A 57,170-nucleotide genomic window follows, 5' to 3' on the forward strand; every position below is an offset into this window, starting at 1 on the left:
CTTCCCCGGCGCCAAGATCGGCGTGCTGGGCCTGAACGGCTCCGGCAAATCGACGCTGCTGAAAATCATGGCCGGCATCGACACCGACATCCAGGGCGAAGCAGTGCCGATGCCGGGCTTGAATATCGGCTACCTGCCGCAAGAGCCGGTGCTCGATCCGGAGCAAACCGTGCGCCAGGTGGTCGAATCCGGCCTGGGCGAAGTATTCGAGGCGCAAGCCAAGCTGGAAGCGGTGTACGCCGCCTACGCCGAAGAAGATGCCGATTTCGATGCGCTGGCGAATGAACAAGCGCGGCTGGAAGCGATCATTTCGACTGCCGACGGCGGCAACCTGAACCTGCAACTGGAAATGGCCGCCGATGCGCTCGGCCTGCCGGCGTGGGACGCCAAAATCGGCGTGTTATCAGGTGGCGAAAAGCGCCGCGTCGCACTCTGCCGTTTGTTATTGTCGAAGCCCGACATGCTGTTGCTGGACGAGCCGACCAACCATCTGGACGCTGAATCGGTTGAGTGGCTGGAGCAATTCCTGCTGCGCTTCCCCGGCACCGTAGTCGGCATCACGCATGATCGTTACTTCCTCGACAATGCCGCCGAATGGATTCTGGAACTCGATCGCGGCCACGGCATTCCGTGGAAAGGCAATTACAGTTCGTGGCTGGAACAAAAAGGCAACCGCCTGAAGATGGAAGAAGCGACCGAATCGTCGCGCCAGAAAACCATCGCCAAGGAACTGGAATGGGTGCGGCAGAATCCGAAAGGCCGCCAATCGAAGAGCAAGGCGCGGCTGGCCCGCTTCAATGAATTGTCCGAGCACGAATACCAGAAACGCAACGAAACCCAGGAAATTTTCATCCCGGTGGCCGAGCGTCTGGGCAATGAAGTAATCGAATTCAAGAACGTCTCCAAAGCGTTCGGCGATCGCTTGCTGATCGACGACCTCAGCTTTACGATTCCGGCCGGCGCGATTGTTGGCATCATCGGCCCCAACGGTGCCGGTAAAACCACGATGTTCAAGATGATCACCGGAATCGAGCAGCCGGACAGTGGCGAAGTCGCCATCGGCCAAACCGCCCGAATCTCGATTGTCGATCAATCGCGTGACTCGCTCGACAGCGCCAAAACCGTGTTCCAGGACGTCTGCGACGGCAACGACATCATCACCGTCGGCCGCTTCGAGATGCCGTCGCGCGCCTATCTGGGTCGCTTCAACTTCAAGGGCGGCGACCAGCAAAAAATCGTCGGGAATCTATCCGGCGGCGAACGCGGCCGTCTGCATTTGGCGAAAACTTTGATGCAGGGCGGTAACGTCTTGCTGCTGGATGAACCCACCAACGATCTGGACGTCGAAACCCTGCGTGCGCTGGAAGACGCGTTGCTGGAATTTGCCGGCAGCGTGATGGTGATCAGCCATGACCGTTGGTTCCTGGATCGGATCGCGACCCATATCCTGGCCTGCGAGGGCGATTCGAAATGGGTCTTCTTCGCCGGCAATTATCAGGAATATGAAGCCGACAAGAAGAAACGTCTGGGCGAAGAAGGCGCGAAACCGAGACGGATTCGCTACAAGCCGCTGACGGTGTAAGTTGCGTAGGGCGGAACGTAGGGCGGAAAAGCGCAGCGCCTTCCGCCCTACATTTCTGCCGTAGGATGGGTGCAACCCATCATGTAAGTTCGATATGCGATGGGTTTTACCCATCCTATGGTATTATTTTATAGGGAGTATATGCAGTAAACATGCATTTACCGCATTGTTTTAATGCGTAAAAAATAATACGCACCCCTGTATATTATCTGCAGCGCGTAAACTACATCCTTGGGAACCGCCATGAATCTCCAACTCAGCGATGTCAGCCACATCATCCAACTTTCGATTGCGCCGGTCTTCTTGTTGAGCGGCATCGGGCCGCAGTTGATTGTGCTGACCAACCGGCTCGCGCGCATCATCGACCGCTCGCGCAAGTTGGAAGACTTGCTGCACCATGCCGACGCCGCGGCAAAATCCGCATTGCTGGCCCAGATCACGATCCTGTATCGGCGTGCGCACCAGATCAATTACGCGATCACCCTCAGCACTGCCTGCGCGCTGCTGGTGAGCCTGATCATCGTGGCGTTGTTTATCGGCGACGCGCTGGGTCTGGCGCTGGATCGTCTGATTGCGGTGCTGTTCGTGGTGGCGATGCTGGCGCTGATCGGCAGCTATTCCTTTTTGCTGCGCGAAATCTTCATCGCCACCAAGTCGCTCTCGTTGCAGCGGGTGCTCCAACCCAGGCCGTAGGCGCGCCGGCTCAGTCCCGATGCGGGCGCAGCGCGCCGGGGATGCGGTATTGGGTCAGTCCGTCATTGTCGAGCCAGCGCCGGGTGTTGCTAGCGGCGCGTTCGATCAAATCCCTGGCCTGTGAAAAATCGTACGGCGACACCGCCAGCGGGCACAAGGGCGGCACCGTGAATACCAACACTTTGCCGGCCAGTAATTCCAGGTCTTGCACCAGTTGGTGCGCGATCATCATGTTCAGCGCATGCAGCGCATTGCCGATCGCGCTGATCGGCGGTGCGGTCAGCGCGCAGGCATAGCCGGTGGGCAACACGATCAACCGGCTGGCCCCCAGCGCCACCGCCGCCATGATCGGAGTATTGCTGGCGATGGCGCCGTCGATCAGGTAATTGTTGCCGAGTAGCACCGCCGGATACACCGCGGGAATAGCGCAACTGGCCAGTATCGCGTCGATCGCCGGGCCGCTGGAAAGCCGGATCGAGCTGCCGTGCAATAGCTCGGTGGCCATCACGTGCACCGGGATTGCGGCTTCTTCCAGCAAGCGGTACGGCAAGTGGTGTTCGATCAGCCGGCGCAGGCCGGATGCTTCGAGCAGCGAGGAGGTATGAGAAAACAGGCCGGCGATACGTCCCCAATTTACCTGAAATACATCGCGCCGCCTGAGCTGACACCAGATCTGCTCCAGTTGCGCGACCCCGGCGGGCGTTGGGTTGCCGGCAAAATAGGCGCAATTGAGCGCCCCGACCGAAGCCCCCACCACCAGATCTGGTTCGATGCCGTACGCCACCAGCGCCCGCAGCATGCCGACCTGGATCGCGCCGAAGCTGCCGCCGCCGGCGAAAACAAAGGCTGTTTTCTCTACCGTAATATTCGTCATTTGCTTCTCCCGAAGGGCGCCGCGCAGCGTTTCAGCCTGAGGCGCCCAACCCGATTATTGCCTGCTGTACAGGTTCCTGGCTATGTGCAGGTCATGGCTTTTTTACCAAGTTTAATGTGAATTGACGCACATCAAAAACAGTTGTTAAAACTCGCATAGGCTGATCCATGTAGTTTTACATTATTCATTGTATGAGTCCCTCAAGGAGATGAACATGAGCTATCAAGATCGCGATAAATATGGGATGTACAGCAACGAGACCAGCGAAGGTCCAGGGCCGGGTTTGATGGGTGCAGACACGCTGCTCGGCAACGACGTCTATAACGACCAGGATGAAGATCTCGGCGACATCAAGGAAATCATGCTGGACATGAATACCGGCAAGGTAAGTTATGCAGTGTTGTCTTTCGGCGGCTTTCTGGGGATGGGTGAAAAACTGTTCGCGGTGCCGTGGAATGCATTGACGCTCGATACCGTCAACAAGCGCTTCATCCTGAAAGTCGCTAAAGAGCGGATCAAGGATGCGCCGGGATTCGATTCGGATCATTGGCCGGATATGGCAAGCACCGCATGGTCCGATGAAATTCATTCTTATTACGGCACCCAGCCCTATCCGAACGAGCGGGTGCTCTGATTTTCCCTACAAAATCACATCAAACAGAGTGGCCATTGACCTCCATGACGCCGGCTTTCCATTGCAACTGCCGTTGCCGGTATGAGCGCCCTGGAAGCTGGCGGTCAATGCATGTCAATGCATGTTACGCGTTGTCGATAAGCATATTGTTGCCGAGGAGGTTGAAATGAAATGGGACATTATCGAAGGAAACTGGAAGCAATTCAAAGGCAAGGTCAAAGAGCAGTGGGGCAAGCTCACCGATGACCACATCGATCAGATCGAAGGCAAGCGCGATCAGCTCTCTGGAAAAATTCAGGAAAAATACGGCGTCACCAAGGACGAGGCTGAAAAACAGATCAAGGATTTCGAAGAGCGTAACAAGGATTACAAGCCATGAGTTTTGCTTGACAACGGGTGCTGGTGCGGAATAGGGCGGGCTTATCGAGTGTCGATAGTGCGCCCGAGACCGTCGCGGGAATAAAAATTCAAAGGAATGAAAATGAAAAAAATACTCGTAAACATTTTTCTCGGATTCGCCACTCTCGGCTTTGCTGCCGCTGCCTTTGCAGCGACCGATGCGGAGAAAGCCACCTATAAGTCGGCCAAGGACAGCGCTACCGCAACCTATAAAGCGGCGCGCACCCAATGCGATACCTTGAAAGCAAATCCGAAGGATGTCTGCATCGAGGAAGCCAAGGCGGCTGAAAAACGCAGCAAGGCGGAAGCCGAAGCCCAGTACAAAAATACCCCGAAAGCGCAGATGGACGCACGCGTTGCTGCGGTAGATGGCGACTATGCGGTGGCCAAGGAGAAGTGCAACGCCCAAAGCGGCAATGCCAAGGACGTCTGTGTCAAGGAAGCCAAGGCAGTGCATACCAAGGCAGTTGTCGATGCGAAAGCCAGCAAGGAAATCAGCGAAGTGAAAACGGACGCGAAGGTGGATAAGAGCGACGCCGATTACAAAGTGGCAATCGAAAAATGCGACGCCTTAGCGGGTCCCGCGAAGGAAGCGTGCGTCGCATCGGCCAAGTCGAAATATGGCAAATAGATCCGCATAAAGACGCCGGCAGATCGCGCATTGTCTGATGAATTATCCGCGATCCGCCCCGGCGTGCGGCGCTGGTGCTCAAGGGCCAGAGGTTTTACTTAGCCGGCTAGTTGGTAGCGTTCCATTAGTGCGATGCATGCAGTTTTAGAAAAATATTCCGATGCGCTGCTGTCGGTTATTCAATAAACATAGGAGGCTCACATGAGTATCGGAACAATCCTACTGATCGTCCTGATCCTGATCTTGATCGGAGCGCTGCCGAGCTGGCCCCACAGCCAAAGCTGGGGTTATTTCCCCAGCGGGATTGTTGGCATTGTGGTCGTGATTCTGCTTATCATGCTGCTGACCGGGCGGCTATGAAACCGGCACACTTTTTTTAACCTGGGGGACTACATGAAAACCATTTCAAGAAAACTGATGCCTGTCTTGTTGGGTGCGCTAAGCGTGGTAGTACTGGCAGGCTGCGCCTCCAAAGCGGGCATGTCCGACGGCAAAATGCACGATATGTCGGGCAGCAAGATGCAGGGTATGCCACACAGCAAGATGGAGGGCATGTCCGGCATGAAGCTCGACGGCAGTCATGAAGTTCCGCCGGTCACCACCGCAGCGACTGGCCATGGTGCGATTACGGTGTCAGCAGATAAATCGGTAAGCGGCAGCATCATGACCACCGGCATCGACGCCAAGGCTGCCCATATCCACGAAGGCGCTGCCGGCACCAATGGCCCGGTCATCTTTAAGCTGGCAAAAAGCGCCGACGACGCATGGATGGTTCCGGACAGTGCGATGCTTACCGATAAGCAATATGCCAGTTATATGGCGGGCAATCTGTACGTCAACGTCCACAGCGCAGCCTATCCGGACGGCGAAATCCGGGCCCAGTTAAGTCCGAAGTAAGCGTCTTTTTAATTTGGAAACAGGTGTGGGACAGGCGCGAGTGCGCGCTGTCAGTGATGCCGCCGACCAGCTAGGAATCCAAGGCCAGCCGAATCCGGTTGGCCTTTTTCATGTCAACCTTTGTCCGCCAGGAAAGCGAGCAATGCCATGGATCATTACCCGCAACCACCGTCCAGCGCGCAGCAACTTGATGTGCTGATGCAGCAGATCGATCTCGGGGTCGGCAGCTTCGCCGCGCTGAGCGACGAACAGCGGGTCCAGTTAAAAACCGGCTTGAGCGAGGATTGGATCGCCGCCTATCTGGACAAATACCCGGTGCCGGCGGCGCTGGCGGCGGCAACCAGCGAATATCGGGCGATCGAAGCGGGGATTCGGTACCCGAATCTGCCGGAAAATGTGCGCGAGGATATCTTGCTGGAGTTTAATGAACATCACGGCGAGGGCGGTCCCGATCACTGGTCGACTGCCTAAGTAGTTAGCGCCAGCAGAACTGGCGCGCCGGGCTTCCTGCAATCGCCATGCCTGTAGTTCTTCATGGCATCTATCTATAAAATGACGGGATGACTACTCATCTCTCTTTACACGCTGTTGCCTTCTGCCATGGCATTGATTACATCCACCGCTTTGGCGACATTGGCGGGGCGGTGGGTGTGCGCGCAATGTGTGCGTGATCGGTGTCGGGCGGCGGCATGGTTGGTGCGGTGCCGGCGATGGATGACTTGGTCTTTGGCGGTGCTGTCGATTGCTTTGTGCCAGGGCTGTAGCTTGCTCGGGTTGCCGCCGATGGCAGATTCGGCGGCAACCGTGCCGGCACAGCATTTTCAGTTTAGAGATGGCGGCCACGCCATTTTTTTTGCGCTCGATAAAAACCTTTCGCTGCAAGCTGCAGCTGAGCCAGAGACATTTGTCTTTGTGATCAGCGGGTCCGATTGCACCAGCATGCAGTATTTCCTGCCGCACTATTTTCGTGGACTGGAGGGCGAGGCAGGCTCGTTGCGCATATTCATTCTGCAGAAACGCTTCATTGAAGAGCGCACCTGGGGCCGCACATTAGGTTGCAGCCGCGATTTCATCAAGGCTGACCATCCCAGCCGCTGGATTGCTGACCAGACCGAATTCATCCTGGCGCAGCTTGCGCTGGCACACCAGCGCCATGCGTCGCCGCTGCGCATTGTGGTAGCCGGGATTTCCGAGGGTGGCGATATCGTGCCGGTTCTGGCGCAAGCGATTCCTGGCGTCACGCATGCAGTGATCATCGCGAACGGCGGCATGAATCCGCTCGACGCTTATCGACTACAGGCAAAAAGACAGGGATTTTCCGCCGCGCTCAATGTGCTCCGAGCGCTTGACACTTCACCCGCCGATCCGGACGCCCCGGCGCATTACATTGGCGGGCGCACTTGGCGCTATTGGGCCGAATTGCGGGATCTGAAGCACACCGAAAACCTGCTGGCGCTATCGATTCCGATCTGGATGGCGATGGGCGGTGCCGATCAGGCTGTGCCCATTGCATCCGCCCTCTATCTGCGCGATCAGTTCGCGCTGCATGGCAAAACCAATTTGACCTTGACGATATATCCGGACGCAGATCATTCGTTGCACATTAGAAAATACTTTCTTTTAACAGATTTTTGGCGCGCATTTGACTTGATATTAAGAAAATAGTTCGCCTGAACAATATAATTAATTTTACTTCAGGCAACTAAAGTGGTTTAATCGCAACTAATTTTGCATCTAGCCACTTTATCCACTTTCTTATTAATCAACCCTCCTTTATGCGCTTATATCTTCTTACTGCCGCTGCCGTCCTTGTTTTGACTGCCTGCGCCACCGGTCCTACTCACGATAGCAAGGTTGCCGGCACGTTGGCCGCGACTAGCCAAGGGGATGTCAGCGGGGCAATCAAACAGCTCGAAATGCAAACCGAAGGCGTGAATAGAGGCGATTTGCTATTGAATCTGGAAAAAGGCGAGCTGATGCGCATTGGTTCGCGTTACCAGGAAAGCCTCGCTGCATTTGAAGTCGCCGACGTCAAGGTCAATGCGTGGGAAGCAACAGCCAAGAGCAATCCGGCCAAGCTGATGGGGCAGGCCGGCGCGGTCCTGATGGGTGACAATGCGCGTGATTACGAAGGTCAGGACTATGAGAAAGTCATGCTGACTACCCGCATGGCGATGGACCGCATCAGCCTGGGCGACCTGGATACGGCACGCGTCGACATCAAGCGCACACACGAACGCGAAGCCGTCATCGCACAATTCCGCGCCAAGGAAACCGAAGCTGCAGAAAAAGAGGCCAAGGAAAAAGGCGTCCAGCCGGCCGGCAAGGAACTCGACGGCTACCCGGTCGAAACCCTCAACGACCCTGAAGTCCTGAAGCTGAAAAATGGGTTTCAAAATGCATGGAGCCACTACATGGCCGGCTTCGTGTACGAAGCGTTGAACGAACCCAGCATGGCCGCTCCGGGCTATCGCAAGGCAATCGAATTGCGTCCCGATCTGCCGGTGCTCGAAGAAGGCTTGCGCGGGCTGGACAAGCGCACCAGCTTTCGTCGCCAGAAGGGCGCGACCGATGTGCTGTTCGTGGTGGAGTCCGGCACTGCGCCGGCCCGCAAATCACAAAAAATTCTACTGCCGATCCCGACCGGACGCGGCTTGATCACGGTTGGGCTGGCCTTTCCAGTCATCTATCCGGACCCGGACGCTCAAAGCATCGATCAGATCAATCTCGGCAGCATGTCTTTGCCAACCGCATTGATTACCGACTTCAACGTGATGGCGCGCAAGGCGTTGAAAGATGAATTGCCGGGCATTCAGTTGCGCTCCGCAGTACGCGCGATCGGCAAAGGTTTGCTGCAAGACCAGGCCAACAAGCAGTTGGGCCCATTCGGCGGCTTGATCGGCAACGTGGTGGCGGCAGCGACAGAGCCGGATGCCGATGACCGCTTGTGGCGTGCGCTGCCCGGACGCGTCTTCATCGCGCGTTCTTTCGTGACGCCGGGCGAATACGATTTGCGCATTCCCGGCCAGCCTGACGGCGTCAAAAAAATGACCATTGACGGTCGTTACATGGTTGTGCCGGTGCGCGTGTTTCGCAACAAGACTTACTTCGGTGAGCCGGTACAGTTCGGCTCGGCCGGTGTGATCGCGGCACTGGCGCCAGAGCTTGCGGAAAAGCCAATAAAACCTGCTTTTGCCAAGAGACGTGCAGTGAAGTCTGCGGCCAAATAAAAACCGGCGCGCATCCCATATTCATTCTTTGACAGGACTAGCATGACCATTTCCATGAAACACATTGCCGTTGCCTGCAGCATTGCATTGGCCGGGGTTGCCGCCCAGGCGCAGACCCAGACCCAGACGCCGCCGGCGGTGTCGAGCGGCATCGCTGCCAAACTGATGGTACGGGGCGATTTGCAAGGCTTGCAGGCCGTCGACTTGCGCTCGCAACGGCGCAATGACGTGCTGGTGGTGCAAGCCGAAGTGGTCAATCTTGAATCCCGGGATTTACGTTTGTACTATCGCTTCCGCTGGCTGGACGCTGGCGGCATGCAGGTCGGCGATGGCGAAGTCTGGAAACCGTTGGTATTTCTGGGCAAGCAGAGTCAATTCCTCAAGGGTATCGCCTACGGTCCGCAGGCGACCGATTTCCGCATCGAGATGAGTTCCGAGCCGCGCTGATTTTTGCCTGTCAGACCGCATTCTTAGCCGCAAATACATTCAATTCTACTTAAAGGTTTTACATGAAACGCTCGTTGTCCTTGTCGCTCACGTTGTGCGCCGTCGCGCTTGCCACTTTAACCTTAACCGGATGCCCCAGCCTGTCGCAGCCGAGCGTGAGCTTTTCGCGCCAAGTCAGCTACGGCGACAGCAAGGCCGTTGAAACGGTCACCAATGAATTCGGTTCCACCGATCTGCAGATGATCGCCGAAAAAATGGTGGGCTCGCTGCTGGAAGATCCGATCCTGGCGAATCGTCCGACGATGACGCTGGCGGCCGTGCGCAACAAGACCAGCGAATACATCGACACCAAGTCCATCATGAACTCGATTCAAACTGCGATGGTCAAGAGCCGCAAGGTCAAGTTCACGCGCAGCAATGATGAAATGCAGGCCGGCGTGGACGAACTGCAGCGGCAGAATCAAAGCGGTTTGTATAAGACCCAGGGCAAGGCCCAGATCGGCAAAATGAGCGCAGCCAAATACACGCTCGAAGGTGAAATTACCTCTATCGTCAAACAGAATTCCGGCACCAAGGATGTGTTCTACAAGATGACGCTGAAGCTGTATGACGTCGAAGAGGGTTCCATCGAATGGCAAGATGAAAAAGAAATTCGGAAGACCTCCAAACTTTAATTTTTGCCCGCGCCTTTCGTACGCGTCAGGCGTTGGTAGTTGCCCAGAAATTCACCGAGAAATTTACCGAAAAATGCACATGCTTAAAAAAGCGCAGCTTGTAATCGGCCTGGTATTTGCCGCAAGCATCGGCACCGCGATAGCGGCCGAACCGAAAATCGCCGTAACCGATCTGACTTATGAAGAAAAAGTCAGCGCCTATTTCCGCGTCGTTTCCGCCAGCAGCAAGAGCAGCTTAAACGCCAGCGGCAGCGAACGCGAAACCGATCACGGCTATTCCGCCCGCGCTCGTGTCAACGCCAAATCGGAAAGCAGTTACTACGCAGCCGAAGGCACCTACACCTACATCGATCGTGGCGAATTGCGCACTTACACGTCGGACCTGAAAGGTGCGCTGTTGAAAGGCGGCGGCGTGCGTCTGGTGCAGGCGCGTCCTTATGTCGGCAAGCCTACCGACAAGATCTACGACATCATCGCCCGCATCAAGCAAGGCCTTTACCCAGGTGCGGATTACGTCTTGTTCGGCACCGTCAGCAATATCGACTTTCGCCAGGAAAGCATGCAGCTGGCAATGGGGACATCGACCACTGCCAACCTGACACTCGATCTGGTGGCCGACTTCAGCCTGATCAATACCCGCACGTTTGAAATCAAGGCGGCATTCAGCGCCAGCGGTTCCGGTCAGGACACGAAGATACTGACGCGTCCCGGCGACCGCGTGGTTTTGAATCGCGGCAAGGTCATGCAAGAGACATCCAGAAGTCTGGCCGACAATGCCTACAACGAATTGATGAATCAATTCGGCGCGTCGCGCAGCAGCCGTTCCTTGACATCGGCCAGCGTGATGAGCGGCGCTGATGGACGTCCAGTGCCAGAGCAAAGAAACGAACCGGTCATGATCTACAAATAAGCAATGCATGAACCATAAAAAAAGCGGCTTTGGCTGCTTTTTTTATGCCTGAGCGTATTCAGATTTTCCGTCTGCGGTGGCATTGCTTTTGGCTGCCTGCTTGCATATTGCCGCGCATCGGCTACGCTATGTCAATGACATACTTTTTCCTTCTTTTGGCAATTACCTGTACCGCACTGGTATGGAAGAAAGAAGGGGCGCTGAATGGCAGTATCGAAGTCAGCGTCAAGCGCAATCACGAAAAAGGTCGCATCTTGTTCGAGATACAGGTGAGCGGATTGGTTCGCGCCACACCGCAGCAGACTTGGGCGGTGCTGACCGATTACGGCCGGCTGTCTGAATTCATACCCGATCTGCTGTCTTCGAAACTGCTTTCGCGCTGTGGCGATGAAGCCATCATCGAGCAACAGGGCAGCATCGGTTTTTTCTTCATGCGGCAAGCGATCCAGCTGGTGGTGCGCGTGACCGAACGGCCGTTTTCGACGCTCGACGTGGCGCTGGTGGCGGGCGACATGAAGCACTACGCCTCGCGCTGGGAACTGGTGCCGACGGAGTCGGGTACAGGCACCCTGATTACCTATCGCGGCAGCATGGAGCCGGATTTTTTCGTGCCATTGCTGCTGGGCCGCGCGATGGTGCAGGCCGATGTGCACAAAATGCTGACGGCAGTAGTAGCCGAAGTCGAGCGGCGTCCCTGAGCTGCGTCTACCGTGGGTAGCAGCGCAGCAGAGGGTGGTCTGCCAGGCTTCGGTCCGAAGCGCAGAATTTCACTTTGCCGGCGTGACAGGATAAAATCGGCCGTTCATCACACCTTTCTGGCGCATGCATGCGAATTCGGCCCTGGTACATTCTCGCCGTTGCACTGGCAACGAACTTGCTTTTGTCTTCCTGCGATCGGCTCGGCTTTGTCGATCCGGCCAAGGAGGTGGCAAGCCGCGATGCGGAATCGAGCGCCACCGGCAGCGCCTGCCGTTACGCAGGCCGGGGGATTGAAGATTGTTTTGCGCGCAATCCCGATACCAGGCGGGCTGCGGTTTTCAGCGGCTGGAAGGAAATGGACGGCTATATGCGCGAAAACAAGATCGATATCGTCAAGCCGGAGGCCGCCTTGCCTCCGGCCCAAAATGCCGGGCTTGCGGCCAAGGAAGCAATTGTCAATTAAGCTGAATTTTGAAACTGATGAAATACTCCAATAGCATTCTTGCTGATGCAACCAACCATGGCTGAACTCCCGGAAAACCACGAGCACGACACGCCGCACAAGCAGCAGGCGGCGCGGCGCAGTATTCTGGTCAGCGTCTTCGTCAATCTGATATTGACTGCGCTGCAAGTCACGGCCGGCCTGTTCGCCGGTTCGCAGGCGCTGATTGCCGACGGCATCCATTCGCTCTCGGATTTGCTGGCTGATTTTGTCGTCCTGCTGGCCAGTCGGCACAGCAGCAAGGCGGCTGACGCCGATCATCATTATGGCCATCGCCGTTATGAAAATGCGGCGTCGCTGGTGCTGGGCGGCCTGTTGCTGGCGGTTGGTCTGGGCATGCTGTGGGCAGCCTTCGTCAAGATCGAATCGCCGCACGCGATTCCCCAGGTCCATATGATTGCGCTGTATGTGGCGCTGGGCGCTTTGCTGTCCAAGGAGTTGCTGTTTCGCTACATGCTGGCGATTGCCAAGCGCCTGCGCTCTTCGCTGTTGGTCACCAACGCCTGGCATGCCCGCTCGGATGCGGCGTCTTCGCTGGTGGTGGCGCTTGGGATTGGCGGCAATCTGCTGGGTTTTCCGTTGCTGGACCCGATCGCGGCGCTGGTGGTGGGCCTGATGGTGACACGGATGGGCGCTATTTTTGCCTGGAATGCCTTGCATGACTTGATGGACCGCGCGGTCTCAGTCGAAGAGATCGCCGCCATCGACCAGACGCTGCGCCAGACTCCCGGAGTACTGGGATTGCACGACTTGCGCACGCGTCGGGTGGGCGACCTTGCCATCGTCGATGTGCATCTGGAGCTGGATGCCGGCATGACCGTAGCGCAAGGCCACGATATCGCCGTCGATGCGCGCCAGCGCGTGATGGCGCGGCATCAGGTGCTCAGTCTGATGACCCACGTCGATCCGGTGGCGCCAAAAGTCTGTCGAGATTAGGAATGCGAAGCGGGCGAGTCAAGGACTGCGCCGTTGCGCCAGTCGTTGGGTGGCATCTGCCAGCGCGCCATACAAGTTTCCAGCCGCGCCATCCCAGGCCGCAACCGCCGCTTGCTGTTTGGCTACGGTGACCAGATCGCCGCGCGCAATCGGTCCCGTCAGCGCCTGTTCGGGACCGAGCCTGAAAATGTTGGCGAGGGTTTCAGTAATCAGCGGCTGCGCCATCTGGCGCGCCAGATCGGGCGCGATGCCGGCGGCAATGTAAGCCCGCAGCGCAGTATCGATAATCGTCGTCAGATAATTGCAGGCAAACACCGACGCCGCGTGATACAGCGTCTTGGCGCTGGCATCGAGCGGCACCGGCTGCGCGCCAATCGCCAGCAAAGCCGGCTGTAGTATCTGCAACGCGCGCGGGTCGCCTTCGACGCCGCAAAACGTGCCGGAAAATTGCTGCGCCACCGCTTCGGCATCGGCAAAGCTGCGCACCGGATGCACGCTTGCCACCGCCGCACCGCAAGCGGCTGCGGCCGCCAATGCTTGTGACGACAGCGCGCCGCTGCAATGAAACACGATACTGTTTTTGCTTAGCAAACCCGTTGCCGCCAGCGCCGCGCAAGCCGCGCTGATTTGGTCGTCCGGCACGCCCAGCAGCGTGACATCAGCAATTCGCAATGCCGCCATATCGGAGCAAGCCCGGCCGACGCCGACGCCAGTACCGACGCCGATAAACGCCACCGCGTCGCTGGCGCTGGCCTGCGAACGGGTCAGCACATCCTGCAGCAGGAACACGTTTTGTTGCGTAAACAAGCGCCCCAGCACCCGGCCGACCCGGCCGCAACCGATGATATTCAAGCTGGGCTTCAGATCCTGAGCGATTTTCGATATTTGCATATACTATAATCTGTATTATTTAATAACGCATAGTATATATGCGGAAAACATGGTAAGTAATGCCATACTCCCTGTTTTTTAAGATGCATGAAAGGTGCGCAAGCCATTCACATCGACGATCAGGATGCCGCCGTAATCGACCCGCAACAAGCCGGCTTTTTCCAATACTTGCAGCGCCTGGTTGGCGCGCTGGCGGGAGGTGCCGGACAAGTAGCCGATTTCTTCCTGCGAAATTTGCAAATGGCTGGCGCTGCCCGGATACAGGTGCGGATTGAACATGCTAGCCAGACAGCGCGCCACGCGCGCGTCGACATCGAGCAAGCGGTCGTATTCGACGGTGGCGATGAATTGCCCGAGTCGCTCGTTGAGCTGCATCAGCAGGAACTGGGTAAACGGCAAACTGTGATCGAGCAGCCAGCGAAACGTGCTGCCGGGCATGCGTGCAATCCTGCTGTCGCGCAAGGCCATCACGTCATATTTGCGCGGTTCATCCTTGAGCAGCGAGCCCTCGCCGAACCAGCCGCCGGTAGGCACTCCGGTAAAAGTCACCGATTTACCATTCAAAGACAGGTTGTTGATTTTGACCAGGCCATCGATGACGCCGATCCAGGCTTCGACTTTTTCGCCTCTGTGACAGACGTAACCGCCGGCCGGAACCTGTTGCTCGATGATGTCGGTTTCAACATGCTGCATCTGCAGCGGGGTTAAACATTGCGCCCAGATAGTCTGGCGCAGCGCATCTAATAAGCTCGAACGGGGAATTGTCATGGTGCGTCGCAATATCGAAAGTCGCTAAATTGTCGCTACATTGTCCTTGAGATGACAGCAGCACTGCATCCTGCAGCCTATTATCATCCCATAAATACACGGTGCGTTGAAGTAACAGACACTGTAAGACCGACGTAAGCGTACTGTCTGAAACTGGCAGTCGCAATACATATAAGAGGTTGGAGATGATGGAGACAAAACAAAGTCCGGGGGGACTTACTTTTCCCCGGCTATTGCTGCAGCACGCACAAACGCGTCCAGGCAAACCCGCTTACCGCGAAAAAGATCTGGGCATCTGGCAAACCTGGAACTGGCTGCAAGTCAATGAAGAAGTGCGTGCGCTGGCCTGCGGCCTGGCGGCGCAAGGCTTTCAGCGCGGCATGCACCTGGCGATTGTCGGCGACAACCGGCCGCGCCTGTACTGGGCAATGATTGCCGCCCAATGCCTGGGCGGGATTGCGGTGCCCTTGTATCAGGACGCGCCCGCCGCCGATATGGCGTATGTACTGGACAATGCCGAAATCTCTTTCGTGGTGGTGGAAGACCAGGAGCAGGTCGATAAGCTGATGGAGCTCAAGGCCCAATATCCGGGCGTGGCCCACATCGCTTATGAAGACGAGCGCGGCATGCGCCATTACGCGCAATCGGAACTGATCTCTTACCGCAAGCTGCAAGAGCTAGGCCGTGACTATGACCGCGCCCATCCAACTTTCTTTATGGATACCGTCAACGCCGGCCAGTCCGATGATGTTGCCGTCATGCTGTACACCTCCGGCACTACCGGCAAGCCAAAAGGCGTTTGCCAGACCCATGCGGCGCTGATCTCTGCGGCGACTGGCGGCGCCTCGTTCGACAAGCTCACCGAAAACGAAGATATCCTGTCCTACCTGCCGATGGCATGGGTCGGCGACAACCTGTTTTCCTATGCGCAAACGCTGGTGGTCGGTTTCACCGTGAATTGCCCGGAATCGAGCGAAACCGTTTTGAACGACTTGCGTGAAATCGGCCCGACCTATTATTTTGCGCCGCCGCGGGTGTTTGAAAACATGCTGACTTCGGTGATGATCCGGATGGAAGACGCCGGTGCCATCAAGCGCTGGATGTTCCATTACTTCATGGAAGTGGCGCGCCGGGTTGGGGTCGATATCCTGGATCGCAAGCCGATCTCGATGCTGGATCGGCTGCAATATACGCTGGGCAATCTGTGCATTTACGGCCCGCTGAAAAACGTGCTGGGACTCAGCCGGGTGCGGGTCGCGTACACCGCCGGCGCAGCCATCGGTCCCGACCTGTTCCGTTTCTATCGCTCGATCGGGGTCAATCTGAAGCAGTTGTACGGCGCTACCGAAACCTGCGCTTATGTCTGCCTGCAGCCGGACGGCAATATCAAATTCGACAGCGTCGGCCTGCCGGCGCCGGGGGTCGAAGTCAAGCTGTCCGAGAATGGCGAAGTGCTGGTCAAATCGGTCGCGATGCTCAAGGAATATTACAAACGCCCGGACGCCACCGCCGAGGTGATCGATGCGGAAGGTTACTTCCACACTGGTGACGCCGGCATTTTCGACGACGACGGCCATCTGAAAATCATCGACCGTGCGGCCGATGTTGGCAAGATGCACAAGGGCGACATTTTTGCCCCTAACTACATCGAAAACAAACTTAAATTTTTCCCCTTCATCAAGGAAGCGGTTGCCTTCGGCAGCGAGCGCGATACCGTGTGCGCCTTTATCAATGTCGATATCGCAGCGGTCGGCAACTGGCTGGAACGGCGCGGCATTGCCTATTCCGGTTATGCCGATCTGGCCGGCAAGAAGGAAACTTACGACCTGATCAACGAGTGCATCGAAAAGGTGAATGCCGACCTGGCCACCGAGGCGATGATGTCCGGCACCCAGATTTACCGTTTTCTGGTGCTGCACAAGGAGCTCGACCCGGACGACGACGAACTGACCCGCACCCGCAAGGTGCGACGCAAGTTCATCGCCGAAAAATACGCGGTGTTGATCGACGCCCTGTATGCCGGCAAATCCAGCCAGTTCATCGAGACGCTGGTGAAATTCGAAGACGGCCGGCAGGGCAATGTCAGCGCCGATCTGCAAATCCGCGACGTCAAGACCTTCCCGCCGCTCCATAAAGCCGCGTAAGCCAGAGATAGGGACACCAGCATTATGACGACTGAAAATAACATGGTTAGCCGGCGCAAGATCGGTGAAGTAATCCTCGACCTGCAAGGAATTTCACTCTCGTTCGGCGGCGTCAAGGCGCTGACGAATATTTCCTTCGATGTCAAACAGCACGAAATCCGCGCCATCATCGGCCCCAACGGCGCCGGCAAGAGTTCGATGCTCAACGTGATCAATGGCGTGTATCACCCGCAATTGGGCGACATCGTGTTTCACGGCAAGCGACGCCACGAGATGGACCCGACCAAGGCCGCGAGCCAGGGGATTGCCCGTACTTTCCAGAATATCGCGCTGTTCAAGGGCATGTCGGTGCTGGACAACATCATGACCGGGCGCAATACCAAAATGCGCTCCGGCTTTCTGGCCAATGCGCTGTGGATTGGGCCGGCCCGGAAGGAAGAGAACGAACATCGTCAAAAGGTCGAGGAAGTGATCGACTTCCTGGAAATCCAGCACATCCGCAAGACGCCGGTCGGACGCTTGCCCTACGGCTTGCAAAAACGGGTCGAACTGGCGCGCGCGCTGGCCGCCGAGCCCAGCATGTTGCTGCTGGACGAGCCGATGGCCGGCATGAACGTGGAAGAAAAACAGGACATGTGCCGTTTTATCCTGGATGTGAATGACCAGTTCGGCACCACCATCGTGCTGATTGAACACGACATGGGGGTGGTGATGGATATTTCGGACCGCGTGGTAGTGCTCGATTACGGCAAGAAAATCGGTGACGGCACGCCGGCTGAAGTCATGAGCAATCCTGACGTGATCAAAGCCTATCTCGGCACCTCGCATTAGATTCCAGTTACTGACCGCACTCTCCCGCAAGCGAATCGCATGGCGATTCGGGCACCAGGAAAAGCCATGCCGGGAGAGGCGAGCGAAGTGAGTCGCTACGCGGCTTTTACGTTAAAAGGATAAAACGATGCAATTCTTTTTTGAAGTCACCATCAACGGCCTGCTCTCGGGTTTGATGTATTCACTGGTCGCGCTGGGCTTTGTGCTGATTTATAAGGCTTCCGGCGTGTTCAATTTTGCCCAGGGCGCAATGGTATATTTCGCCGCGCTGGCGGTGGTTGGCCTGATCGACATGGGCCTGCCGATATGGATTGCCATCATCGGCTCCTTTTTGGTGATGTTGGTCATGGGTTTGGCGACCGAGCGTTTTGTGCTGCGCAAGCTGGTCAATCAACCGCCGATCACACTGTTCATGGCCACCATCGGCCTGACTTTCTTCCTCGAAGGGCTGGGCCCGCTACTGTTCGGCAACGAGGTGCGCGCGATCAATCTGGGCATCGTCGATGAACCGATCGACGCCATCATGGAAAGCACCGGCTTGATCATTTCCAAATTCGACCTGTTTGCCTCCGGCACCGTGCTCTTGCTGGTCACCGTGCTGACGCTGTTTTTTCAGAAAACCAAAATCGGCCGCGCATTGCGGGCGGTGGCGGACGACCATCAGGCTGCCCTGTCGCTGGGCATTCCGCTGCAGCATATCTGGGCCATCGTCTGGGGTGTGGCGGGCTTTGTGGCGCTGGTTGCCGGGCTGCTGTGGGGCTCGCGCAACGGGGTGCAGTTCGCGCTCACGATGACTGCGTTGAAAGCCTTGCCGGTGCTGATCCTGGGCGGCTTTACTTCGGTGCCGGGAGCAATTGTCGGCGGCCTGATCATCGGCGCTTCCGAGAAGCTGGCGGAAATCTATATTCCACCGGTGATGCAGGATATGTTCGGGGGCAACTTCGGCGGCATCGAAGGCTGGTTCCCGTACGTGTTTGCACTGATTTTTCTGCTGTTTCGGCCGGAAGGGCTGTTTGGCGAAAAACATATCGATAGGGTGTAGTTTTGTAGGTTGGGTTAGCGGCTTCATCGCGTAACCCGACATTTGCGGCTGGGAATGTCGGGTTACGCTATCGCTAACCCAACCTACAGATTCCGACTCGTTTTGCTTGAGAACTGCTTAACAGCAGTTAAGCAGTTAATAACTGATACGACAGAAACAACAGCGTTGCAAGCGCGGCTTGCGCGCCAAGGAGAAGAGCCCATGCTTTACCGTGAAACCGGCCAGTTCAAGACTTCGTATGTAGCCGATAGTCAGATTTTCCCGATTCGCCAAGACCGTATCGGCGTCGGCTTGTTGCTGGCGGTAGCCTTTCTGGTAGTGCCGCTGGTGGCCAGCGAGTACTGGTTTTCAGCTTTGCTGATTCCATTCCTGGTGTTCGCGCTGGCCGCCCTGGGCTTGAATATCCTGACCGGCTATTGCGGCCAGCTGTCGCTCGGCTCGGCTGCTTTCATGGCGGTGGGCGCGTATGCAGCCTATAACTTCCAGCTGCGCATCGAAGGCATGCCGATTTTGCTGTCGTTCGTGATGGGAGGGCTGTGTGCGGCTGCGGTGGGCGTGCTGTTTGGCTTGCCATCACTACGCATCAAGGGTTTTTATCTGGCGGTGGCAACGCTGGCGGCGCAATTCTTCGTGGTCTGGGTATTGACCAAATTTTCCTGGTTTTCGAACAACAGTTCCTCCGGCGTAATCGATGCGCAAAAGCTGGAAATGTTCGGCTATGCGATCGACACCCCGATGCAAAAATATTTGTTCGTGCTGGCAATCGTCTCAGTACTGGCGCTGCTGGCCAAAAATCTGGTCAGGTCTTCCACCGGGCGCGCCTGGATGGCGGTGCGCGACATGGATGTCGCCGCTGAAGTGATCGGCATTCCGCTGATGCGCACCAAGCTGCTGGCGTTTGCGGTCAGTTCGTTTTATTGCGGAATGGCGGGTGCACTGTACGCTTTTTGTTATCTGGGTTCGGTCGAGCCGGATGGCTTTTCGCTGGATCTGTCATTCAAAATCCTGTTCATGATCATCGTCGGCGGCGTCGGCAGCATTCTCGGCTCGTTTCTGGGCGCTGCGTTTATTTTGCTGCTGCCGATCTTTCTCGACAACCTGCTGCCGCCGCTGGCGGAGCTGCTGCACCTGCCGTTCACCAATGCCAGCGTGTCGCATATTCAGATGATGGTGTTCGGCGGCCTGATCATTTTCTTCCTGATCGTCGAGCCAAACGGCCTGGCGCGCCTGTGGCAAATCGCCAAGGAAAAGCTGCGTTTATGGCCGTTCCCGCATTGATCCCAACTTTTTTACCAGCACCACGTACCTTGCACCACGTTTTATCCGCTTATAAATATGAAGGAGACACGCATGAAACCCATTAAAAAAATCCTGCTGGCTGCGGCCGCTGTAGCTACTTTAGTGCTGCCAATCGGCCAGGCGCTGGCGCAAGCGAATGAACAGTTCATCGCGCTGCCGAGCTACCGCGTCGGCCCGTACGGCGCCAACGGTCAGGCCTATTACGGCGGCATGATTGACTACATGACTTACGTCAACATGAAAGAAGGCGGCATCAATGGCGTCAAGCTGGCGTGGGAAGAATGCGAGACCGAGTACAACAACGCCAAGGGCGTCGAGTGCTACGAGCGCCTGAAGGCCAAGGACCCGGTTGCGCACGGCACCGTTTTCAACGTGATGGCGACCGGCATCACCTATGCGCTGATCGAAAAATCAGTCCAGGACAAAGTGCCGCTGCTGTTCCCCGGCTACGGCCGTACCGATGCGGTGGACGGATCGGTGTTCCCGTGGGCGTTTCCGCTGGTGACTACGTATCAGATGCAGATATCGGCCATCGTCAAGTTCCTGGCGTCGAAAAACAAAGGCTCGCTGGCCGGCAAGAAAATCGCCTACATGTATCACGACTCGGCCTACGGCAAGGAGCCTATCGCCGCGCTGGATGCCGAAGCCTCGCTCGGCAAGTTCAAGGTGATACAGATTCCGGTCGCCCATCCCGGCAATGAGCAGGGTGCGCAGTGGCTCAGGATTCGCCAGGAAAAACCGGATTATGTGATTTTCTGGGGCTGGGGCGTGATGAACCAGACCGCAATGAAAGCGGCGCAGAAAGTCGGCTACCCGCGTGACCAGATGATCGGCTCCTGGTGGGCAGGCTCGGAAGAGGATACGGTGCCTGCCGGCGAAGCCGCCAAGGGTTACATGAGCGCCACCTGGAATGTTGCCGGCGACACGCCGCCAGCGATTGCCGGCATCAAGTCGGCCGTGTATGGCGCCAACAAGGGCAATATGCAGGACAAGAACAAGGTCGGCTCGGTGCTGTACAACCGCGGCGTATCGATTGCGATTGTCACCGTTGAAGCAATCCGCAACGCGCAGGCGAAATTCGGCAAGGGCAAAACCATCACCGGCGAACAGATGCGCTGGGCGCTGGAAAACCTCGATTTGAACAATGCGCGTCTGAAGCAGCTCGGTGCAACTGGTTTGTTGCCTGAAATCAAGACTTCCTGCCAAAACCATGAAGGCTCGGGCAAGATCAAGATCCAGCAATGGGATGGCAGCAAATGGGTCATGGTGTCAGACTGGATCGAAGGCAACAAGAATCTGATCCATCCGCTGTTTAAGGCTAGCGCAGCCAAGTATGCAAAAGAAAAAGGCATCACTCCGGGCTGCATGAAGTAATCCGGATCGTGCGCGGCGAGCCGGTTCCGGCTTGCCGCTCAGAGCCACTCAGAGCCAATAAGTGCAGGAAGTAGGGGGCGTTATGCGCACCCTGCTTCTAACCAGCGCAGCAAAAAAGCACAGCAACACGTGTAGCAAAAAGCGGAGCCGACATGAGCGCAGGACTAAGCATCAACAATATCGAAGTCATTTATAACCACGTGATTCTGGTCCTCAAAGGCGTGTCGCTGGAGGTCCCGGAAGGCAAAATCGTGGCCTTGCTGGGTGCCAACGGCGCCGGTAAAAGCACCACCCTGAAAGCCATTTCGAATCTGCTGGCGGCCGAACGCGGCGATGTCACCAAGGGCAGCATCGAATACCGCGGCGAGCGGATCGATCAGCTGACGCCGAATGGCCTGGTCAAGCGCGGCGTGATCCAGGTCATGGAAGGCCGCCATTGCTTCGCCCATTTGTCGATTGAAGACAATCTGCTGACCGGCGCTTATACGCGCGAGATCAGCAACGCCGAGGTGAAAGTCGCGCTGGAAAAGATTTACGACTACTTCCCGCGCCTGAAAACCCGCCGCAAGTCGCAGGCCGGTTACACCTCGGGCGGCGAACAGCAAATGTGCGCGATCGGCCGCGCGATGATGGCCAAACCGTCGATGATCCTGCTCGACGAGCCGTCGATGGGGTTGGCGCCGCAGATCGTCGAAGAGATCTTCGAAATCGTCAAAGACCTCAACAGCAAGGAAAACGTGTCTTTCCTGCTGGCCGAACAAAACACCATGGTGGCGCTGCGCTACGCCGACTTCGGCTATATCCTGGAAAACGGCCGGGTCGTGATGGAAGGCAAAGCCAGCGATCTGGCCACCAATGAAGACGTGAAAGAATTTTATCTCGGCATCTCCGGCGCCGGGCGCACCAGTTTCCGCGACATGAAGTTCTACCGCCGGCGCAAACGCTGGCTGGCCTGATGGTCGTACGGTGCGCATGACGCACCGTACGCTTTTTCCAGCACTACTCACTCGATTACACCTCTGCTCACCAGCGCTTGCGCCCCTGAAATAGGTTCCCCATGTCCGAATATCTTGATGCACTAGAAACCCGTGCGCCTGACGCCCGCGAATGCGAGCTGATGCTGCGCCTGCCCACATTGATTGCGCTGGCGCAACAGGCTCCCGGCTGGCAGCGCATCCTGGGCCAGACGGTGGCCGCCGACATCACTTCGCGCACCGCGCTGGCGCAATTGCCGGTGACGCGCAAATCGGACCTGCATGACTTGCAGCAGCAGTCGTTGCCATTCGGCGCGATGACCACCAGTGCGCCAGCGCGGATGCGCCATTTGTTCATGTCGCCGGGGCCGATTTTCGACCCGGAAGGGCAGGGCCAGGATTGGTGGCGCTTTGCGCGGCCGCTGCATGCGCTGGGCATGCGCGCCGGGCAAGTAGTGCAAAACTGTTTTTCCTACCACTTCACGCCGGCCGCTTTCATGGTCGAAAGTGCGGCGGCGCAACTCGGTTGCCCAGTGATCCCGGCCGGCAGCGGCCAGACTGAAATGCAGGTGCAGGCGATGGTTGCGCTCAAGCCCGATGCCTATGTCGGCACCCCGAGTTTCCTGAAGATCATCGTCGAGAAGGCGATGGAGATGAGGGCCGATATCAGCAGCGTGCAGCGCGCGCTGGTTGGCGCTGAAGCGCTGCCGCCGTCGCTGCGTAAATGGCTGCAAGAGCATGGCGTGCCGCACGTGCTGCAGTTGTATGCGTCGGCCGACATCGGCAATATCGCTTTTGAAACCGAAACCGACGGCCGGGTCAATCCCGGCATGGTGCTCGATGAAGACATCCTGCTCGAAATCGTGCGCCCCGGCACTGGTGATCCGGTGCGGGAAGGTGAAGTCGGCGAAATCGTCGTCACTTCGTTCAATCCCGATTATCCGCTGATCCGCTTCGGCACTGGCGATCTGTCGGCGATCCTGCCGGGTATTTCACCGTGCGGTCGCACCAATATCCGCATCAAAGGCTGGATGGGCCGTGCCAACCAGACCACCAAAGTGCGTGCGATGTTCGTGCATCCGTCGCAAGTAGCGCACATCGTCAACCGCCATCCGGAAATAGCCAAGGCGCGGCTGGTGATCTCCGGCGTCATGGCCAATGACATCATGACGCTGCATTGCGAAGCAGCAGAAACGCTGTCGGACGCCACCGTGCTAGCCATTGTCGAGACCATCCGCGATGTCACAAAATTGCGCGGCCAAGTGCAACAAGTGGCACTCGGCACGCTGCCCAACGACGGCATCGTGATCGAAGACGCGCGCAAGTATGAGTGAATAGTTGATTCAAAGCTGACGGTACGTTGACGGTTAATTGACGGCTAATGGGCAATTGAAGCGGTGTTGCCGTTGCGGATTTGGTGGCACAATTCGATTCCCGTCATTTTCACCGTCAGCGAGATTACCGTATGCCGCATTCCCACGCACAACAGGCCCGAGAGATTCTCGCCAATGCCGAACTGATTTTTGATGAAACCGCAGTTCAGGCGGCGGTGGACCGGATCGCCGCCGACCTCAATGCACGCTTCGACCATGCCGATAGCGAAGCCTATCCGCTAGTCCTGGGCGTGATGGGCGGCGCAGTCGTATTCGCAGGCCAGTTGCTGACGCGCCTGAAATTCCCGCTCGAATTCGATTACATCCACGTCACCCGCTATGGCAATCAGGATCAGGGCGGCCATATCGAATGGAAAGTCGAGCCGCGCGCCGATGTCCGCGGCCGCACTTTGATCGTGCTGGACGACATTCTCGACGAAGGCGAAACCCTGGCGCACGTCAAGCAACGATTGCTGGACATGGGCGCCAAGGAAGTGGTGCTGGCGGTGTTTTCGGACAAGGATATCGGCAAGAGCAAGCCGGTCGCGGCGGATTATGTCGGTTTGGTGCTGCCCAACAAATTCGTCATCGGTTTCGGCATGGACGCCTACGGTTACTGGCGCAACCTCGGCAGCATCTGGGCGATTAAGCCGAAGTAGTGTGATGTGCTGGTAGGTGCGAATTTATTCGCCTTGGTTCGCATGGAATAGGAAGCGTGCGAATAAATTCGCACCTTGTATGCTGATTTATAAGATGTTTGGTGTTTGTTTGGATAGGCGCCAAAGACATCGGAAGGAGCGCGCAGCGCGACTGCAGATGTCTTTGGCGCGCCGCAGCAAAATGCACTATGCCGCATTCCAGAACCTGACACCAAGAGCAAGAGAAAGGACCTGCATATTGATGTAGTCTGTAAAAGTTCATTGGGGAAGCCGTTGCGCCCTAAAGCCAGGCACCCTAGCTGAGCTTGTGCCGTAGATTGGCTCCCCGCCCTATTCGCCCATTCCGTGGAGTATCGAAGGCTTAGAGCCTGCATCGACAAGGACGGCAATCACTATATTCGTGCCGCTCTGTATATGCCGGCTCTCAGCGCGAAAGCACATGATCCTTACGTCAAAGCGTTCTTCGAGCATCTCCTCTCCATGGGCAAAACCCCCATGCAAGCCGTTTGTGCTGTGATGCGCAAATTACTGCATGCCTTGCACGGGATGATCACCAATAACCAGCCTTTCGACAACACCCGGTTCTATGCAACACCGAGCAAAATTAATCCTGTTTCAAACTAAAAATCACTTGATTTTGAACAGAGTATCTACGGTGTATGGATTACGGCCTTTAATCCACAAGGTTTCCAAAGGTTTGAAAATTGGTTGCCCAAAAGAATTTAGGCGGATACATTTGCAAAATGCAAATTAAATCACGTTAGGGTCAGAATGACGGACAGGGGAAAGCGTTTAACCGGTTGGTTTTTTATCACGCTAGGAGCATTCGGCCTTTTACTTTCCATCTGGAGCATTATTCATTTTTCTCCACCACCGCCAACGACCTCATATTTCAGGGCAGGTTTCGCCAAATTGTTGGTTGCTATGTTTGGTGTGCCGGGTGGGTATGTTGCATTTGAAGCGATATTTGGGGTTGTTTCAGCTTTGATACTGTGGTTGGGCCTTAATGTACGAAAGCCCTAACATGGCATTCGATATGGACGCGCGAACTCGTGCTCGTCCAGGGCTGTAGGCCCGTAGGGCGGAAAAGCGCAGCGCCTTCCGCCGCATGAAACTTCAGGCACACTTCATCCATGCCAGATTACCGCCGCAACCGCGTCCCTGGAGGGACGTATTTTTTCACCGTTAATCTGCTCGAACGGCGTAGCGGCTTGCTGGTCGAGCACATCGGCGCCTTTCGTGAAGCGGTGCGACAGGTGCGTGCGCGCCGGCCATTTCACATCGATGCGTGGGTAGTGTTGCCGGACCATACCCATTGCATCTGGACTCTTCCACCCGGTGACAGCGACTATTCCGCCCGCTGGAAAGCGATCAAGATTGCCTTTTCGAAGTCGCTACCGAAAACCGAGCGCTTGTCGGCGGTACGTGCACGCAAAGGCGAACGTGGCATTTGGCAACGACGATTTTGGGAGCATACGATTCGCGATGAGCGGGACTATGCGGCGCATGTAGATTACGTGCATATCAATCCGTTCAAGCATGGACTGGTGCAGCAGGTAAGCGCATGGCCCTACTCGTCATTTCATCGATTAGTGACTGCGGGGATTTATCCGAATAATTGGGCCGGCGAGGTGCCTGACTTGGCTGCCGGCGAAAGATAGGCGTAGGCATGCGGCGGAAGGCGCTGCGCTTTTCCGCCCTACTTGCTACGCTTGCCCCTACCGAGCTTGGCCTTGGCCATTAATTTTTCCTTAGCAAGTTAATGCGTCAGGTTTGCGGACAAACCAAGCCGGGCACTTGCCGCAAGCAGACGCTTATCACGCGTCCATAGCGACGCGCCGGGTGAAAGCCGCACAGCGGCCAATAAGTGAGCGTCGATATAGCCAATTCCGATTCCGAACAGTGCATTTTGGGCGATGAAACGCATAACTTCCTCATCGGTGGCAACACCCGCTTGTGGCAAGTCTTGCAGGGAACTCAGGACCATATCGCGATTTTGCAAGTTGCCCAATGCCAGTTCGCCCGTCACGAACCGGTGACCCAGCACCTGGCCCGCGTTCAAAAGTCCCGTTAATCCCGCATCACCGTACCGCAAGTGGTCGATCCAGACCGACGTATCAACCAGAATCACGCTGGCTCCGACTGGCGTCGTGGGACGGTATCGAGCAAAGGTTGCGAGCCTCCCAGTAAGGCCAGCCGTTTGGCGCTCTCGCGCTGAATTAATGCCTTGAGAGCTTCGCGCACTAAAGCAGTCTTTTCCATTGGGCCGGTAAAAGACTGGGCCTTTTCCAACAATGCATCATCAAGTACAAGTGTGGTGCGCATATCGCTCTCCGTAAGTTTATGCACAAATTCTAGCATCAAATGATGCCAGAATAAATGCATAGCGTTGTATGGCCTTAGGGCGGAAAAGCGCAGCGCCTTCCGCCCTACCTAACTTTAATCCCGTACAACAACGCCGCAAAAAACACAAGCCCATGAAATTTCACTGAGCTGAAAAATAGCACGACCGGTCAAAAATTTTACCCGGCAGCGTCCGCAGCGCCCTTTGTCCAGCTAAAATGCCAAAGTGCTTGCGCTGGACAGCTCCCCGGATGACTCCGGTGTAAGCCGCCCGGCCAGCCTGGCACCGCCGCCAAACATCGACCAGCTCAACCTAGCGCAAGGAATTACATGAACAACAGCCCGTGGCTGCAGTACTACCCAGCCGGCGTACCCGCCACCATCGACGTCAGCAAATACAGTTCCATCGTGGCCCTGCTGGAAGAAAGCTTTAGCCTGTACCGGGCGCGCCAGGCTTACGTGTGCATGGACAAGGCGATCACCTACGGCGACATCGACACGCTCTCTGCCGCGCTCGGCGCCTGGCTGCAGTCGCGCGGTCTGCAACGCAATGATCGGGTTGCAGTGATGCTGCCCAACGTGCTGCAATATCCGGTCGCGGTGGCGGCCATCCTGCGCGCCGGTTTTATCGTGGTCAACGTCAATCCGCTGTACACCCCGCGCGAACTGGAACACCAGTTGCGGGACGCCGACGTGCAGGCAATCATCATTCTGGAGAACTTTGCCAGCACTTTAGAGGAAGTGCTCCAACATATGTCGATCAAGCACATCTTGCTGGCAAGCCTGGGCGACATGCTCGGCGCCATCAAGGGCGGCATCGTCAATTATGTGCTGCGTAAGCGCAAGAAAATGGTGCCGGCCTATGCGCTGCCTGGCGCAGTGCGCTTCAACGGCGCGATCAAGCTGGGCCGCACGCTGCGTTTGCACCGACCGGAGATCAAGGCCGACGACGTCGCCGTGCTGCAATACACCGGCGGCACCACCGGCGTATCCAAGGGTGCGACGCTGCTGCACAGTTGCATCCTGGCTAATCTGCTGTCCACCCAGGCCTGGATGCAACCCGGCCTCGACCGCAAGCCGATCGACGGTCAGTTGACGCTGATTTGCGCGTTGCCGCTGTACCACGTGTTCGCCTTCGTCACGTGCGGCCTGCTCGGCATGCGCACTGGCGGTCTGGTGGTTTTGATCCCGAATCCACGCGACATTGCGGCCACGGTCAAGACGCTGTCGAAATATCCGCTGCAGTTTTTCCCGGCGGTCAATACCCTGTTCAATGCGCTGGCCAACAACGCCGAATTCGCCAAGCTCAATTTTTCGCAACTGTCGATGACGGTCGGCGGCGGCACTTCGGTGCATGCATCGGTGGCGCAAAAATGGCTGGAAATCACCGGCTGCCCGATTGCCGAAGGCTACGGGCTATCGGAAACCGCCTCCGCCGTAATCTGCAATCCCGCCACGCTGCAGAAGCACAGCGGCACCATCGGCTTGCCGATGCCGAGCGTCGAAGTGCGCCTGCTGGACGACGACGGCCGCGACGTTGACGCTGGCGCGCCCGGCGAAATCGCGCTGCGCGGGCCGCAAGTAATGCAGGGCTACTGGCAGCGGCCACAAGAAACGGCAGACGCGATGACGCCCGACGGTTACTTCAAGACCGGCGACGTCGGCATCATGGACGAGCGCGGCTTCATCAAGATCGTCGACCGCAAGAAAGACATGATCCTGGTGTCCGGCTTCAACGTCTATCCGAACGAGATCGAGGAAGTGGTCGGCGCGCACCCGGACGTACTCGAATGCGCGGTCATCGGCTTGCCGGACCAGCACTCGGGCGAAGCAGTCAAGCTGTTCGTGGTGAAACGCAATCCGGCGCTGACCGCCGAGGCGCTGAAAGAGTATTGCACGCACCAACTGACCGGCTACAAACGACCGAAGCAGATTGAGTTCATCGGCGAATTACCGAAAACCAACGTTGGCAAGGTTCTGCGCCGCCAGTTGCGCGACCATAAAGGTATTTGATCTTATACTACGCTTTGTATTTTTATGTACCGCAATGAATATATGCTGAAATAGCCGTGTTTTTGCATATACTCACTATAAAATTTATACAAAAAGTAGTGCAATATGCGACGCATGGTAGATATTCTGCTCACAATCACGTCTTTTCCCCGTTGAGACAGCCGCGCCGTAGATACTCTGTTCAAAATCAAGTGATTTTTAGTTTGAAACAGGATTAATTTTGCTCGGTGTTGCATAGAACCGGGTGTTGTCGAAAGGCTGGTTATTGGTGATCATCCCGTGCAAGGCATGCAGTAATTTGCGCATCACAGCACAAACGGCTTGCATGGGGGTTTTGCCCATGGAGAGGAGATGCTCGAAGAACGCTTTGACGTAAGGATCATGTGCTTTCGCGCTGAGAGCCGGCATATACAGAGCGGCACGAATATAGTGATTGCCGTCCTTGTCGATGCAGGCTCTAAGCCTTCGATACTCCACGGAATGGGCGAATAGGGCGGGGAGCCAATCTACGGCACAAGCTCAGCTAGGGTGCCTGGCTTTAGGGCGCAACGGCTTCCCAATGAACTTTTACAGACTACATCAATATGCAGGTCCTTTCTCTTGCTCTTGGTGTCAGGTTCTGGAATGCGGCATAGTGCATTTTGCTGCGGCGCGCCAAAGACATCTGCAGTCGCGCTGCGCGCTCCTTCCGATGTCTTTGGCGCCTATCCAAACAAACACCAAACATCTTATAAATCAGCATACAAGGGCGGAAAAGCGCAGCGCCTTCCGCCGTATGTACATGCAAAAATTCGAATGCGCAACGATATACGCGCCCGGCACACGGGAGGGATTAGGCATTTCCCTTTGTGAAAAATGGCGATCGAAGTGAGTCATTCGGCGGAAGGCGCTACGCTTTTCCGCCCTACGTATCTACATATTCCTTCGATACTGCCCGCCGACCTCGAACAGCGCGGTGGTGATCTGCCCCAACGAACACACGCGTACCGCATCCATCAGTTTCTCGAACACGTTTTCATTGTTGATCGCCGCTTGCTGCAAGGCAGCCAGCGCCTGCGGGGCTTCGGCTGCGTGGCGGCTTTGGAAATCGGCCAGGCGGGTTAGCTGCGATTGCTTTTCGGCTTCGGTCGAGCGCGCCAGTTCGATTTTTTGCGGGGTGCCGCCGGCTTTCGGGTTGCGGAAGGTGTTGACGCCGACGATCGGCAGCGTGCCGTCGTGCTTCATGTGTTCGTAGTGCATCGATTCTTCCTGGATTTTGCCGCGTTGGTAGCCGGTTTCCATTGCACCCAGCACGCCGCCGCGTTCGGCGATGCGTTCGAACTCTTGCAGCACAGCTTCTTCCAGCAGATCGGTCAATTCTTCGATGATGAAGCTGCCCTGGATCGGGTTTTCGTTCTTGGCCAGACCCCATTCGCGGTTGATGATCAATTGAATTGCCAAAGCCCTGCGCACCGATTCGTCGGTCGGTGTGGTGATCGCTTCATCGAAAGCGTTGGTGTGCAGACTGTTGCAATTATCGTAAATTGCGATCAGCGCCTGCAGCGTGGTGCGGATGTCGTTGAAGTCGATTTCCTGCGCGTGCAGCGAGCGGCCGGAGGTCTGGATGTGGTATTTCAGCTTCTGGCTGCGGTCGTTGGCGCCGTATTTGTCGCGCATCGCCACTGCCCACAAACGGCGCGCGACGCGGCCCAGAACCGTGTATTCCGGGTCCATGCCGTTGCTGAAAAAGAACGACAAATTCGGTGCAAAATCGTCGATGTGCATGCCACGCGCCAGATACGCTTCGACGAAGGTGAAACCGTTCGATAGCGTGAACGCCAGTTGCGAAATCGGATTGGCGCCAGCTTCGGCAATGTGATAGCCGGAGATCGAAACCGAATAGAAGTTGCGCACCTGGTGATGCACGAAATATTCCTGAATGTCGCCCATCACTTTCAGGCTGAATTCGGTCGAGAAGATGCAAGTGTTCTGGCCCTGGTCTTCCTTCAGGATGTCGGCCTGCACCGTGCCGCGCACGTTTTGCAAGACCCAGACGCGGATTTTGGCGGCTTCGTCAGCGGTCGGGTCGCGGCTGTTGTCGCTGACGAACTTGCCGAGTTGCTGGTCGATGGCGGTGTTCATGAACATCGCCAGGATGGTCGGCGCCGGGCCGTTGATGGTCATCGAAACCGAGGTGGTCGGGCTGCACAGGTCGAAGCCGTCATACAGCACTTTCATATCGTCCAGTGTCGCAATGGAGACGCCGGAATTGCCGACTTTGCCGTAAATATCGGGCCGGATCGCCGGATCTGCACCATACAGCGTGACCGAATCGAAGGCGGTCGACAGCCGCTTGGCATCCATCCCTTCAGATACCAATTTGAAGCGACGATTGGTGCGGAACGGATCGCCTTCGCCGGCGAACATGCGGGTCGGGTCTTCGTTTTCGCGCTTGAAGGCGAACACGCCAGCGGTGAACGGGAACGAGCCGGGGACGTTTTCCAGCATCAGCCAGCGCAGGATTTCGCCGTGGTCCTCGAACTTCGGCAGCGCGACTTTGCGGATTTTGGTGCCGGACATGGAACTGGAGACCAGTTGGGTGCGGATTTCCTTGTCGCGGATTTTGACTACGTATTCGTCGCCCGCATACGATTTTTGCATGTCTGGCCACATCGTCAGCAGCTTTTTGGAACCGGCGTCGAGGCTGGCGTCGCGCTCGGCGATCAGGTCGTCGAAGTCAGCGTTCTTGCCGGCAGCGCTCAACATGCGCTTGGCTTCCTGCAACTGCTGCCGTTCGCGCGCCAGCAGCACTTGCTTGCGGGTAGATTTGTGATAGCCGCGCAGCGTGTCGGCGATTTCAGCCAGATAACGGCTGCGCGCCGGTGGCACGATCACGTTTTTACTGCTGGAAAATTTGGCGGTGATGGGAGCCAGCTTGCTGGCATTGGCTTTCAAGCCGTGATCAATCAGTTTTGGCAGCAAGCCCTGGTACAGCGCGGTTACGCCGTCGTCGTTGAAGCGCGACGCCTGGGTGCCGAATACCGGCATGTCGTCCGGACGCAAGGTCCACAGTTCGCGGTTGCGCTGGTATTGCTTGGCGACATCGCGCAGCGCGTCTTGCGAGCCTTTGCGGTCGAATTTGTTGATCGCGATGAAATCGGCAAAATCGAGCATGTCGATTTTTTCCAGTTGCGAGGCGGCGCCGAATTCCGGCGTCATCACATACGTGCTGACATCCACATGCGGCACGATGGCGGCGTCGCCCTGGCCGATGCCGGAAGTCTCGATGATGACAAGATCAAAACCGGCCACTTTGCAGGCGGCAATCACGTCCGGCAGCGCCTGCGAGATTTCGGAACCGGCTTCGCGTGTGGCCAGCGAGCGCATGAAGACCCGCACCGGCGCGTTGTCCTTGCCGCCCCACGGATTGATCGCATTCATGCGGATGCGGTCGCCCAGCAGCGCGCCGCCCGATTTGCGGCGCGACGGATCGATGGAAATCAGCGCGATATTCAGCGCATCGTCCTGATCGATGCGGATGCGACGGATCAGCTCATCGGTCAAAGAGGATTTGCCCGCGCCGCCGGTACCGGTAATGCCCAATGTCGGAGTGCGCAGTGCGGCTGCCGCTGCGTGCAATTGCGCCTTCAGTTCCGCACTGACCTGGTCGTTTTCCAGCGCGGTTATCAGTTGCGCCAGCGGCCGGTGCCGGGAGGTAATATCGCCGCTTTCCAGCGCGGCCAGTTCGGTCGGGGCAAAGACGGACAGATCGACATCGCAGGCCCGGATCATCGACAGGATCATGCCGACCAGCCCCATGCTCTGGCCGTCTTCAGGGCTGAAAATGCGGGTCACGCCATACGCGTGCAAATCGGCGATTTCTTCCGGCACGATGACGCCGCCGCCGCCGCCGAACACTTTGATATGGGCGCCGCCACGCTCGCGCAGTAAGTCGATCATGTACTTGAAGTATTCGACATGGCCGCCCTGATAGCTGGAAATGGCGATGCCTTGCGCATCTTCCTGCAATGCAGCGGTGACGATTTCATCCACCGAGCGGTTGTGGCCGAGGTGAATCACTTCCGCACCATTGGCCATCAGGATGCGGCGCATGATGTTGATCGACGCATCGTGGCCGTCAAACAGGGAAGCTGCGGTAACGAAGCGAATTTTGTTGGCAGGCTTGTATGCAGTGAGCTTGTCGACGATGGACAGATCGGTCATGGTGGTCTCCGGGGTGGCGGGGTGTTGTGCGCTCTTATGCGACGGTTTACATGACGTTTACGTAAACGTCACCAAAAACCGAGTATAGCGCGAAAAAAACAGTTTGCCTGTCGTCAGGATGTCAGTTTTTCAGGCTATTACGCGATACGCAAAAAACCGCGGTTTACCAGTAGTGCATTAGCCGGCTGTTGGCACGCAGTTGCGGCCCGTCTTTCACGGTTTTTTATTGAGCGCGCCTGGCATAAGTCGCCATTTTTGGCGAATCGGGATCTGGCCTGCTTGCAAAAGAATTGACAGTAGACGGCTCGCGCCCCAACCAGTTTCGTAAAAACAAGGAGTATCGTCATTTTTATGGCATTTCCCGCATATATTAATTGCTTGTATTAAATATACTCAATCGATATTGGAAATGCATCGAAGCCTGTCCTGTACTTGGACAGCTGTTCCTGCCACACCGTTGCCACCTTTTTTTCGTGCCTTTCGTGTCTTTCGTGGAGATTGTTTTCCAGCATGATGCGCACTGGCGAGAACCCGTTAAACACCAGCCCAGGGCGGCGAACCCGGCCATCCAAAGCGCAGCGCGCCCAATTGAAAACCGCCCCAATCAGGGGCGGTTCGATGTAGTTTTGCCATCCGCGCTGCCAACTTAATTGCGGCGCGGGTCGTTCGGCCTGTGGTCTTGACGGTTTGGCACGCCATCATGGTCGCGATCACCATGACCCTTGCCTCGATTTCCGTTCCCGTTTCCGTTGCGGTTGTCATGGCGTTCGCCGCGCTGCCATCCACCGCGGTTCAGACGCCAGCCATCATTGTTTCGTTGCCATTCAGGATGCTGATAGTGCTGGCCGGCGCGTGCGCGTTCCCAATGACCTCGCGCCCACATATGCTTTTGGCCATTCCAATTCCAATAACCAGGCGCCCATTCATATCCTCGGCGTGGGGCTGGAACGACTTCATATCTTACCGGCGGAGGTGCGTTGCCAATAACGATATTGATGCCTACTTGCGCCACCGCTTGCGTAGGGATAAAAGTAGCAGTACTGAGAACAACAATTGCTGCGGCATTACAGAGAATACGTTTCATACCAATCTCCCAACGACGTTGTGTACGCTTCAATATATAGAGTTGCCAACATCAGACAACAAGTGATGCATCTGCTTACAACAGATACATTTAGTCCGCGCTGCTGGCTATGTAGAAAAATGGCATTCCCTGCCATGCCACTATGGGCCGTCTCTGTGCTGCGATGAACAGTGCAACGTTTCGGGGATGCTGGATGCGACGATCTTATGTCAGGCAGCGGTCAAATCATTGGTTGCAAAAATCGGTGCCGGACAGAATCTGCGGGACTTCTGTGTCGTTGGTGCGAATACACCCAATTTCCGGGACCGGCTCCGGCCAGCCCGGACTTCTCAGGTCCGCGATTTCCACCCGGTTGCGCCCGTTTTTGGCGCGGTAGAGCGCCGCATCGGCTGTTGCGATCACCGTAGCCGCATCTTCGCGCACCCCAATGCGCGTGATCGCCACGCCCAGGCTGACAGTCACCGCGACTGCTCCTGCCGAGGTCTGCACCGGCGCTTCACTGACACGGTGGCGGATGCTTTCCGCCACCGCAACGAAGTGGCTGTGGCCGCCGCCCGGCACGATGATCAGGAACTCCTCGCCGCCATAGCGCCCGATCCTGGCATACGAGTGCAGCACGTCATGCATCCGGCGCGCCGTTTCCTGCAGCACGGCGTCGCCCGCCAGATGGCCATGCGTATCATTGATCCGTTTGAAGTAATCGAGGTCGGCCAGCATCACGCCGAGACAGGCGCCTTCACGCGCGGCGCGTTCCAGCTCCTCCTGCAAATTGTCCATGATTCTGCCGCGATTCCACAAACCGGTCAGGTGGTCATGCATGGCCTGGAAACGCAGTGTTTCGTGCAGCGCCAGAATGCGTTGCGCGACATGCAGGCGCGCGGCCAGATGCTCTTCATCGAACGGCTTGGTAATCAGGTCGTCAGCTCCCGCGCCCATGCCTTCGAGATAACTGCCTTTGCCGGAGAGCGCGGTGAGCAGGATGATGTAGGTGTATTGCAGGCGGGGCGCGGCGCGGACCATGCGGCACAACTCCAGCCCATCCATATCGGGCATCATCCAGTCGGAAATAAGCAACGCATACTCGCCCTGTTGCCAGGCTTCCCAGGCGCTGCGGCCGTCCTCAACCGCGGTCACCGCGTGCCCCAGTTTCCTGAGCGTGGCGCCCAGCACGAGGCGTGAACCGGTATCATCTTCGGCAATCAATATTTTCATTGGTGCTGTATCTCGTTTTGCAACACGCCACGGACGCCGAGCTCTGCGATAGCGCTCTGGACCCGTCCGAATTCCTCATCCATCTGTTCGATCAAATCGATCAAATCGATCAAATCCTGCGCCCAGTTCAGCGCCCCGTTTTCAGCCAGTGTCTGCAATTGCTGCGCGATGTCGGCCATGCGCTGCGCGCCGACATTGGCGCTGGCGCCCTTGAGCGCGTGCGCCGTCTTGCACAACGCTGGCATGTCGCCGGCGCTGGCGCAGCGTCGCAAGGCGTCGATCCGTTTCATCCCGTCGTTTTGGAAGGAGGCATATATCTGCTCCAGCAAGGAGGGATCGGTCGCCAGCGCCAGGTCGCGCAAGCGGGCCACCACCTTGGCGTCGAGGGCCGCGGGTGCGACAGATAAAGAATCGATGGTCGCAGTAACGGCGTCGCCTGTTTCTTCCTCGCCTGCGGTCGGTTCGTCATTCCCGCGCAGCCATCTTGTCAAGGCGGCGGCGAAAGCTTCCTGCTGCACCGGCTTGGTAATGTAATCGTCCATGCCGGCCTGCAGGCAGCGTTCGCGGTCGCCCTGCATCGATTGTGCGGTTACTGCAATGATGGGTATCTGCGCTTTGGCATCGGCCCGGGCGCGAATCGCGCTGGTGGCCTCGAAGCCATCCATCTCGGGCATCTCGCAATCCATCAGCACCACGTCGTAGGATGATGCTTCCATCATGTTCAGTACTTCCAGGCCGTTGGCGGCAATGTCCACCCGACAGCCCAGATTGCGCAGCATCAGCGCCGCCACAATCTGGTTGGTGGGATTGTCTTCCGCCAGCAGGACGCGGGCGGTGAATTGCGGGCGATCCGCGCCGCTGTCGCCCTGCAAGGCGCGGGCCTCGGCCAGGGTATGGCGCGTCACGACACCGCCAGCGCGGCGGTGAAGGTGATCGTCCCAGACGCTAACCAGAGTGGCAAGCAGTTCCGACTGGCGCGCCGGCTTGACCAGATAGGCGGCAAAACCGATCTCTTTCAAGCGCGCCATGTCGCCCCGCTGTCCGAGCGACGTCAGCATCACCAGCACGGTATCGCGCAGCACCGGGTCGGCCTTGATCGCGCGACCCAGCATTTCGCCATCCATCTCCGGCATCTGAAAATCGAGAATTGCCAGCTGATAGGGATCGCCGGCCGCGTGTGCCTCGCGCAGCGTGCGCAGTGCTTCGCCAGCCGATGCGCAGCTGGTGTTGCGCATCTTCCATCCAAGGGTTTGCTCTTGCAGCACCCGTCGATTGACGGCGTTATCGTCCACGATCAGCACCCGGGCGCCGGCCAGATCAGCCACGGGCAAGGTGATGGCAGCGACATCCGTCTGGCGCGGCAGATGCAGCACGAACCAGAAGGTCGAGCCTTGTCCCGGACGGCTGGTGGCGCCAATGGCGCCTCCCATCAATTCCACCAGCTGCTTGCTGATCGCCAGGCCCAGGCCCGTGCCTCCGTAGCGACGGGTGGTGGAGGTGTCGGCCTGGGTGAATTTTTCGAACAATCCTTGCAGCTGATCCTGCGCAATGCCAATCCCGGTATCTTCAATGCTGATGCGCAGCGAGACCAGGGCGTCGGTTTGTGCCTCGACCCGGACATCGATCAGCACTTGGCCCTTGTGCGTGAACTTGACGGCGTTGGTGGCCAGGTTGGTCAGCACTTGGCGAATCCGTCCCGGATCGCCGATCAGGTGGCGCGGCACATCCGGCGGATAACGCACGATGATGTCAATTTCTTTCTCCGTGGCGTGCAGCGCGATCATGCCGGCCACCTGTTCGGCCGCCACTAACAGGTCGAATGGAAGCGGCTCAAGCGTCAGCTTTCCCGCCTCGATTTTGGAAAAATCCAGAATGTCGTTGATGATGACGAGCAAGGTTTCCCCGCTTGCGCGGGCAATGCCGGCCAACTCACGCTGGGTTGCGCTCAAGGGTGTATTCAGAAGCAGCCCGACGGTGCCGAGCACACCGTTCATCGGGGTGCGAATCTCGTGACTCATGTTTGCCAAAAATTCACTCTTGGTGCGGCTGGCGCTCTCGGCGGCTTCCTTGGCGATTTTCAATTCGTCATGGGTCTGGGCCAGTTGGTTGCCATGGGTTTTCAATGCGGCATGCGCCAGGCGCAGCCGATCCAAGGCAATGCGGCGATCAATCAGACTGGCGAGCGAGCCACCGCTGAACAGCGCCAATACCACAGAGGTTACGATCAAGGCCAGCAGCGTCGGTTCGAGGCTTTTGCCGCCGACGGTGCAAAAACTGCCGGCAGCGAAGCTTGCCCCCTGCATCGCCGTGTAGTGCATGCCGGCGATGGCAAAACCCATGATCAGCGCGCCGAACGACTGCTGTTTGAGAGAGGATAATCCCGTTTTTTCGCCGATAAACACGATCAGCAGAGCGCCGATCGCGGCGCCGATGGCGATGACGATCGAAAGCGAAAATATCAGTGGATCGTAACTGATCGCGGGCTGCATTTTAAGCGCCGCCATGCCCGTGTAATGCATCGCAGCAACTCCCAGCCCCATGAAAGTGCCAGCCCCCGCAATGCGATCAAATCGCACGGTGTTGTTTTGCAATAGATAGAAACCGAATAGCGTGGCAGCGATAGCCGGCAGAATTGAAAGCAGCGTCAGCGGGATGTCGTAGGCGATCGGTATTGGCAGATGAAACGCGAGCATCCCGATGAAATGCATCGACCAGATCGCCACGCCCAAAGTCACGGCGCCGGCGACCATCCATATGAACGCCGTTTTCCCCGTGCTTTCGCGCATGTTCTGCGTATGTGAAAGTGCTGAAAACGACCCGAACATGGCTATCAGCAACGACAACGCCACCAAATAACCATTCCAGACAATCGGCATTTTCAAGCTCCCGCTAATATTAAGGATCGACAAGAAACCGCAGCATCGCCGAATATTCTTGACGTGCAACATTGTTGGTCTGATGGCTTCTTCTGCGAGTTTTAATCAAAGCCTGGTTCGCTCTGATTGAAGATTGGCCCAGGATCGGTCGCCGCTTTTCACAACAGCGCATGGCTTAAACTGGTGTCCGGATTGCGGGGTCGACTATAGTCTCCGGAGCAGGTTGCCGCATGGAAATGATCGCGGAGCATGATCCTGATCAAACCGATTCGCGAGCGCGATGAAAGACGCACCGGTGAACCACGCTTGCAGCGCAGACTTCTGGGCTTGGGAAGATTGGCCATCTGCTGCGTTTGCGCTGGCCCATTGCCCACGCAAGACGCGAAAGCACGAAAAGACTCCAGGCACAATGCATTTTGCAAAAAATATGGAGTATGGCTATTTTCATGGCATTTTCCGCATATTTTTATTGCGCATATAAAATATACTCCAATCAATAGCAGCTGCTGGATTTCAGCGTGGGCACCGGCTTTTTTGAGTACCGAGTGGGGCGGTTTCTGAACCGCTGCGGCGCCAGGTGGAACTTGAGGCTGAAATTGCCCTCGAACCGCTGCTGCAGCCCGGCTCCGCAAGCGGCAGCGCGGGTGGCCGGGATCGACGCGGGGTTTCTGCCTGTATGCGCGTCTTATTGCTAACTTGTTATTATCTAGCCTCCTGAGATCAGGCAGGGCGGCGCAGCGAGCACGTTTTGGCTTTGGCGTCGCCATCCCAGCCCGCAATCGTTTGATCGCGGGCAATGTTGTGCTGAACCGAAGAACAAACGCATAGTGATTCTTTCCAGGCTATCTTTTCGCCAACTCCTGCTGACTGCTTTTCTGATGATTGTGGCGCTGTTGAGCGCGACCTCGGTGCAAGCCTTATTGACGCTGGAACGACTGGCCAGTCATAGTCATCAAACCGCGCAAGATGCGGTGCAACTGACCGAAGATGCGCAGCGCCTGGCGGAACGGACCATCGCGATGGAACGCAGTGCGCGCCAGTTTCTGGTGCTCAACGATCCCAGCTTCCGGAGCCGTTACCGCGAAGTTTGGAGCGAGGCGCGGGCCGCCTTGAGCGCGCTTTCGATGCAGTTGCCAAAGGTGCCGGCGCGTGAATTCAAGGACTGGAGTTCGCAGAGTGAATCGGCCTGGGCCTTGTTGCAGGCCGATCCGCTGCAGCGCCAGCAAAATCAGGAAATTCTGGCGCGGGTTTTTGTCCGCTTGCCGGCCATCAATGCGCTGTTGTCCAGAGAGAGCAAGCTCGAAGTCGAGCGCCGCAACAACGCGTTGCTGGCAGCGCTGGAGCAGCAACGCAGCGTCTTGAAAGGGCAGGTGATCGGCGCCATCGCGCTGGCTGCGCTGTTTGCGTTTTGTTTCGGCCTATGGCTGTCGCGCCCGTTGGCGCGGATTGAAGCTGCCATCAACCGTCTGGGCCAGAACCGTTTCGATCAGGCGATCGAGGTGGATGGGCCGGCCGATCTGCGTCGGCTCGGCAGCCAGCTGGACTGGTTGCGCCAGCGGCTGGCCGATCTGGAAGCCGACAAGGCGCGTTTCTTGCGCCATATTTCGCATGAATTGAAAACCCCGCTGGCGTCCTTGCGTGAAGGCGTGGCGTTGCTGGAAGAAGAAGTGGCTGGCCCGCTGTCGGACAATCAGCGCGAAATTGCCGCCATTTTGCGTCAGAACACGCTCGCGCTGCAGACCCAGATCGAAGATTTGCTGCGCTACAATACCGCCGCATTCAACGCCCAGCAGTTGCAACGCGTGCCGACCGCACTGCACGCTTTGCTGCAGCAGGTGATCGAGGTGCAGCGCCTGCAATGGCAAGCGCGCGATTTACACATCGACCTGAGCGGCCCGGAACATATTGCCAGCGTTGATCCCGACAAGCTGCAGGTGGCCTTGGCTAACCTGCTATCGAACGCGATCCGTTTTAGCCCGCAGGGCGGCGCCATCCGCCTGGTGCTGGGGATTAAATCAGATTGCATCACGATCGATTGCATAGACCAGGGTCCGGGCATTGCGCCGGCCGACGCGGCGCGCATATTCGAGCCGTTCTATCAAGGCCAACGTCAGCCGCCGGGGGCGCGCAATGGCAACGGCATTGGCCTGTCGATCGTGCGTGAATATGTTGCCGCCCATCGCGGCACGGTGCAACTTTTGCCGGGTGCAGCGGGCGCCCATTTTCGGATTTCGCTACCTAATAAAAATATAGAAAACAATGAAAACTAAAATTTTGATCACCTTGCTCTGCGCCCTGTCGGCGGCCTGCACCACTGCGCCATCGCAGAGGTCGACGCCAACGCCGGTCCCGGTGCAAGAACCGGCTACTGTGATCGCTTCCCAGCCTGCGCCGGGCGGGTTGAATACGCCGCGCGAAATCGGTGACTTGCTGGCCTATCACCAGTGGTTGCGTGAATTGACGCCGGCCGCACTGACCAAGGAACTGGCAGTTCTGCAAGCGCAGCCCAAAAACGCGCAATTCGCGCTGAAAAAATCGATGCTGCTGACCTTGAGCCATAACAATGACGACTTGGCGCGGGCTCAGAGCTTGACCGACGGCGTCATCAAATCGACCGAGCCGGATGCGCTGGCCGTCAAGCCATTGGCCCAGATTCTTGCCGCAAACTACACCGAAATGCGTCGCCTCAGCGACCAGGCCGATAAATTTAATCAGCAGAGCAGGGACAGCCAGCGGCGCGTCGAGCAACTCAGGCAGACGCTGGAAGAGCTGAAGGCGATCGAACGCACGCTGCCGGCGCGCCCCAATGGCGCGCCGGCAGCAGCGACCACAAAAGGAACGCCATGACGGCCAATGCGCAGATTCTATTGGTCGACGACGATCCTGATTTGCTGCGCTTGTTGTCGATGCGCTTGAGCGCTGCCGGCTATCGGGTCACTGCGGTAACAAGTGCGGAAGCGGCACTGGAGCGGCTGGCGATCGAATTGCCGGCCCTGGTGATCAGCGACATCCGGCTGCCGGAGCGCGATGGACTGGCGCTGTTCGATGAAATCCGCAGCCAGCATTCGGCGCTGCCGGTGATCCTGTTGACCGCACACGGCACCATCCCGGATGCGGTCGAAGCCACCGCACGCGGCGCTTATGCCTATCTGACCAAGCCGTTCGACGGCAAAGTGCTGCTGGAAAAAATCGCCCAAGCGCTCAGCCTGAGCGTGCCATCGCCGCTGTCATCGTTGCTGCCAGCGCCCAGCGACGAAGCATGGCGCGCAGGCTTGATCAGCCGCAGCCAGCGGATGAACGCGCTGCTGGCCGAGGCCAAGCTGGTGGCGGCAACCGACGCCAGCATCCTGATTCGCGGCGAGAGCGGCAGCGGCAAGGAACTGCTGGCGTGCGCCATCCATCGCGCCAGTCAGCGCGCCAGCGCACCCTTTGTGGCGGTCAATTGCGGCGCGATCCCCGAACAACTGCTCGAATCCGAATTGTTCGGACATGTGAAGGGCGCTTTCACCGGTGCGGTGGCGAACCGGCAGGGCCTGTTTCAGGCGGCACACGGCGGCACCTTGTTTCTGGATGAAATCGGCGACATGCCGTTGTTGCTGCAAGTGAAATTGCTGCGGGTGCTGCAGGAGCGCGCGGTGCGGCCGGTCGGCGCCGACCAGGCGTTGCCGATCGATGTGCGGATTGTCTCGGCCACCCACCGCGATCTCGATGCCGCGCTGGCTGACGGGCAGTTTCGCGAGGATCTGTATTACCGCCTCAACGTGGTGACCCTGAGCCTGCCGCCGCTGGCCGAGCGGCGCGAAGATATCGCGTTGCTGGCCAATCATTTCCTGCAACTGCTTGCCAGCAAATATCACAAGCCGCTGAACGGCTTTGCGCCCGAGGCGCTGGCGGCGCTGATGACCGCAGCGTGGCCCGGCAATGTGCGCCAGCTTAATAATGTGGTCGAGCAAGTCTGCGCGCTGGCCACCGCGCCGCTGGTGCCCTTGTCGCTGGTGCAGCGCGCGCTGCGCGTGCCGTCGCTCGAAGTATTGAGTTACGCCGAGGCCAAGCAGCGCTTCGACCGCAATTACCTGATCCAACTGTTGAAGCTTACCGACGGCAATGTTGCCGACGCGGCGCGGCTGGCCGACCGCAACCGCACCGAGTTCTATCGCTTGCTGCAAAAATCCGGCCTGACGCCGAGCCTGTTCCGGGCCGAGGATACTTCTGTCGCCGAAGAGCGACAGAAGTAATTCCTTTAAAATCAATGGCCTGCATGATTCAATGCAGCCAGTTGTCGCCCGGGAGCGACACAAATCGCATCAAAACCGCGCTTTTGCCGCCACCACAATCGTGGATTTTTCTTAAGTCTTTGAATTGATTGATTTTTTAACATGCTGGCACAGTGCTTGCTATGAAGGTATTTGTAACGTTAGTACGGCGTTGCTTAGTTCAGTACTACTACTAACCACTATCCTTACTAAGAAAGAAACCATCATGCAAAATCATAAAATGTTGTCCCGCCTGCTTGTTGCCGCATTGGTGTCTTTAACTTCCGTCGCTGCAGTGCAAGCCGCAGATGCATCCACATCCACTACCGCCGCGACCAGCCTTTCTGGCGCAGCCTCTGCTCCCAGCGCCACCTCTAATCCCGCTGCTACCTCCGCCTACGCTGACGATGCAATGATCACCACCATGGTCAAAGCTGCGCTGGTCGAAGACAAGAAAGTGCAAGCCCTGAAAATCAGCGTGTCTACCGAACAAGGCGTGGTGAAGATGTCGGGCATCGTGCCCAATGCTGAAGTTGGCAAACGCGCGCTGCAACTGGCTGCCGGAGTCCAGGGCGTCAAGGACGTCCAGAGCGAGCTGAAGGTAAAAAAGGGTAGCTAATCCTATTTAAAGACAGTTGCGCTGAGCTAGTTTCGAGCCGTCGCCACCCCGGCGCGGCAGCTTGCTTGACGGTAATTTCACTACAGCAACGCACTGCAGCAAATAAGCGGCCCGCGATTTTATGCGGGCCGTTTTTGTATATGCCGATTTCAAAAAAGTCAGTTACAGGATGTGATGAAGGCGGTTGGTAAAGCACGCAACTTAATCCTCAAGCAAAAATTCAATCAACGCGCTTTGGAGCACAACCTGGAATTGCCCGTCTGCATTCATGGCATTTAGTCACGTCTGGTAAAACCGCACCCTTCTAACTATAATCAGCGCAGCCTAAAGAATGCCACCCACGGGCAGCGCCCAGAAAGTTTTTTGTGTCATCTTTTCCAGACCCGTCGCCCCACACCACTGCCGACGCCACCCTATGCGCGCAACAGCGTTTCGAGACTCTTGTCAATTGTATCGACGGGATTGTCTGGGAGGCTGATCCAGCCACTTTTCGCTTCACTTTTGTTAGTGCACAAGCCGAGCACATCCTGGGCTACCGGATTGAAGACTGGTACGCCGAAGGCTTCTGGGCCGCCCACATTCACCCGCAGGATCGCGAACGTACAGTTAACTATTGCACCATGCAAACCAGGGGCGGCAACAACCACGCGTTTGAATACCGGATGCTGGCCGCCGACGGCCGGGTGGTCTGGCTCAAGGATTCAGTCAGCGTCGGAATGGGTGCCGATGGTGCCGATCAAGTGGTTTCCTTGTGCGGCATCATGGTTGACATTACCGAGTTTGAGCGCACCGAACAAGCGTTGCGGCTATCGGCCACCGTGTTTGAAAGCAGTAGCGACGGTATCGTGATTACCGATGCCAAAACACGCATTCTCAAAGTCAACCGGGCCTTTTGCGTGATTACCGGATACGCTGCCGACGAGGCGTTGGGCCAGACTCCGGCGCTGTTGCAATCGGAACAGCAGGATGCCGCGTTCTACCAGGCGATGTGGCAATCGATTGCCGAACACGGCAGCTGGAGCGGAGAAATCTGGAACCGCCGCAAATCGGGCGAAGTTTTCATCGAACGCCTGTCGATCAGCCAGGTGCTTGACGCCAGTGGCGCTGTTACCAATTACATCGGTATTTTCAGCGATATTTCGCACGCCAAGGCGGCGCAAAGCCAGATCGAGCGGCTGTCGTATTTCGATGCGCTGACCAATCTGCCCAACCGGGCGCTGCTGCAGGATCGACTGCAGCATGCGCTGCGCAACGCGGAGTCCAAAAACCAACGGGTCGCGCTGCTGACGATGAATATTGAACGCCTGGGCCACATCAATGACACTTTGGGGCACGATGTCGGCGACCAAGTCATCATCGCGGTGGCCCAACGTCTGGCGGCCAGCGTGCGCACCGTCGATACCGTTTTCCGCCATCTCGGCGACGAGTTCGCGGTCATCCTGGAAGACCTGGACGGCGCGCATGCTGCGGCCCACATGGCCGAGCGCGTGCTGACCGCACTCAGCCCAGCCTTCCGGCTCGAAGAACACGAGATCAGCGTCTGCGCCTGCATCGGCATCAGCCTGTTTCCGGACGACGGCAAGACCCCTTTGGTGCTGCTCAAAAATGCCGATGTCGCGCTGCACCACGCCAAGGGCAGCGGCAATTTCCAGTTTTTCCGGGAAGAAATGAATGCCGCTTCGATGGAACGGCTGCTGATCGAAAACAACCTGCGACTGGCGCTGCAACGCAACGAGTTCCGGGTTTTTTATCAGGCCCAGCTCGATTTTGCCAGCGGCCAGATCACCGGAATGGAAGCGTTGGTGCGCTGGGCGCATCCCGAGATGGGGCTGGTATCGCCGCTGCGGTTTATTCCGGTGGCCGAAGAAACCGGGCAAATCGTCGAGATTGGCTTGTGGGTATTGCGCACCGCGTGTCAGGAAACGCGGCGCTGGCATGCACTGGGATATGGTCATTTGCGGGTGGCGGTGAATGTGTCGGCCAAGCAGTTCAACCAGGACGATTTCGCCGCGCAAGTGAAACAGGTGCTGCAAGACACCGGTCTGGCGCCCGAGCGGCTGGAGCTGGAACTGACCGAAAGCCTGATCATGCAGCGCCCCGAGCGCGTGATCGGCACCATGGAAGAGTTGCGCGCGCTCGGGGTGCGATTCTCGATCGATGACTTCGGCACCGGCTATTCCAGCCTGGCGCAGCTCAAGCGCTTCCCGATCGACAAGCTCAAAATCGACCAGTCGTTTACCAGCGATATCGGGATCGATGTCAACGGCGCCGCGATTACCCGCGCCATCATTGCGCTGGGCGCCAGCATGCATTTGCAGGTGATCGCCGAAGGGGTGGAAACCCCCGAACAACAGCGCTTCCTGATCGACAACGGCTGCCACAGCATGCAAGGCTATTTGTTCAGCCGCCCGATCCCGGCCGCCGAATTTTCGTGCTTGCTGGCGTCGCACGACGCAAGTCCGTATCTGGATGCGCTGCTCTGAAGCAGTTTTCTGCGTCAACCATTTGCCTGTAGGGGCGGGTTCCAAACCCGCCCTTTTGCCGCCAAGTGTGAGGTCAGGTTCCAAACCCGCCCTTTCGCCGCCAAGTGCGAGGTCAGGTTCCAACCCCGCCCTTTTGCCGCTAAGTGTGAGGTCAGGTTCCAAACCCGCCCTTTTGCCGCCAAAGTGCGAGGGCGGGTTTGGAACCCGCCCCTACGGCAGCGGGAACGGATCATTCATGGCGGGTTGAAAAATTAGTGCGGATGCAATGCATGCGCGCCCAGCCAGCGGCCGTTTTCGCATAGCGTTTGGGTCACTTCCAGCACCAGCCGCTCGACTGCCGCAGCGGCATTGGTGAGCGGAATATTCTTGGATGCACACAAGGCCACGGTGCGTGAAATCTGCGCTCCGCTGATCGGCCGCGCCACCATGTCGCCGCGTTTGATTTCGGCCAGCACCGGCGCCACCGGCAAGATGGTCGCGCCAATATCCGCCAGCAATGCGGATTTCAGAATGGCGATCGAATTGATGTCGATCACATTGTCGATCGACAGCCCGGCGCTGCGCGCGAGGTTTTCGATGCGCGCCCGCACGCCGTGTTGCAAGCCGGGCAGAATCAACGGCGCCCGCACCGCGTCGGCCAGCGCGATCGACGCGCCGCGGGCCTCGAAGCGCGAACCGCTGCCGGTGATGTACAGCATGTCTTCTTCCACCAGCGGGGTAACGGTGAAGGCGCTCAGTTGCCCATCGTCGAACAGCACTGCCAGATTGATGCGGCCCGATTTCAGTTGTTCGATCAGGCTGCCGGAGAGTTCCTCGGTCAGTTGCAATGTGATGTCGGGGTAGGTTTCACGTATTGCCGTCAGCAAGGGCAGCGCCAGCGCGCCGGAAATGCTTTGCGGCAGACCGAGCGCGACGGTGCCGGTGGGCCGGTTCGTCGATTGGGCCACCGCCGATTTGGCGTCGCCCACCTGTTTCAGGATCGCTTGCGCGTGTTCATAAAATAGCGTGCCGGCATCGGTGGAGAGCACGCCTTGCGCCGAGCGGTGCAGCAATTTCGCGCCCAGTTCTTCTTCCAGTTGGCGCAATTGCTGGGTCAGCGCAGGCTGGGCGATGTGCAGCACGCGGGCGGCGCGCGACAGCGAGCCGTGATCGACGATGGCGACAAAGTAACGCAGTTGGCGCAGTTCCATGGAGGCGAGGTTTTAGTGTGAGGGTTTCGGCGCAGTGCGCGCATCGGGCTGTAAAATATCGAGGATTGTCACATCCATCGCGTCGAATTCGATTTTCATGCAAAGATCATGATAATGAAAGCAAACATAGTTTAGCCAGTGCATTTCAGCGCAGGCTGAAAATAGTACCAGCAATATCACTGACAACAGCACCAGAAGGAAAATCGTATGAACTGGGAAACCTACGCAATTTTTGCCGTCACCACGCTGGTGGTGTGCCTGACGCCGGGGCCGGCCGCGCTGCTGATCGTGGCGCAGGGGATTTCGAACGGGCTTCGCCGCTCCTACTGGGCCATCGCCGGCATCGCGCTGGGCAACGCCGCATATTTCGCGCTGTCGGCAACCGGCATTGCGGCGCTGATCATGGCCAGCAGTACGCTGTTTTCCATCATCAAGTGGGTCGGCGTGGCGTATCTGTTTTATTTGGGCATTGCCGCGCTGCGCAGCAAATCCAGCGCCTTGACCGTGACTGCCGAGAGCGCCCATGCGGTGCACGGGCCGCGCGCACTCTGGCAGGCACTGGTGGTGGAATTGTCGAACCCGAAGGCATTGCTGTATTTCGTCGCCTTGCTGCCGCAGTTCATCAATCCGGCCAAACCGCTGGGCCTGCAGTTGCTGGTGTTCGGCGCCACCGGCTTGGCGCTGGACGGATTCGCTTACAGTCTGTATGCGTGGATCGGCAGCAAAGCGCAGCGCTTCAGCGCCAACGCGTCTTTCGTGCGCAACATCAACCGCGTATCGGGCAGTCTGCTGCTGGTGGTGGGAGTGATGATGACGACCCTGAAACGGGCCCTGCATTAGTTTCACGCCGGTTTTGGCATGAAAATATACTGGGATAGCGTATTTTTTAATGCCGCAATTAAATTATGCGGGAAATGCACTATTTATCGTGATACTCCCTGGATAATAGATATTTATCAGGTCTGGATTAAAAGAATTCCACCATGTCGTTCGATATCTCCGACTTCAGCTGGCCGCCTTCCACCAGCTTCTCGTAATAGCAAACTTGGTTGCGGCCGTGGGTTTTCGCATGGTAGAGCGCCAGGTCGGCATGTCCGAGCACGACCACCGGGGTCGCATTCAAGCCGATGCGGGTAAAACCGATGCTGACCGTGACCTGGCCGACTTGCGGAAAATGGTATTTCTCGACGTTGCTGCGAAAGCGCTCGAAAATGCGCAGCGCATCTTCCAGTGCGGCGGCCTGCAATAAAATCACGAATTCTTCGCCGCCGAAGCGGAACAGCCCGTCATGCGGGCGGAACGAGGTGCGGATCAGATTGGCCAGCAACAGCAGCACTTCGTCGCCATACAGGTGGCCGAACTCGTCGTTGACGCGTTTGAAATGGTCGATGTCGACCACCGCCAGCCACTGATTCTTGTTTGCCTCGGTATGCCGGCGCTCTTCCGGTTGCGACTCGGAGGGCGTGTCGCACTGCGCCAACGAGCGCAATATTTTCGAAAAATTCTCGTCAAAGGTTTTGCGGTTAAGCAAATCGGTCAGCGAATCGCGCTGGCTGTAATCGAGCAGGCTGCGATGGTTGGCATAAATGGCGATGATGGCCTGCGCCATTTCCAGCGTCTTGTCGTCGCATGCGGCCGGATTCCAGAGTTCCAGACAGGCGATGAAGTGATCATCCAGCCAGACCAGCAGCCACAATATGCGGGTTCCGTCCGGCATGATTTTTTGGGCGCTGGTTAGATGTTGCGTCACCGCGGCCGCCAGTGCCGGCTCGAGCGCCACCGATTCGCCGCTGCAGCGGATGTGATTGCATTCTTCACAGGCATGCAGCCTGCAGGCGCTGAGCTTGAGGCGTATTTCATCGCGCACCCGCAACACTTCCAGCTTGCGCACCTGACTGGCCGCAGTCACCTCTGCCAGCGCCGCGATGACCGACGCGTCGAGTAACGCATGGTCGCGTTGCCGTGTCATGGACGTCAAGTGTTGTAGCAGGGCTTTCATCTGGAATCCTAGAGCGTATCTGCACAAAGCGGATGCATCCGCTTTGTGTAAGTGTATCCCAGCAAGATTCTGGAGATTGCTTAAGGCTGGGTTTTGCAGGCAGTGCTACTAAGTTAAGTGCCGCTGCGCGAGAATTTAGCCGCGAGCTGGCCTAGTTTTTCAGCGTGCTGGCGCTGGGTTTCTTCAGCTTTGCGCTTGGCTTCTTCAGCTTCGCGGTGCGCCTTGCGCTGCTCGGCGTCTTTCTTGAAGCGCTCCCGCAACACCTCGGACGCATGGGCGCGATGTTCTTCCGTGATGGCGTCGGTTGCATTGCCATCGAGGTCAAACCTGGCCGTCGCTTTTTCCATACTCTTCATGTACCGCAACGACCTTGTGTGGAGGCCCAATGCAATGCGCAGGATTTTGCGATTTGTCTGCGGCAGTAGTGCGATGAGTTGCTTGTCGATGCCGATCGCCAGCGGCATGTAATCACGAAAAGCCACGAATTTTTCCTGCAGTTCCTTGAGCAGAGCGCGTGCAGCGTGAATCGGGTTGGGAGCAGTGACAGCAGCAGTAACAGGGGCAGTAACAGAGGTAGAGCCGGGGACAGGATTGGGCGTATTCATTGACAGCAATTGTGCGGTTTATTCTGGGCCTGCAAGGATATCACGGGGAAGTTGTGTGGCAACGATTACTGCATCCCGAATTGATGCCCTGCACGTTCTGCATTAATATCGTATTATGACGATATTAATTTCACCAAATAACAATATTTGATTCTTTAGAAAACGAAATACGAGCATTGATTATGGACTTCGACGCAATTCACAAGGCACTGGCCAATCCGGTGCGACGGCAAATACTCGGTTGGCTTAAAGAACCCAATCGCTATTTTTCCAATCAGGAATATCCGCTCGATCTGGGCGTCTGCGCCGGTTTGATCAATCAGCGCGCAGGGTTGTCCCAATCGACGGTCTCCGCCCATCTGGCGATTTTGCAGCAGGCGGAACTTGTCACCGCAAAACGCGTCGGGCAATGGATTTTTTTCAGCCGCAATGAGCAGACGATTACCGCCTTTCGCGCCTATATCAATGACGATTTGTGCAGCGAAAAAAGTAATGTGCAATCCGATACAGACGCTTTTTGAAGCTCGAAACATCCTGCAAAAAACACCTGCAGCATCAAACCCAAGCTCTCTCAACTTTATTGAAAGTAACTATGACAACTTTATTTAACCCAATCAAAATCGGCGCGCTCAATCTCCCAAATCGCATCATCATGGCGCCCCTGACACGCTCCCGCGCAGTCGGGGAAGGGCGGGTGCCGAACGCGCTGATGGCGCAATATTATGTCCAGCGCGCATCGGCCGGCCTGATTATCAGCGAAGCCACTGCGGTGACGCCGCAAGGCGTCGGTTATGCCGATACGCCAGGCATCTGGTCCGACGAACAAGTTGCCGGCTGGAAGCAAGTGACCGACGCCGTGCACGCGGCCGGCGGGCGCATTGTGCTGCAACTGTGGCATGTCGGCCGCATTTCAGACCCAAGCTTACTGGATGGTGCGTTGCCGGTGGCGCCGAGCGCAATTGCAGCACAAGGACATGTCAGCCTGCTGCGTCCGCTGCGTGATTTCGTCACGCCAAGAGCGCTCGATCTGGCAGAAATTCCGGGCATTGTCGCGGCTTACCGCAAGGGCGCTGAAAATGCCAAGGCGGCAAACTTTGACGGCGTTGAAATTCATGGCGCGAATGGTTATCTGCTCGATCAATTCTTGCAGGACGGCAGCAATAAGCGCACCGACATCTACGGCGGATCGCTGGAAAACCGCGCCCGTCTGATGCTGGAAGTAACCGATGCCTGTATTGCGGTATGGGGCGCAGACCGGGTCGGCATGCACCTGGCGCCGGCTTGCGATAGCCACAGCATGGGCGACTCCAATCCGGCCGAGACTTTCGGCTATATTGCGCGCGAGCTGGGCCAGCGCGGCATCGCCTTCATCTGTGCGCGGGAACCGCAAAGCGAAAACCGGCTCGGCCCGCAACTCAAGCAAGCATTCGGCGGCGTCTACATCGCCAATCAGCAATTGACCAAGGCCACAGCCGAGCAATTGCTGAGCGCGGGCGAAGCCGATGCGGTCGCGTTCGGGCAGTTGTTTATCGCCAACCCGGATCTGCCGCGCCGGCTGAAGATCAATTCGCCATTGAATGTGCCGAATTCGGCTACCTTTTATCAACCAACCGCTGAAGGTTACATCGACTATCCGGCTCTGGCATGATGGATGCCCACGGCAGTTGCAAACGCGCTGCCGGGGGTTTTCTTTAGTTTCCTTTAGCTTGATATTCGGAACACCGCACCATGGATAAATTTTCTTCCGGCAAACAGGCCTCGTTACAGGGCGTTAAAGTCATAGAGTTGGGCACCTTGATTGCAGGCCCGTATGCGGCCAGCTTGCTGGGTCAATTCGGCGCTGAAGTGATCAAGATCGAAGCCCCGGTCGATGGTGATCCGCTGCGCAAGTGGCGCAAACTGCATAACGGCACTTCGCTCTGGTGGTATGCGCAGAGCCGCAACAAGAAATCGCTGACGCTCAATCTGAAGTCGGAAGAAGGTCAGCAGATCGTGCGTGAACTGGTCTGGGATGCCGACATCGTGATCGAGAATTTCCGCCCCGGCACGCTCGAAGGCTGGGGTCTGGGTTGGGAAGATCTGGTCAAGATCAACCCGAATCTGATCATGGTGCGGGTTTCCGGTTACGGCCAGGATGGCCCTTACAGTCAACGCCCCGGTTTTGCCGCGATTGCCGAATCGATGGGCGGGTTGCGTAATCTGATCGGTTTTCCGGATCGCCCGCCGGTGCGGGTCGGCGTCAGCATCGGCGACACGCTGGCGTCGCTGTATGGCGTGATTGGCGCGCTGCTGGCCATGCACCATCTGAAAGTCAATGGCGGCAAAGGCCAGTTCATCGACATCGCGCTGTACGAGGCGGTGTTCGGCGTGATGGAAAGCCTGATCCCGGAATACGGCGAATCCGGCCATGTGCGCGAGCGTACCGGCGCCAGCCTGCCGGGCATCTCGCCGTCCAGCACCTATCTCTGCCGCGACGGCTTGTACGTGATCATCGCCGGCAACGGCGACAGCATTTTCAAGCGCCTGATGCAAGCGATGGGGCGCGACGATCTGGCCGCAGACCCGGCGCTGGCGCGCAATGACGGACGGGTACAGCACAATGATTTGATAGATCAGGCGATCTCGGACTGGACCGCGCAGCATGACATCGATCATGTATTGAACACCCTTGAAGCCGCCGCCGTGCCGAGCAGCCGGGTATTCACCGCCGCCGATATTTATCAGGACCCGCACTACCGCGCGCGCGACATGATCCAGCAATTTACCTTGCCCGATGGCATGCCCATCGATCTGCCGGGCGTGGTTCCCAAACTCTCCGAAACCCCAGGCGAAACCCGCTGGGTAGGCCCGGAACTGGGGCAGCATACTGCTGAAATTCTCGCTACGCTCGGGCGCACCCCGGAGCAGATTGCAATATTGAAACAGAAGGGCGTGATTAGTTAGGCGCCGTGAAAGTAATCGGACGATGCCCATTACTTCGGTCAGCACCTAATGCCCTGAGGCCCTGAGGCCTACGGGGCAAAATCGAATCGCCAACCCAATATTTTCCAAGACGAACGTCTAACTTAGGAACGTGCGCGAAATAATGTGCGCATGTGTTCCCACGTTTGGCGGGCGCGCTGCGGCATTGCGCTCGCCAGCACTCCTGCGCGCGCCTTGCAAGGCCACACCGTTGCAGGCATCGGGCATTGCCCGGTGAAATCCCTGCTGCACGGTCCAAATCCACAAATTATGCCGCGCACGTTCCTTATGCCCTCTTTGCCGCATGCATGAATCTGTGCGTCTGTTGTCGCAAATCAAATTTTGAAGATTTCTTTATGTCAATATCGATTTTCGTAAATATACGAAATTTGTTGCGACGCACAAGCGGCAGCGCGCCCGTCAGACGTGGAACAAATATGCACATTATTTCACGCGCGTTCCTATGTGCCGCGCCGCAATGTCGGTTGCACGCATCGCCGCCACTACCATTAACTGGGCTCATGGCCAAATAATTGTTTAATTTTTGAGTTCGAGGGGACATACGATGAAATCGTATTTTTTAGTGATATGCCGTTTTTTCCTGTCAGTGTTTTTTATCAACATGTTGTCGGTCGGGGTGGGGGCGCAAGCGCTACCAAAACCGAAAGGCCCTGTCATTTTGACTGTCGGAGGCAACATCAGCCATCGCAATGCCGGAGACACCGCCGAATTCGATGCCGAAATGCTGGATGCGCTGCCAGTTACCCAATTTTCCACAGCGTCGCCCTGGCACACAATTCCGGTCACCTATGCCGGCCCATCGCTCAACAGTGTGTTAAATGTCGTTGGAGCGCAAGGCAAGGTGCTGCGTTTGATGGCGATGAATAAATACGAGATCAAGGTGCCCTTTGACGATGCCGCCGAGTTTGAGCCGGTGCTGGCGCGCCGGGCGGATGGAAAGGAATTGATGGTGCGCAGCAAGGGCCCTCTGCTGATGATCTATCCGTTTGACAGCAAGCCCAGGCTCAAGAGCGACACCTATTACACGCGTTCGATCTGGCAACTGCAAAAAATTGTTGTTGAGTAAGCCTTCGTGAGTTTAGCAATCGAAGGTCCTGAACTCAGGCGCTCCATGAAAATTCGCGATTTTTATGCGGATATAAAGAAGCCGGTTCGCCGCTTTTTACTCGGGGTCGCAACTATCATTTTGGTTGCAGTGACTGGCCTATGCTGGTTTCAATACCAGCAGATTGAACGGGTAGCCCGCGGTACTGTTCAAGGGCACGACAATTTTTCATGGGAGTTTTACCAGCTTGAGTTGGACCTGATGCGCTACCAGAGTGCCTTGCAAGAGGCAGTACACCAACCCGATAAGCCCGGTTTGCTGGCGGAAACCAGTAATTACTACAATATTTTTGCAAGCCAGGTGCTGCTATTCGAGACCAGCGTCAGCGGCAACGTGATGAAGGAGAATGCGACATTCAGGCAAGCATATGCCGAGGCGCGGTCGTATCTGAAAAAAGCAGATTCCTATCTGGAAGAAATTCCCAAAACTCTGGACGCCGCCACGTTGCAAACGCTGCAGCAGGACATCAATCGGTTACATCCGGTTATTCACAGACTTTTGCTTGATGTGCATGAAATACAAAACATGCGTTCGAGCCTGATGCTGGGTGATGTTCGGCAGTTTGCCCTTTACGAGGGCATCACGTTAACCGTTTTGTTGATTCTGTCAGTGGTTTTTGGCCTATTTGCGATTCAGCAACTCGCACTGACCGGGCGCCGGCAGCGCGAGTTGGAAACCTTGCACCTGGAGGCCAGCCACCGGGCTGCCCATGATTCTCTGACTAATCTGGTGAACCGGTTTGAATTCGAAAAGCATTTGGGCCGTGCGCTGGACTTGTCCCGCAATCAGGGCATCGAATCCGCGCTGATGTTTGTCGATCTGGATCGCTTCAAAATTGTCAATGACACCTGTGGGCATGGCGCCGGCGATCAATTGCTGCGTGACGTGGTGCAGGTCATCAGCCGCTGCGTGCGATCCACGGATACCTTTGGCCGGCTGGGGGGTGACGAATTTGGCGTGATTCTGACGCACTGCGGTCCGCAAAAGGCCGCCGAGGTGGCCGAGCAGATTCGCAAGGCCGTGGACGACTACCGGTTTGAGCATGGCGGTCGCCGTTTTCATATTGGCGCCAGTATCGGCTGGGTGCAGATGCATAGGAACTGGCTGTCCACTGCAGCGGTCCTGAACGCGGCCGACTCGGCTTGTTATGTGGCCAAACATTCGGGGCGCAACCGCGTCCATGCCTATGAAAATAACGACAAGGGTGTGCTGGCCCAAAAAGACGGAATCCAGTGGGCACAGCGCATTGAAGAGGCTCTGGCTGAAGGACGCTTCGAATTGCACTGGCAGCGCATTGTGGCGATTCAACCCGAACACGAGCACGGCGGGGTGCATGGTGAAGTTCTGTTGCGCATGATCGATACTGATGGCAGGCGGGTCTCGCCAGGCGATTTTGTGCCAATTGCCGAGCGTTTCTTTCTGGCAAGCAGAATGGACCGATGGGTGTTGCACGCAGTTTTTGAATGGATGGTGCAGCATGAAAACGCACTGCTGCACCTGGATCGGCTCTCAGTCAATCTGTCTGGCCAATCGGTGGGTGACCCGGTATTTCGTGCCGATGTGCTGGCCATGATGGACAGCATGCCTGTGGACTATCGCAAGATATGCTTTGAGGTCACCGAGACTGCAGCCATCATCAACCTGAACGAATCGGTGACTTTCTTCATTGCACTGCGTAACCGTGGCGCGCGCATCGCGCTCGATGATTTTGGCAGCGGCATGACATCGTTTGGTTACCTCAAGACACTCCCCGCCGATGTGCTGAAAATTGACGGCCAGTTCATGCGCAACCTGCTGACCGATCCGGTGGACCGGGTCTGCATCCAGAGCATGGCGCAACTCGCCAAGGCCACGCACATGGAAACCGTAGCCGAATGGGTCGAAACGGAAGAGGTGGAAGCCTTGCTGCGCGAACTGGGGGTGGACTACGTCCAGGGCTATTTGCATCACCGGCCGGAGCCACTGGACCACTTGCTGAAAATCGCAACGGTGGCTGTTTGAGTCGCATAATTTGTAATTATTCAGCGCACTAGATGAGGACTGTTTGAATCCCCTCGCCCGCTTGCGGGAGAGGGTTAGGGAGAGGGTATTAGCAAATATTCCGGCCTGATTATGTGGCAATCCCATCAAGGCCGAGTCTTGTTTTAGCCCACCTTCGTTCTTGCGAGCACCCTCTCCCCAGCCCTCTCCCGCGCGCGGGCGAGGGAGTTTTCCATAGCGCGCTGAACAGTTATCAAAATTTCGTAAAAATAAGGAGTATGGCAATTTTTATGGCATTTTCCGCATATATTTATTGCGGATATAAAATATACTCAATAAGGTATTTGAGGTTGTTTAATCCGGTGTTGCAGGGAATTGGCCTGAATAACAGCATCAAGCCTATTCCGGCTGGTCTGGTTTGGGACCGGTGCGGAGGTCAGCGCTTGCGAAGCGGGGCCAGCAGATGCGTCAAAGCATTGTGGTCCAACTCGTACATCAGCGCTATCAGACCACCGAGTTCGCCGGAGGGAAAGCCTTCCCGCGCAAACCAGCCAAGATAGTGCCCCGGCAGATCGGCGATCAGCCGACCTTTGTACTTTCCATAAGGCATTGCACGGGTGACTAACAGTTGTAGATATTCGGGATTCATCGTCAACTGCAGCCTGCTTGCGAAAGGGTGAAATTGGCGCTATCGCTCAAGCCAGCGCTTTGTGGACGTCTGCAGTAATCTCATACGAGCGCAGACGCGCGGCGTGATCGAATATCTGTGACGTGATCATCAGCTCATCGGCATCTGTACGCGCAATAAACGCCGTCAATTCACGCGAGACCGTTTCGGGCGAACCGATGGCGGAACACGACAGAACCTGGTCAAGCAATGCGCGCTCCTGCGGGCCGATGCGGCTTAAATAATCCCCCATCGGCGGCGGCAGACGCGAAGGGCGACCGCTGCGCAGGCTCACAAATGATTGCTGCATGGAGGTCGCGTGAAATTGCGCTTGCGCGTCGGTGTCGGCGGCAAAAACATTAAAGCCGAGCATCACATACGGCTTATCGAGTTGCGCCGAGGGTTGGAACGTGGCCCGGTATAGCGCAATCGCCTGCATCATCTGGGCCGGCGCAAAATGCGACGCGAAAGCATACGGCCGACCGAGCGCCGCTGCCAATTGCGCGCCAAACAGACTCGATCCCAAAATCCAGATCGGAACGTTCAGACCGGCACCGGGGATGGCCCGCACAGCTTGCTTTGGCGCCGACGAGAAATAATCCAGCAATTCCACAACGTCCTGCGGGAATTCGTCTGCATCGGCGGCCAGATTGCGCCGCAAAGCGCGCGCAGTGGTCTGGTCCGAGCCCGGCGCGCGCCCCAGCCCCAGGTCGATGCGGCCGGGGAAGAGCGACTCCAGCGTCCCGAATTGCTCGGCAATCACCAGCGGAGAATGATTAGGCAACATGATGCCGCCGGCGCCCACCCTAATTTTCGAGGTGCCAGCGGCCACGTGCCCGATCAAGACCGCGGTCGCGGCGCTGGCGATGCCAGGCATGCCATGATGTTCCGCCAGCCAATAGCGGTGGTAGCCCCAACGCTCGCCATGCTGCGCAAGATCGAGCGTGTTGCGAAATGATTGGGCCGCATCGCTACCTTCAGCGATCGGAGAAAGGTCAAGGATGGAAAATGGGATCATGTTTTTTAGTTAGGGTCGACAAGGCAAAAAGCAAGCCTTTATTAACTGATGTTATCAACGGCTAACGCTATAAGA

The 57,170-nt window shown here is 57.2% G+C and carries 55 protein-coding genes (2 of these 55 running past the window's edge); 39 read left to right on the top strand and 16 right to left on the bottom strand.

All coding sequences use genetic code 11. The annotated features are described in order from the left end of the window. Together ettA and KGFNPO_RS00540 are read left to right on the top strand one after the other, a co-directional pair. Positions 1–1,582, top strand: the 3' portion of a protein-coding gene (gene ettA / locus KGFNPO_RS00535) for an energy-dependent translational throttle protein EttA (protein ID WP_472632622.1). It extends 86 nt beyond the left edge of the window; 1,582 of the gene's 1,668 nt are visible here — the last part of the coding sequence; its start codon lies off the left edge, out of view; it ends in the stop codon at positions 1,580–1,582. 243 nt (positions 1,583–1,825) lie between these two features. Continuing rightward, positions 1,826–2,275, top strand: a complete 450-nt coding sequence (locus KGFNPO_RS00540; RefSeq protein WP_472632623.1) for a DUF2721 domain-containing protein — start codon at positions 1,826–1,828, stop codon at positions 2,273–2,275. Positions 2,276–2,285: 10 nt separating this feature from the next. On the opposite strand, the gene KGFNPO_RS00545 is transcribed toward KGFNPO_RS00540, so the two are convergent. Next, positions 2,286–3,149 (bottom strand): patatin-like phospholipase family protein, encoded by an 864-nt coding sequence (locus KGFNPO_RS00545; RefSeq protein WP_472632624.1) that lies wholly within the window; start codon positions 3,147–3,149, stop codon positions 2,286–2,288. 214 nt (positions 3,150–3,363) lie between these two features. Here KGFNPO_RS00545 and KGFNPO_RS00550 point away from each other — a divergent pair, with 214 nt between their 5' ends. The 14 genes from KGFNPO_RS00550 (at position 3,364) to KGFNPO_RS00615 (ending at position 13,108) form a co-directional block, all read left to right on the top strand. Further along, on the top strand, positions 3,364–3,783 hold the full coding sequence (locus KGFNPO_RS00550) for a PRC-barrel domain-containing protein (protein ID WP_472632625.1): 420 nt from the start codon (positions 3,364–3,366) through the stop codon (positions 3,781–3,783). A 166-nt stretch (positions 3,784–3,949) separates the two neighbouring features. After that, complete coding sequence (locus KGFNPO_RS00555; protein ID WP_472614268.1) at positions 3,950–4,162, top strand: CsbD family protein; 213 nt, start codon at positions 3,950–3,952, stop codon at positions 4,160–4,162. 102 nt (positions 4,163–4,264) lie between these two features. Next, positions 4,265–4,813, top strand: a complete 549-nt coding sequence (locus tag KGFNPO_RS00560; RefSeq protein WP_472632626.1) for a hypothetical protein — start codon at positions 4,265–4,267, stop codon at positions 4,811–4,813. Positions 4,814–5,014: 201 nt separating this feature from the next. Continuing rightward, positions 5,015–5,173 carry a DUF3309 domain-containing protein gene (locus KGFNPO_RS00565; RefSeq protein WP_472632627.1) on the top strand — a complete coding sequence of 53 codons (159 nt, stop codon included), beginning with the start codon at positions 5,015–5,017 and terminating at the stop codon, positions 5,171–5,173. A gap of 33 nt (positions 5,174–5,206) precedes the next feature. Continuing rightward, positions 5,207–5,710, top strand: coding sequence for a CHRD domain-containing protein (locus KGFNPO_RS00570; RefSeq protein ID WP_472632628.1), 504 nt, complete (start codon positions 5,207–5,209; stop codon positions 5,708–5,710). 147 nt (positions 5,711–5,857) lie between these two features. Continuing rightward, the gene (locus tag KGFNPO_RS00575) at positions 5,858–6,181 is read left to right on the top strand and encodes a hypothetical protein (protein ID WP_472632629.1); all 324 of its coding nucleotides are present in this window, start codon (positions 5,858–5,860) and stop codon (positions 6,179–6,181) included. A gap of 243 nt (positions 6,182–6,424) precedes the next feature. Then, complete coding sequence (locus KGFNPO_RS00580) at positions 6,425–7,375, top strand: prolyl oligopeptidase family serine peptidase (RefSeq protein WP_472632630.1); 951 nt, start codon at positions 6,425–6,427, stop codon at positions 7,373–7,375. Between the two features lie 110 nt (positions 7,376–7,485). After that, complete coding sequence (locus tag KGFNPO_RS00585) at positions 7,486–8,940, top strand: COG3014 family protein (protein ID WP_472632631.1); 1,455 nt, start codon at positions 7,486–7,488, stop codon at positions 8,938–8,940. A gap of 42 nt (positions 8,941–8,982) precedes the next feature. Beyond that, on the top strand, positions 8,983–9,387 hold the full coding sequence (locus tag KGFNPO_RS00590; protein WP_472632632.1) for a YcfL family putative periplasmic lipoprotein: 405 nt from the start codon (positions 8,983–8,985) through the stop codon (positions 9,385–9,387). Between the two features lie 62 nt (positions 9,388–9,449). Further along, positions 9,450–10,061 carry a penicillin-binding protein activator LpoB gene (lpoB, locus tag KGFNPO_RS00595; RefSeq protein WP_472632633.1) on the top strand — a complete coding sequence of 204 codons (612 nt, stop codon included), beginning with the start codon at positions 9,450–9,452 and terminating at the stop codon, positions 10,059–10,061. A gap of 79 nt (positions 10,062–10,140) precedes the next feature. After that, complete coding sequence (locus KGFNPO_RS00600) at positions 10,141–10,971, top strand: hypothetical protein (RefSeq protein ID WP_472632634.1); 831 nt, start codon at positions 10,141–10,143, stop codon at positions 10,969–10,971. A gap of 134 nt (positions 10,972–11,105) precedes the next feature. Beyond that, complete coding sequence (locus KGFNPO_RS00605; RefSeq protein WP_472632635.1) at positions 11,106–11,669, top strand: SRPBCC family protein; 564 nt, start codon at positions 11,106–11,108, stop codon at positions 11,667–11,669. A 182-nt stretch (positions 11,670–11,851) separates the two neighbouring features. Continuing rightward, on the top strand, positions 11,852–12,133 hold the full coding sequence (locus KGFNPO_RS00610; RefSeq protein ID WP_472632636.1) for a hypothetical protein: 282 nt from the start codon (positions 11,852–11,854) through the stop codon (positions 12,131–12,133). A gap of 57 nt (positions 12,134–12,190) precedes the next feature. After that, complete coding sequence (locus KGFNPO_RS00615; protein WP_472632637.1) at positions 12,191–13,108, top strand: cation diffusion facilitator family transporter; 918 nt, start codon at positions 12,191–12,193, stop codon at positions 13,106–13,108. Positions 13,109–13,126: 18 nt separating this feature from the next. Here the strand turns inward: KGFNPO_RS00615 and KGFNPO_RS00620 are convergent, their stop codons facing one another. Together KGFNPO_RS00620 and KGFNPO_RS00625 are read right to left on the bottom strand one after the other, a co-directional pair. Continuing rightward, complete coding sequence (locus KGFNPO_RS00620) at positions 13,127–13,999, bottom strand: Rossmann-like and DUF2520 domain-containing protein (protein WP_472632638.1); 873 nt, start codon at positions 13,997–13,999, stop codon at positions 13,127–13,129. 78 nt (positions 14,000–14,077) lie between these two features. Next, positions 14,078–14,767, bottom strand: coding sequence for a Crp/Fnr family transcriptional regulator (locus KGFNPO_RS00625; protein WP_472632639.1), 690 nt, complete (start codon positions 14,765–14,767; stop codon positions 14,078–14,080). A 188-nt stretch (positions 14,768–14,955) separates the two neighbouring features. Here KGFNPO_RS00625 and KGFNPO_RS00630 point away from each other — a divergent pair, with 188 nt between their 5' ends. From KGFNPO_RS00630 to KGFNPO_RS00675, 10 genes are all read left to right on the top strand, one after another. Beyond that, the gene (locus KGFNPO_RS00630) at positions 14,956–16,911 is read left to right on the top strand and encodes an AMP-binding protein (protein ID WP_472634534.1); all 1,956 of its coding nucleotides are present in this window, start codon (positions 14,956–14,958) and stop codon (positions 16,909–16,911) included. A 24-nt stretch (positions 16,912–16,935) separates the two neighbouring features. Beyond that, positions 16,936–17,742: an ABC transporter ATP-binding protein gene (locus KGFNPO_RS00635; RefSeq protein WP_472632640.1), complete on the top strand. Its 807-nt coding sequence runs from the start codon at positions 16,936–16,938 to the stop codon at positions 17,740–17,742. Between the two features lie 127 nt (positions 17,743–17,869). Beyond that, positions 17,870–18,784: a branched-chain amino acid ABC transporter permease gene (locus tag KGFNPO_RS00640; protein WP_472632641.1), complete on the top strand. Its 915-nt coding sequence runs from the start codon at positions 17,870–17,872 to the stop codon at positions 18,782–18,784. A 201-nt stretch (positions 18,785–18,985) separates the two neighbouring features. After that, positions 18,986–20,062, top strand: coding sequence for a branched-chain amino acid ABC transporter permease (locus tag KGFNPO_RS00645; protein ID WP_472632642.1), 1,077 nt, complete (start codon positions 18,986–18,988; stop codon positions 20,060–20,062). Between the two features lie 72 nt (positions 20,063–20,134). Beyond that, a complete protein-coding gene (locus KGFNPO_RS00650) occupies positions 20,135–21,457 on the top strand; it encodes an ABC transporter substrate-binding protein (RefSeq protein ID WP_472632643.1) in 1,323 nt (440 codons plus the stop codon). A 152-nt stretch (positions 21,458–21,609) separates the two neighbouring features. After that, the gene (locus KGFNPO_RS00655; protein ID WP_472632645.1) at positions 21,610–22,413 is read left to right on the top strand and encodes an ABC transporter ATP-binding protein; all 804 of its coding nucleotides are present in this window, start codon (positions 21,610–21,612) and stop codon (positions 22,411–22,413) included. Between the two features lie 101 nt (positions 22,414–22,514). Then, on the top strand, positions 22,515–23,765 hold the full coding sequence (locus tag KGFNPO_RS00660) for a phenylacetate--CoA ligase family protein (RefSeq protein ID WP_472632646.1): 1,251 nt from the start codon (positions 22,515–22,517) through the stop codon (positions 23,763–23,765). Between the two features lie 131 nt (positions 23,766–23,896). Beyond that, on the top strand, positions 23,897–24,463 hold the full coding sequence (locus KGFNPO_RS00665; protein WP_472632647.1) for a hypoxanthine-guanine phosphoribosyltransferase: 567 nt from the start codon (positions 23,897–23,899) through the stop codon (positions 24,461–24,463). A gap of 345 nt (positions 24,464–24,808) precedes the next feature. Next, positions 24,809–25,087 (top strand): hypothetical protein, encoded by a 279-nt coding sequence (locus tag KGFNPO_RS00670; RefSeq protein ID WP_472632648.1) that lies wholly within the window; start codon positions 24,809–24,811, stop codon positions 25,085–25,087. Positions 25,088–25,596: 509 nt separating this feature from the next. Beyond that, complete coding sequence (locus tag KGFNPO_RS00675) at positions 25,597–26,124, top strand: REP-associated tyrosine transposase (RefSeq protein ID WP_472632649.1); 528 nt, start codon at positions 25,597–25,599, stop codon at positions 26,122–26,124. A 98-nt stretch (positions 26,125–26,222) separates the two neighbouring features. Here KGFNPO_RS00675 and KGFNPO_RS00680 read toward each other — a convergent pair whose 3' ends face one another. Both KGFNPO_RS00680 and KGFNPO_RS00685 read right to left on the bottom strand, forming a co-directional pair. Continuing rightward, positions 26,223–26,594: a type II toxin-antitoxin system VapC family toxin gene (locus tag KGFNPO_RS00680; RefSeq protein ID WP_472632650.1), complete on the bottom strand. Its 372-nt coding sequence runs from the start codon at positions 26,592–26,594 to the stop codon at positions 26,223–26,225. Continuing rightward, the gene (locus tag KGFNPO_RS00685; protein WP_472632651.1) at positions 26,591–26,788 is read right to left on the bottom strand and encodes a type II toxin-antitoxin system VapB family antitoxin; all 198 of its coding nucleotides are present in this window, start codon (positions 26,786–26,788) and stop codon (positions 26,591–26,593) included. Before KGFNPO_RS00685 ends, KGFNPO_RS00680 begins: the two co-directional genes overlap by 4 nt. A gap of 348 nt (positions 26,789–27,136) precedes the next feature. Here KGFNPO_RS00685 and KGFNPO_RS00690 point away from each other — a divergent pair, with 348 nt between their 5' ends. Then, positions 27,137–28,819, top strand: coding sequence for a long-chain-fatty-acid--CoA ligase (locus tag KGFNPO_RS00690; RefSeq protein WP_472632652.1), 1,683 nt, complete (start codon positions 27,137–27,139; stop codon positions 28,817–28,819). Between the two features lie 198 nt (positions 28,820–29,017). Here the strand turns inward: KGFNPO_RS00690 and KGFNPO_RS00695 are convergent, their stop codons facing one another. The 5 genes from KGFNPO_RS00695 to KGFNPO_RS00715 form a co-directional block, all read right to left on the bottom strand. Beyond that, the gene (locus KGFNPO_RS00695) at positions 29,018–29,296 is read right to left on the bottom strand and encodes a hypothetical protein (RefSeq protein ID WP_472632648.1); all 279 of its coding nucleotides are present in this window, start codon (positions 29,294–29,296) and stop codon (positions 29,018–29,020) included. A 435-nt stretch (positions 29,297–29,731) separates the two neighbouring features. Further along, positions 29,732–33,022, bottom strand: a complete 3,291-nt coding sequence (gene icmF, locus KGFNPO_RS00700) for a fused isobutyryl-CoA mutase/GTPase IcmF (protein ID WP_472632653.1) — start codon at positions 33,020–33,022, stop codon at positions 29,732–29,734. A 646-nt stretch (positions 33,023–33,668) separates the two neighbouring features. Beyond that, the gene (locus KGFNPO_RS00705; protein WP_472632654.1) at positions 33,669–34,106 is read right to left on the bottom strand and encodes a hypothetical protein; all 438 of its coding nucleotides are present in this window, start codon (positions 34,104–34,106) and stop codon (positions 33,669–33,671) included. Between the two features lie 225 nt (positions 34,107–34,331). Further along, positions 34,332–35,318 carry a GGDEF domain-containing protein gene (locus KGFNPO_RS00710; RefSeq protein ID WP_472632655.1) on the bottom strand — a complete coding sequence of 329 codons (987 nt, stop codon included), beginning with the start codon at positions 35,316–35,318 and terminating at the stop codon, positions 34,332–34,334. Then, positions 35,315–38,194: a response regulator gene (locus KGFNPO_RS00715; RefSeq protein ID WP_472632656.1), complete on the bottom strand. Its 2,880-nt coding sequence runs from the start codon at positions 38,192–38,194 to the stop codon at positions 35,315–35,317. Before KGFNPO_RS00715 ends, KGFNPO_RS00710 begins: the two co-directional genes overlap by 4 nt. A 280-nt stretch (positions 38,195–38,474) precedes the next feature. Here KGFNPO_RS00715 and KGFNPO_RS00720 point away from each other — a divergent pair, with 280 nt between their 5' ends. The 6 genes from KGFNPO_RS00720 to KGFNPO_RS00745 all read left to right on the top strand — a co-directional run bounded on the left by KGFNPO_RS00720 (position 38,475) and on the right by KGFNPO_RS00745 (position 45,549). Further along, on the top strand, positions 38,475–38,675 hold the full coding sequence (locus KGFNPO_RS00720; RefSeq protein ID WP_472632657.1) for a hypothetical protein: 201 nt from the start codon (positions 38,475–38,477) through the stop codon (positions 38,673–38,675). A 349-nt stretch (positions 38,676–39,024) separates the two neighbouring features. Continuing rightward, a complete protein-coding gene (locus tag KGFNPO_RS00725; protein WP_472634535.1) occupies positions 39,025–40,464 on the top strand; it encodes a sensor histidine kinase in 1,440 nt (479 codons plus the stop codon). After that, positions 40,454–41,041, top strand: a complete 588-nt coding sequence (locus KGFNPO_RS00730) for a hypothetical protein (protein WP_472632658.1) — start codon at positions 40,454–40,456, stop codon at positions 41,039–41,041. Before KGFNPO_RS00725 ends, KGFNPO_RS00730 begins: the two co-directional genes overlap by 11 nt. Beyond that, positions 41,038–42,429 (top strand): sigma 54-interacting transcriptional regulator, encoded by a 1,392-nt coding sequence (locus tag KGFNPO_RS00735; RefSeq protein ID WP_472632659.1) that lies wholly within the window; start codon positions 41,038–41,040, stop codon positions 42,427–42,429. Before KGFNPO_RS00730 ends, KGFNPO_RS00735 begins: the two co-directional genes overlap by 4 nt. 244 nt (positions 42,430–42,673) lie before the next feature. Beyond that, positions 42,674–43,066, top strand: a complete 393-nt coding sequence (locus KGFNPO_RS00740) for a BON domain-containing protein (RefSeq protein WP_472632660.1) — start codon at positions 42,674–42,676, stop codon at positions 43,064–43,066. A 365-nt stretch (positions 43,067–43,431) separates the two neighbouring features. Next, a complete protein-coding gene (locus tag KGFNPO_RS00745) occupies positions 43,432–45,549 on the top strand; it encodes a putative bifunctional diguanylate cyclase/phosphodiesterase (protein ID WP_472632661.1) in 2,118 nt (705 codons plus the stop codon). 251 nt (positions 45,550–45,800) lie between these two features. Here KGFNPO_RS00745 and KGFNPO_RS00750 read toward each other — a convergent pair whose 3' ends face one another. Continuing rightward, complete coding sequence (locus tag KGFNPO_RS00750; protein ID WP_472632662.1) at positions 45,801–46,739, bottom strand: LysR substrate-binding domain-containing protein; 939 nt, start codon at positions 46,737–46,739, stop codon at positions 45,801–45,803. A 207-nt stretch (positions 46,740–46,946) separates the two neighbouring features. Here KGFNPO_RS00750 and KGFNPO_RS00755 point away from each other — a divergent pair, with 207 nt between their 5' ends. Next, positions 46,947–47,579, top strand: coding sequence for a LysE family translocator (locus KGFNPO_RS00755; RefSeq protein WP_472632663.1), 633 nt, complete (start codon positions 46,947–46,949; stop codon positions 47,577–47,579). A 127-nt stretch (positions 47,580–47,706) separates the two neighbouring features. On the opposite strand, the gene KGFNPO_RS00760 is transcribed toward KGFNPO_RS00755, so the two are convergent. Then, on the bottom strand, positions 47,707–48,738 hold the full coding sequence (locus tag KGFNPO_RS00760) for a GGDEF domain-containing protein (RefSeq protein ID WP_472632664.1): 1,032 nt from the start codon (positions 48,736–48,738) through the stop codon (positions 47,707–47,709). Between the two features lie 113 nt (positions 48,739–48,851). After that, positions 48,852–49,343, bottom strand: a complete 492-nt coding sequence (locus tag KGFNPO_RS00765; RefSeq protein WP_472632665.1) for a ProQ/FINO family protein — start codon at positions 49,341–49,343, stop codon at positions 48,852–48,854. Between the two features lie 182 nt (positions 49,344–49,525). On the opposite strand from KGFNPO_RS00765, the gene KGFNPO_RS00770 reads away from it, so the two are divergent. The 5 genes from KGFNPO_RS00770 (at position 49,526) to KGFNPO_RS00790 (ending at position 55,431) form a co-directional block, all read left to right on the top strand. Continuing rightward, positions 49,526–49,864, top strand: coding sequence for an ArsR/SmtB family transcription factor (locus tag KGFNPO_RS00770; protein ID WP_472632666.1), 339 nt, complete (start codon positions 49,526–49,528; stop codon positions 49,862–49,864). A gap of 71 nt (positions 49,865–49,935) precedes the next feature. After that, positions 49,936–50,991, top strand: coding sequence for an alkene reductase (locus KGFNPO_RS00775; RefSeq protein WP_472632667.1), 1,056 nt, complete (start codon positions 49,936–49,938; stop codon positions 50,989–50,991). 80 nt (positions 50,992–51,071) lie between these two features. After that, positions 51,072–52,286 (top strand): CaiB/BaiF CoA transferase family protein, encoded by a 1,215-nt coding sequence (locus KGFNPO_RS00780; RefSeq protein WP_472632668.1) that lies wholly within the window; start codon positions 51,072–51,074, stop codon positions 52,284–52,286. Positions 52,287–52,869: 583 nt separating this feature from the next. Further along, positions 52,870–53,391 carry a putative pterin-binding protein gene (locus tag KGFNPO_RS00785; protein WP_472632669.1) on the top strand — a complete coding sequence of 174 codons (522 nt, stop codon included), beginning with the start codon at positions 52,870–52,872 and terminating at the stop codon, positions 53,389–53,391. 45 nt (positions 53,392–53,436) lie between these two features. After that, positions 53,437–55,431, top strand: coding sequence for a putative bifunctional diguanylate cyclase/phosphodiesterase (locus KGFNPO_RS00790; RefSeq protein ID WP_472632670.1), 1,995 nt, complete (start codon positions 53,437–53,439; stop codon positions 55,429–55,431). A gap of 415 nt (positions 55,432–55,846) precedes the next feature. Here the strand turns inward: KGFNPO_RS00790 and KGFNPO_RS00795 are convergent, their stop codons facing one another. The 3 genes in view from KGFNPO_RS00795 to KGFNPO_RS00805 are tightly spaced (at most 54 nt apart) and all read right to left on the bottom strand, a layout consistent with a single transcriptional unit that may run on beyond the window. Continuing rightward, positions 55,847–56,059 (bottom strand): DUF3820 family protein, encoded by a 213-nt coding sequence (locus tag KGFNPO_RS00795; protein WP_472632671.1) that lies wholly within the window; start codon positions 56,057–56,059, stop codon positions 55,847–55,849. Between the two features lie 46 nt (positions 56,060–56,105). After that, positions 56,106–57,095, bottom strand: a complete 990-nt coding sequence (locus tag KGFNPO_RS00800; protein ID WP_472632672.1) for an LLM class flavin-dependent oxidoreductase — start codon at positions 57,093–57,095, stop codon at positions 56,106–56,108. 54 nt (positions 57,096–57,149) lie between these two features. Then, positions 57,150–57,170 carry the 3' end of a GH12 family glycosyl hydrolase domain-containing protein gene (locus tag KGFNPO_RS00805; protein ID WP_472632673.1) on the bottom strand. 846 nt of this gene lie beyond the right edge of the window, so only the last 21 of its 867 coding nucleotides appear in the window; the start codon falls outside the window, past its right edge; it ends in the stop codon at positions 57,150–57,152.

It is taken from the genome of Gelidimonas diazotrophica (assembly GCF_055694025.1).

Coding starts and splice junctions, on each gene's coding strand:
- KGFNPO_RS00615 (WP_472632637.1), top strand. CDS start 12,191: ATGGCTGAACTCCCGGAAAACCACGAGCACGACACGCCGCACAAGCAG.
- KGFNPO_RS00620 (WP_472632638.1), bottom strand. CDS start 13,999: ATGCAAATATCGAAAATCGCTCAGGATCTGAAGCCCAGCTTGAATATC.
- KGFNPO_RS00555 (WP_472614268.1), top strand. CDS start 3,950: ATGAAATGGGACATTATCGAAGGAAACTGGAAGCAATTCAAAGGCAAG.
- KGFNPO_RS00655 (WP_472632645.1), top strand. CDS start 21,610: ATGAGCGCAGGACTAAGCATCAACAATATCGAAGTCATTTATAACCAC.
- KGFNPO_RS00545 (WP_472632624.1), bottom strand. CDS start 3,149: ATGACGAATATTACGGTAGAGAAAACAGCCTTTGTTTTCGCCGGCGGC.
- icmF (WP_472632653.1), bottom strand. CDS start 33,022: ATGACCGATCTGTCCATCGTCGACAAGCTCACTGCATACAAGCCTGCC.
- KGFNPO_RS00650 (WP_472632643.1), top strand. CDS start 20,135: ATGAAACCCATTAAAAAAATCCTGCTGGCTGCGGCCGCTGTAGCTACT.
- KGFNPO_RS00645 (WP_472632642.1), top strand. CDS start 18,986: ATGCTTTACCGTGAAACCGGCCAGTTCAAGACTTCGTATGTAGCCGAT.
- KGFNPO_RS00800 (WP_472632672.1), bottom strand. CDS start 57,095: ATGATCCCATTTTCCATCCTTGACCTTTCTCCGATCGCTGAAGGTAGC.
- KGFNPO_RS00580 (WP_472632630.1), top strand. CDS start 6,425: ATGACTTGGTCTTTGGCGGTGCTGTCGATTGCTTTGTGCCAGGGCTGT.
- KGFNPO_RS00690 (WP_472632652.1), top strand. CDS start 27,137: ATGAACAACAGCCCGTGGCTGCAGTACTACCCAGCCGGCGTACCCGCC.
- KGFNPO_RS00765 (WP_472632665.1), bottom strand. CDS start 49,343: ATGAATACGCCCAATCCTGTCCCCGGCTCTACCTCTGTTACTGCCCCT.
- KGFNPO_RS00710 (WP_472632655.1), bottom strand. CDS start 35,318: ATGAAAATATTGATTGCCGAAGATGATACCGGTTCACGCCTCGTGCTG.
- KGFNPO_RS00735 (WP_472632659.1), top strand. CDS start 41,038: ATGACGGCCAATGCGCAGATTCTATTGGTCGACGACGATCCTGATTTG.
- KGFNPO_RS00675 (WP_472632649.1), top strand. CDS start 25,597: ATGCCAGATTACCGCCGCAACCGCGTCCCTGGAGGGACGTATTTTTTC.
- KGFNPO_RS00635 (WP_472632640.1), top strand. CDS start 16,936: ATGACGACTGAAAATAACATGGTTAGCCGGCGCAAGATCGGTGAAGTA.
- KGFNPO_RS00785 (WP_472632669.1), top strand. CDS start 52,870: ATGAAATCGTATTTTTTAGTGATATGCCGTTTTTTCCTGTCAGTGTTT.
- KGFNPO_RS00795 (WP_472632671.1), bottom strand. CDS start 56,059: ATGAATCCCGAATATCTACAACTGTTAGTCACCCGTGCAATGCCTTAT.
- KGFNPO_RS00770 (WP_472632666.1), top strand. CDS start 49,526: ATGGACTTCGACGCAATTCACAAGGCACTGGCCAATCCGGTGCGACGG.
- lpoB (WP_472632633.1), top strand. CDS start 9,450: ATGAAACGCTCGTTGTCCTTGTCGCTCACGTTGTGCGCCGTCGCGCTT.
- KGFNPO_RS00625 (WP_472632639.1), bottom strand. CDS start 14,767: ATGACAATTCCCCGTTCGAGCTTATTAGATGCGCTGCGCCAGACTATC.
- KGFNPO_RS00705 (WP_472632654.1), bottom strand. CDS start 34,106: ATGAAACGTATTCTCTGTAATGCCGCAGCAATTGTTGTTCTCAGTACT.
- KGFNPO_RS00715 (WP_472632656.1), bottom strand. CDS start 38,194: ATGCCGATTGTCTGGAATGGTTATTTGGTGGCGTTGTCGTTGCTGATA.
- KGFNPO_RS00740 (WP_472632660.1), top strand. CDS start 42,674: ATGCAAAATCATAAAATGTTGTCCCGCCTGCTTGTTGCCGCATTGGTG.
- KGFNPO_RS00640 (WP_472632641.1), top strand. CDS start 17,870: ATGCAATTCTTTTTTGAAGTCACCATCAACGGCCTGCTCTCGGGTTTG.
- KGFNPO_RS00660 (WP_472632646.1), top strand. CDS start 22,515: ATGTCCGAATATCTTGATGCACTAGAAACCCGTGCGCCTGACGCCCGC.
- KGFNPO_RS00665 (WP_472632647.1), top strand. CDS start 23,897: ATGCCGCATTCCCACGCACAACAGGCCCGAGAGATTCTCGCCAATGCC.
- KGFNPO_RS00775 (WP_472632667.1), top strand. CDS start 49,936: ATGACAACTTTATTTAACCCAATCAAAATCGGCGCGCTCAATCTCCCA.
- KGFNPO_RS00565 (WP_472632627.1), top strand. CDS start 5,015: ATGAGTATCGGAACAATCCTACTGATCGTCCTGATCCTGATCTTGATC.
- KGFNPO_RS00605 (WP_472632635.1), top strand. CDS start 11,106: ATGACATACTTTTTCCTTCTTTTGGCAATTACCTGTACCGCACTGGTA.
- KGFNPO_RS00560 (WP_472632626.1), top strand. CDS start 4,265: ATGAAAAAAATACTCGTAAACATTTTTCTCGGATTCGCCACTCTCGGC.
- KGFNPO_RS00590 (WP_472632632.1), top strand. CDS start 8,983: ATGACCATTTCCATGAAACACATTGCCGTTGCCTGCAGCATTGCATTG.
- KGFNPO_RS00585 (WP_472632631.1), top strand. CDS start 7,486: ATGCGCTTATATCTTCTTACTGCCGCTGCCGTCCTTGTTTTGACTGCC.
- KGFNPO_RS00570 (WP_472632628.1), top strand. CDS start 5,207: ATGAAAACCATTTCAAGAAAACTGATGCCTGTCTTGTTGGGTGCGCTA.
- KGFNPO_RS00730 (WP_472632658.1), top strand. CDS start 40,454: ATGAAAACTAAAATTTTGATCACCTTGCTCTGCGCCCTGTCGGCGGCC.
- KGFNPO_RS00750 (WP_472632662.1), bottom strand. CDS start 46,739: ATGGAACTGCGCCAACTGCGTTACTTTGTCGCCATCGTCGATCACGGC.
- KGFNPO_RS00540 (WP_472632623.1), top strand. CDS start 1,826: ATGAATCTCCAACTCAGCGATGTCAGCCACATCATCCAACTTTCGATT.
- KGFNPO_RS00760 (WP_472632664.1), bottom strand. CDS start 48,738: ATGAAAGCCCTGCTACAACACTTGACGTCCATGACACGGCAACGCGAC.
- KGFNPO_RS00755 (WP_472632663.1), top strand. CDS start 46,947: ATGAACTGGGAAACCTACGCAATTTTTGCCGTCACCACGCTGGTGGTG.
- KGFNPO_RS00630 (WP_472634534.1), top strand. CDS start 14,956: ATGGAGACAAAACAAAGTCCGGGGGGACTTACTTTTCCCCGGCTATTG.
- KGFNPO_RS00575 (WP_472632629.1), top strand. CDS start 5,858: ATGGATCATTACCCGCAACCACCGTCCAGCGCGCAGCAACTTGATGTG.
- KGFNPO_RS00780 (WP_472632668.1), top strand. CDS start 51,072: ATGGATAAATTTTCTTCCGGCAAACAGGCCTCGTTACAGGGCGTTAAA.
- KGFNPO_RS00550 (WP_472632625.1), top strand. CDS start 3,364: ATGAGCTATCAAGATCGCGATAAATATGGGATGTACAGCAACGAGACC.
- KGFNPO_RS00685 (WP_472632651.1), bottom strand. CDS start 26,788: ATGCGCACCACACTTGTACTTGATGATGCATTGTTGGAAAAGGCCCAG.
- KGFNPO_RS00720 (WP_472632657.1), top strand. CDS start 38,475: ATGAAAGACGCACCGGTGAACCACGCTTGCAGCGCAGACTTCTGGGCT.
- KGFNPO_RS00790 (WP_472632670.1), top strand. CDS start 53,437: ATGAAAATTCGCGATTTTTATGCGGATATAAAGAAGCCGGTTCGCCGC.
- KGFNPO_RS00600 (WP_472632634.1), top strand. CDS start 10,141: ATGCTTAAAAAAGCGCAGCTTGTAATCGGCCTGGTATTTGCCGCAAGC.